The sequence below is a fragment of the Kribbella lupini genome, from assembly GCF_039529595.1.
GTDB lineage: Bacteria > Actinomycetota > Actinomycetes > Propionibacteriales > Kribbellaceae > Kribbella > Kribbella lupini.
The window spans coordinates 2,047,737-2,102,680 of sequence record NZ_BAAANC010000002.1; the positions used below are offsets into that span (position 1 = coordinate 2,047,737).

Sequence of the window (54,944 nt, forward strand, 5' to 3'; positions counted from 1 at the left end):
CGCCACCTGGGACCATGCTCCGGCCAGCCCGATCACCGTCAAGGACGTCGCCGTCGCCGGTCCCGAAGCCTCCGCCGAGCTGACCGTCGGTTTCTTCGGCTCCCGCTACGAACGCGCCACCCCCGCCGAGCGCGAGTACATGCGCGCGATGGCCGAGCTCGGCGTCGGCGTCGCCGACGGCTCGGTCCCCACCGCCGAGGTGGCCGGCACCCTCAAACGCAAACCCCAGTCGCTGTCCCCGGCCCGCGACGGCCTGATCAAGAAGGGCCTCGTCTTCTCCGCCGAACGCGGCACCGTCGCCTTCACCGTCCCCCACTTCGGCAAGTTCCTGCGCACCCGAACAGCTTGATGCGGCGTGGGCCTTTGCCGGGCCGGCGCTGCTCGTCGAACAGGGCCGGCCAGTTGGCGTCGTACTCGGTGATGGTGATGCGGTCGAGGCGCATCCCAACAGGTCTACCAGTCGATGCGGATCTGCTGGGATTTTGTGGTGCCGTTGACGGTGACGGACAGGTCGACCGTGCCGGGGCGGAGGGCGGTGAGGGTGCTGGTGGCTGGGTCGTAGCTGGCTACGGCCCAGAAGGGGGCCGTGCGGGCTGGGCCGAGGTGAAGGAAGGTCGAGCCGGTCCAGTCGGCGGTGACGGGGAAGGAGACTGGGACTCGGCGGGTTTCCTGGACGACTGTGGCTGTGGCCGGGGCGGACTGGCCTCGGCGGAGCGTGGCAGGGGCGGCCAGCTCCAGGGCGTCCACATGCGGGCGGAGCTCGACCTGGAACCACGAGCGCTCGGGAGCTGACCAGTGGCGTACGCCGGCGTCAGCGGCGCGGGCGTCGGGGTCGATGCCGACCAGGGCCCAGCCGGTGAAGCCGCCCGCGTCAGGAGCAGCGGCGGGGCTCTTGCCGGAGTTGCCGGTCAGCGGGAGCAGTACGCCGTCCGTACGGGTTGCCGCGAAGGTCCCGGCGTGGGCGGCCATGTACGCCGCGCCCTTGCCTGTCGACGCGCGGAAGTCGGCCAGCCAGCGAACCAGCAGTTCGGCCTCCTTGCGGTCTCCGAGCTGCGAGTTCGCGGTCGGCGACGGGTCGTCGATCGGGTGGTGCGCCATCACCACGACGTTGCGGATCGCCTCGTTCTTCGCGGCGTCGTCGAGCTGCTTGCGCAGGTCGAGGATCTGCGCGAACCCACCCGCCCGCAGCGACCCGAGCGACGAGTCGCGCAGGACGAACCGCGTGCCCTGGTGATCGAACGTGCTGGTCGGCGCGCCGAACACCTTGCTCCACTCCGACAGGTCGCCCGGACCGTAGCTCTCGTGGTTGCCTGGCACGTAGTGCACCGGCACCTTCCCGGCGACCTCCTCGTCGATGATCCGCTTGGCCAGCGCGATGTCGTTCGCGAAACCGCGGTCGACGAAGTCGCCGTTGATCACCAGGAACTCGGGGTTCTGCGCGAGCGCCTCGCGGATCGTCCGCCTGGCCTGCTTGACGAAATCAGACTCCGGGTCGTCCGCGGTGAACTGCGCGTCCGACAGTACGGCGAACTTCCAGCGCCTCCCGTCGAGCTTGCCGTCGGCAACAACCATCGGGTCGACGACCTTGGCCGGCGGCTGGACGGTGACCGGCGGAGCGCCGCGGACGGTCAGGTCGTCGACGACGATGCGCCCGGCGTACTGGCGGGTGGGCACGGTCTCGACGACGTAGATCCGCCAGAACTTCAGCGGCATCGTCAGGCCCGGTGGGATGTCGGCCTCGACGTACTTCCAGCCGGTCCAGTCGACCGTCGCCGCCAGGTTGAGGGTCTGCGCCGAACCACCGGCGCCGTCGTACGCGTTGGCACGCAGCCACGCGCCCTTGCCGTCGCCGTACACCCACGCGCCGAGCTTCTGCGGCTGGCCGGGCAGGATCTGCTGCGGCGTCATCGACAGGTACGCCGCGCGCGTGGCCGTGCTGCCGGTCAACGAGTAGTCGAGCGCGATCGCCTGACCGCCGTCGTGACCTTCAGCGGCCGAGCGGATTGCGGTCGCAGCACCGGCCGGTACGGCGTTCGCCTGCCAGCGGGTCAGGTCGTCGACCTCGTCGACCACCTCGCTGCTGAGCCCGGCGGTGACGCTGAGCTGGGTGCTGAGCGCGCCGACCTTCGCGGTGATCACGGTCGAGACCGCGTCCGCGCCGAGCGCGTTCACCTCGAAGCCATTGCCCTTGGCAACCACAGTGATGAGCGTCTTGTCGTACGTGAGCGTGACGTCGCGCGGTTCGACCCAGGTGGAGAAGCCGTCGGCGTCGTACCCGGTGACGCTGAAGAAACCCTTGGTGGTGGCGTTCGGCAACGACACCTGCTTGCTCGACGGCGCGAGCCGCGTGGGCTCGCCGAGCACGGTCATCGGGAAGCGGCCGTTCGCGTGGCCCTTGGCGGCGGTGATCACGACATCGCCGGCGCGTCGGCCGGTCACGACGCCCTCGTTGGTCACGCGCGCGTTGCTGCCGGCGGACCAGTACGGCGTACCGGGTGCGGGCGCGTAGGTCTCGTCGTGGCCGCGGGCGGTGAGAACTCGGCTCAGGCCGGTCAGGACCCTGGCGCTGCGCGTGAGGTCGGCGTCGGCCGGCTCGGCCGTCGTACCGGTGGCTTCGATCCGGAAGCCCTTGAGCCGGCCGGAACCCTTGACCGGGAGGAGGCCGAGGCCGTTCGGGGTCAGGCGTTCGGAGCCGTCGGAGGGCTTGTTGACGACCTCGGGCGTCGCCTCGCCGGGCGAGCGCTTCAGCATCGTCGACGAACCGCCGCCGTCGAGGTTCAGGACGTCGTCCGCGCCGAGGTCCAGCATCAGCCGGGCCAGTTCCTTCTCGGTCAGGCCGCGGGAGTCGACCATGCGGCCGTCGACGGTGAGCAGGATCATCCGGCGGCCGTCGGCGGAGAAGCCGATCGCCGTCCGCGGGTGCAGGGCGGTGTCGTCGACGTTGAGGATCTGGCCGTCGCGGGCGAGCTGGAGGTTGCCGCTGAGCGCGACCGCGGCGTCGGCGGCGTCGGCGCGGGGGCCGTACTTGACCTCGACCTTGTCGCCGGGCTCGAACGCCTGCAAGGCTGTCGCGCCGGTCTCGCGGCCGATGAGGGCCTGCTCGTTCGCTCCCAGCGGGGTGGTGGCGGGGGTCGTGTTCGACGAGACGACCACGCCGTCGCGGAGGATGACCTCGCGGACGGTCGGGAGGCCGTCGACCGTGCGGGTGCGGGCGGCCTCGCCCCACTGCGGGGTGTAGAGGCCGATGCCGTTCGCGTTGACGGTCGGGGAGTTGAGGTTGGTCAGGTCGACCTTGCTCGCGTCGTCGTCGGTCGCCGAGCCTTCGAGGAAGACCTGCGCGATCCGGCCGAGGCCGTTGCTGCCGATGACGGCGGTCTCGTTGTGGCCTGACGCCGGGCCGTTGACGAAGCGGCCGGCGCCGCCGTCGGCGTCCCGTTCGATGCCGACGCCGAGGGGAGCGCCGGTGTCGTTGATGTCGAAGAAGTCGCCGTTGACGCCGGCGATCGCCTGCTTGCGCTGCACCTGCTGGCTGAGGACCTCGCGGCCGGCGACGGTGCCCGGGTTGAGGTAGTCGACGGTGACGCCCTGGCGGTCGAGGTCGGCGACGAGGATGTCGCCGCGCAACCAGCCGCGCGCGTCCAGGCGGTCGAAGCTCGTGTAGTTGACGCCGGGTGCGACCGGGCTGTCGGTACGGCGGGTGACGAGGCCTTCCCCGGCCGGCGCGATCGCGACGTCGGGGATGTCGGAGGTGGCTGATGAACCTCGGTGAGCTTCAACCGGTTGGATCGGGTCGGCTGCTGCGGGCTGGACGGTGGTGAGGAACAGCCCGCCGGCGACGAGGCCGGCGGTCAGCGTACGGCGTACTGGTCTGGAGAAAGCGAGCGTGGACACGGAGCCTCCTGGCGGTGGACGGGCGTGGCCATCCGACGGGGCGTGTCCTGCTGCCGTGTGAGGCGCGGGGGTACGCCGATCGACCGAACGGTGACAAACTAACGTCTCCGTCGGTCGATCGGAAGGTTTTCTACTCGATCAGTCGGTGGCGACCGGGCGGCCGAAGGACTGCCAGGCGTGCATGCCGCCGTCGAGGTTGATCGCCTCGCGGCCCTCGGACATCAGGTACTGGGTGGCGACACTCGAACGGCCACCGACCGCGCACACGCAGATCACCTTCTGGCCGAGCGGCACCTCGCCGACGCGCTGCTGCAACTGACCGAGCGGGATGTGGGTCGCGCCCTCGATGTGACCGCTGTTCCACTCGTCCGGCTCCCGCACGTCGAGCACGAAGGCCTCGGCCAGCAAAGCGTCGTCCACGTCGGCGACGACGACGGCGGGAATCATCGGGTTCTGCGTCATACCCCGATCATTGCAGCCCGTCGGTGAACCATCACACCCGGAGCAGTGGAATGCGGCTGCTCAGCCGGTGGATCGCGCGTTGACACCCGTCGGTCCGGCGGCGGACAGTCGAGCAGAGAGCGTCCGTCCACGACTCCCGACCAGACAACGACGGGCCGGTACGACGACGGCGCGGCCGCGAGGTGCGCGGTCGCACGGCGACACGGCGACACGGCGGCATCGGCGGCATCGGCGGCACGACAGCATGGAGCGCGACACGGCAGTATCGGGCGACAACGGGAGGCGCGACTTGGCTTTGGTCGAGGGGATCCCCGGCGAGTTCGGCCCGCAGCCATGGGGTGAGGCGATCCTGCGGAACTGCGGAGTGCTGCTGCTCAAGATCACCCGCCGCCCGCCCGACCACGAGGTACGCCTGCCAGGTCTCGCGACCACCCCGCGGCACGTCGTCGAGGAGCAGACCGGCAAGGCCCTCACCTGGCGCCGCGACGGCGACGACCTCGTGGTGCGGCTGCCGAGCGGGCAGCTGCCGGCGCTGACCGTCGTCAAGGTCGCGCTGCAGGGCAAGCTCAGGATCGTCCCGCCGGACACGACCACGGCCAACGCCGACGGCGTCTGGGACCTCACTCCGGCGACGCTGTCGAGAGCGACCTTCCACCTGGTCGCCCGCCGTACGGCGGATGTGGGCGTCCGGCTGATCGGCCCGGCCGAGGCCGGGATGCGACTGATCGAGGGACTCGCGCCCGGCAGCGAGTTCCAGGTGCAGGTCGGAGGACGCGCGTACGGCGTACCGGTGGCCGAGGTGGTCGGCCAGGTCATCGGGCCCTTCCCGGTCCGGGCCGGACAGGTCGTGCGGCTGTCGGTGGCCGGGCTGGTGGTGACGCGCGCACTGGTCGCGCCGATCGGGACGGTGCTCGCTTCGGTGCACGCGAGGCACGGCGGGCTCGAAGTCCAGGTGACGAACTTCGGCCGTACGGCGGCTCGTGGATCGGTGCGGGTCCCGGTGCCGGCGGGTTGGCACGGCGCTGTGGACGAGTGGGAGTTCGAGGGTCTCGCGCCCGGCGCGACCATCGGCCGCAAGCTTCAGCTGCAACGCGAGGAAGGCGCCGCGCAGCTGACCGTCCAGCTGGACGCCGGACGCCGCTCGGCCTCGCTGCCCTGGTGACGACTACTTGAGCAGCTTGGACAGACGGCGGTCGGCCAGCGGCTTGCCGCCGGTCTGACAGGTCGCGCAGTACTGCAGGGAGGAGTCGGCGAAGCTGACCTCGCGGACGATGTCACCGCAGACCGGGCACTTCTCGCCCTTGCGGCCGTGCACGCGCATGCCGCTGCGCTTCTCGGACTTGAGGTCCTGCGCGGCCAGGCCCTTCGAGCGCTCGACCGCGTCGCGCAGCGTCTCCTGCATCGCGATGTAGAGCTCCTGCAGCTCGTCGTCGGTCAGGTTCGACGCCGGCTTGAACGGGCTCATCTTCGCCACGTGCAGGATCTCGTCGGAGTAGGCGTTGCCGATCCCGGCGATCACCGACTGGTTGCGCAGGACGCCCTTCAGCTGGACCCGGCCGGCCTCGTGCATGATCTCGGCGAAGCCCTCGGGCGAGAGCAGGAACGGGTCGGGACCGAGCTTGGCGATGCCCGGGACCTCGTTGATGTTCCGCACGACGTACACGGCGAGCTTCTTCTGCGTGCCGGCCTCGGTCAGGTCGAAGCCGGACTCGTCGTCCAGGATCAGCCGCAGGGCGATCGGGCCCTTGCCCGGCCGCACCAGCGCCGTCGATTGCTGCTCGCGCCAGCGCAGCCAGCCGGCCCGGGCCAGGTGGATCACCAGGTGCACGCCGGAAGCCTCGATGTCGAGGAACTTGCCGTGCCGGCTGACGTCGTCGATCAGCAGCCCGGTCAGGGCGGAGATCGGCGGGTCGTAGGTCTTCAGCGCGCTGATCGCGGTGATGTCGGCACGCACGATCGCCCGTCCGACGGCTCGCTCCCGCAGGAACCCCGCCAACGATTCGACTTCCGGCAACTCGGGCACCCCACCAGTGTGCCGTACCGCACCGACAGTTCCCAGACTCGCCAGTAGGGGTTTCAGGTGGTCGGCGGGCGGAAACCCGGGGGTCGCTCAGGCGGATTCCCTAGCCGGTTTCTTGGGGTGAACCGCTACCTTCGAGGCAAGACGAGAAGGAGGCCCCCGATGGGTTTCGTGAAGACACTGCTCAAGGGCGCTGTGGTCGCCAAGCTGGCCCAGGTCGCGCAGCGCGAGCTGAGCAAGCCGGAGAACCAGCGCAAGGCCAAGGAGATGTTCCAGAAGGTCCAGCAGCGCCGCAACGCGCACTGAGCCCTACCGACTCCGCCCGGCCCGGCGAGCAGGGACGACCCTCGCCGGGTCCGAGGCGTGCGCCGGTACGGCGTACCGGCTCACGTCAGAGCTTGACGGCCTGCAGCGTGTAGGTGCAGGGCAGGCGCTCGGGCCGGTCGGTCAGGCGCCACTCGTTGAAGTCGGGGTCCTTGGTCATCTTGCCGGGCAGCGGGACCCAGGGAGCGCTGTCGTGCTCCTCGAACGCCGTCAGCTGCAGGCCGTGCTCGATGAGCGCAGTGATGATCTCGCCGAGCCCGTGGTTCCACTCGTGCGTCACGGTGTGCTCGAACTGCACGTCGGTCTCGACGTACGTCCCGCCCTCGTCCCAGACCATCGGTTCCTGGGTCTCGAAGTACGGGTAGCCGACCTCGAGCTTGTCGGTCGCCTCGTCGAGCGCCCAGAGCATCGGGTGTCCCTCGCGGATGAACAGCCGTCCGCCCGGCTTCAGCAGTCCGCTCACCGTCGCCGCCCAGCGATCGATGCTCGGCAACCAGCCGATCGCGCCGATCCCGGTGAAGACCAGGTCGTACGACGCCGCACCCAGCACGTCGACCGCGTCGTACACATCGGCCTGGTGGAAGTCGACCTCCAGCCCGAGCTTGTCCGCGAACGACTGCGCCTGCTCCACCGCCGGACCGGAGAAGTCGAGCCCGCTCATCTGTGCGCCCAGCCGGGCCAATGACACCGTGTCGGTGCCGATGTGGCACTGCAGGTGGACGCCGCGCAAGCCGCTGACGTCACCCAGCCGCGGCAGGTCGAACCGCACCACGTCGGAGATGTACGACGGATCGCGCTCGAACTCCGCCAGCTTGTAGTCCGGCGACGCCGCATGAGCCGCGACCCGCTCGTCCCAGCTCTCGCGATTGACCACCCGGTAGTCGTCCATGCGAGTGAGGGTGACACACAAGCTGCCGTGCCCGCTCCACGTTTTCGACCCGGCTCCGGATGACCCCCCGGCGACGAAGTCGACGCCGAAAGCACAAGAAACCGCCCGAACCAGCAGGGCTGGGTCGGGCGGCGGTTGGACCGGACGGATCAGCTTCAGGCTGCGTGCCGGCCGTGGGGGGCGTGGAAGCGAGCGCGGCGGATGTGGACGACCGTGCTCGGGGTCGAGGCGGGCTTGTGGGTGAAGGGCTTGGCGCTGCCGCCGAGGGCGAGCAGGTCGAGCTTGGTCCTGGCGATGTCGCGGTCGCCGCTCGGGCCGGCCGGGAAGCCGGTGGAGTGGCGGCGGTTGCTGAGCTCGAGCGCGGCGACGATGGCCAGTGCGAGGACTGAGAGAACTACGATTCCGGTCATGGCAGTAATCATTCTACCGTCCACATCCCGCCACAATTGGCACTACTGACCACCTTCGGCAAATTTCTGCCATACTGGTCCGCATGTTGCGCAAGATCGCCGTGGTGCTGATGGAGGACGTCGCGGTCTTCGAGTTCGGCGTGCTCTCGGAGGTCTTCGGGATCGACCGGACCGACGACGGCGTGCCCGCGTTCGACTTCAAGGTCTGCTCGACCCGCCCGGGCGAGCCGCTGCGGACCAGCAGCCACTCGGCCGTCATCGCGCCGTACGGGCTGGACGAGCTTGAGGACGCCGACCTGGTCGCGCTGCCCGCGACCACCTGGCGGGAGGCGTACGACGAACGCATCCTGAGCGCCCTGCGCAAGGCCGAGGCCCGCGGCGCGATCCTGCTGACGGTCTGCTCGGGCGCGTTCGTGCTCGGCGCGGCCGGGCTGCTCGACGGCCGCAACTGCGCCACCCACTGGCGGTACGCCGACCTCTTCCGCGAGCGCTACCCGCGTGCCCGGCTCGACCCGGACGTCCTGTTCGTCGACGACGGCAACATCATCACCAGCGCCGGTACGGCGGCCGGCATCGACGCCTGCCTGCACCTGGTCCGCCGCGAGCTCGGCAGCGCGGTCGCGACCCGGATCGCCCGCCGGATGGTCGTCCCGCCGCAGCGCGACGGCGGCCAGCGCCAGTACGTCGAGGTTCCCGTGCCGGAGTCGTCGGGCGAGAGCCTGCAGCCGGTCCTGGACTGGATGGTCGCCAACCTGACCATCGAGCACACCGTGCCCGACCTGGCCCGCCGCGCACAGATGTCGGAGCGCACCTTCGCCCGCCGCTTCGTCGCCGAGACCGGGACGACCCCGCTCAAGTGGGTCACTACGCAGCGCGTCCTGCACGCCCGGACGCTGCTGGAGCAGACGACGCTGGGCATCGAGCAGATCGCCGCCGAGGCCGGCTTCGGCACCGCGGCGCTGCTGCGCCACCACTTCCGCCGCGTCGTCGGCGTCCCGCCGCAGAACTACCGCCGGACCTTCCAGACCGCCTGACGGCACGGCCGCGTGACCCTTCGCACACAAGGTGGGATCGGCCGATCGCGTCTGCCTAGGATCACCAACGCGTGACAGGGGGAGTCGGTCGAGATGTCTGTGAGTCGTGAATTTTGCCACCGCCCTCTCCCCAGGTGGGTGCTCCGCGCCGCCTGAGCTGGGACGTAGTCCGCGTCGTTGCCGTCTTCGCAGTGGTCGTGAACCACGCCGCCTTCGAAGGGCCGGTGCTGCACCCCGAGCTGGGTGAACCGCTCGGCCGGCACCCGTTCCAGGTCGGCGCGAGTGTGCTGCTGGTGATCAGCGCGTACTTCGTCTGCGTGACGATCCGCAAAGGCCCGACGCTGCCGTGGTTGTGGAAGCGGGTCTGCCGGATCCTGCCGCCCTACCTGGCCGCCGTGCTCGCGACGTACAGCCTGCTGGTGCTCTTCGGCCCGGACAACTGGATCCTTCCGACCCCACGGGACCTGTGGGGCAACCTGACACTGATCGCGTCGCTGGATCCGACCGTCAAGCTGATCGACGGCTCGTACTGGACGCTGCCGCTGCAGCTGATGGCGTTCGTCGCCGCCGCTCTGCTCTGGCCGCGCGGGATGGGGTCGCCGTCGCGGATCACCGTGCTGTTGTGGGTGATGACGGTCGCGCCGGTGATCCTGCAGTGGCACGACCGGATCCTGCGCAGCCCGCTGGTGGTGCAGCAGGTCTGGAACGGTTTCGGCTTCCACCGGTTGCAGCTGTTCGCGATCGGGATCGCGCTGTGGCTGTGGTCGCAGCGCCGGATCAGCACCGTGCACCTCAGTGCGCTGCTCGTCGCCGCGGTGTACGCGCAGTACGCGCACACCGCGGACCTGCCGTCGTCACTCGGTATCGGCGCGCTGCTGGTCCTGGTCGCGTTCGCCGCGCGCGGTCCGGACTGGACGGTCTTCGCTCCGGTCCGGCGACCGGTCCAGTTCCTGGCCAAGGTGTCGTTCGGGATCTACCTGCTCAACCAGGAGCTCGGCTACCTGATCGCCTACCACCTGATGGCGCTCGGTCTCGGCCGACCGGTCCAGGTCGCCGGAGCGATCGCCGGCGTCGTCATCCTCGCCTGGCTGCTCACCAAGTACGTCGAGGAGCCAGCCTTCCGCGTACTGAAGGGGGCTCGCCTGGGACGAGCCCCCTTCGGTGTCAGACCGAGCGCTGGTACGTACGGAAAGCCCGGGTAGACCAGTAGGCGACGACCAGCGTGAACGCCAGCAGGTACAGGCCGTGGCGGCCGGCCGACGCCCAGTCCGGGTCGGCGGACAAGGCCTCGCGGGCGGCGACGGTGGCCCAGTCGACCGGGTTGAAGCGGGCGGCGACCTCGACCCAGTGCGGGGCGAGTTTCGGGTCGATCATGATCGACGACATGAACGTCAGCGGCAGCGAGACGAACTGGGAGATGCCGATCAGCGCCTCCTGCTGACGGGTGAGCAGCGCGACCGCGTTCGACAGCGACCCGAACGCCGTGCCGATCAGCACCGACGCCGCGACCGTGACGAGGAACCCGACCACGCCGCCGTCGTACCGGGCGCCGGCGGCCAGGCCGATGCCGAAGACGAGCAGCGCCTGGATCGCCGTACTGGTGGCGTTGCTGATCAGCTGCCCGGCCATCAGCGCGCCGCGGCGCACCGGCGACGCGAGCATCCGGTCCATCACGCCGCGCTCCATGTCGGTGATGAACGTGGTGCCGTTCCAGCCGCTCGACATCAGCGCGGTCATCATCACGATGCCCGGGGTGAGGAACGCGATGTACGACGTGGTGCCGAAGCCCGGCAGCTCGACGATGCCTTTGAACAGCTGCCCGAACAGCAGCAGCCAGATCGCCGGCTGGACCAGCGTGAACGCGATCAGCGCGGGCGAGCGGAACTGCGCCCGCAGCCACCGCGACGTGATCAACCCGGTGTGGGCGAGAACTGGGGTGCTCATCACGCCACCTGCTCTTCCGCTGCCTGGAACGACCGGCCGGTGTAGCTCAGGTACACGTCGTCCAGCGACGGCCGCGACACCGTCACCGCGCCGACCGGAATCGCCTTCTCCTCAAGGGCTCCCAGCACGGCCGGTACGGCGGTCGCGCCGCGGTCCACCCGCGCCCGCAACATGTTGCCCTCAACAACGATCTCGCCGATGCCCGGCAGACCGGCCAGCAAGGTCCGGACCGAGCCGTCGACATCCGCGTCGACCAGCTCCACCTGCACGGTGTCGCCGCGCAGTTCCGCCTTCAGGCCCTCGGGGGTGCCCTCGGCAACGATCTTGCCGTGATCGACGATCGCCAACTGGTCCGCGAGCCGGTCGGCCTCTTCCAGGTAGTGCGTCGTGAGCAGCACGGTGAGCCCTTCGTCGCCGGCGAGCAGGCGCACCTCGGCCCACAGGTCGGCCCGGGCCTCCGGATCGAGGCCGGTGGTCGGCTCGTCCAGGAACAGCACCTTCGGGCGGTGCACGAGCCCGAGCGCGACGTCGAGCCGACGCTGCTGGCCGCCGGAGTACGTCTTGACCTGCCGAAGGGCCTGCTCGGTCAGGCTGAACCGCTCGAGCAGATCCCGGGCGCGTGACGTCGCCGTGGACCGGGACAGCCCGTGGATGCGGCCGCTGAGCACGAGATTCTCCAGACCGGTGGCCATCGGGTCGGAGCTCGCCTTCTGCGGGACGTAGCCGATCACGTGCCGGACCTCGTCCTGCTCGCGGTTGACGTCGTACCCGGCGACGAGCGCCGTGCCGGAGTCCGCGCGGGACAACGTGGTGAGGATCTTGACGGTGGTGGACTTGCCGGCGCCGTTCGGTCCGAGCAGACCGAGCACGACGCCTTCCGGCACCGAGAACGTGAGTCCGTCGAGGGCCCGGACCCCCGGGCCGCGGCGGGCTCCGGGATAGGTCTTGACCAGGTCGACGGCCGTCAGGGCATGACTGACCATGGTGACTCCTTTGATGGGGTGAAGGAGCCGGGCCGTCTATCCTGATGCTGCGCCTTGGGTCATCAGGTCCTTCGGGACCGGCTCGAGGAACTGACGGCCCTCGACCCAGGTGTTGCCGCACCTCGGGCCGGGGGCCGTTTCTCACTGTGCGTCCGGTGGGACCTCCCGCAACCAGGGGAAGTCGACACCGAAGTACTTGACCGGGTCCTTGAGCAGGTCGCCCGGCTGGACGCCGAGCTCGGCGACCAGGTCGTGGGTACGGCGCCAGAACTCGGTGCCCTCCAGGTCGTCGGTCCGGATCCGCTCGGCGAGCCGGCGCGCGAACGCGATCTCGGTCCGCAGCAGCTCGACCCGGAACTCCGACTCGATCCAGAAGATCTCCGGGAGCCCTTTCGAGCGCATCACGTCGTGCATGCGCTCCAGCCCCGCGGCTTCCTCCTCCAGTACGGCGGCCCGCTGCTCGAGCAGGTCCGCGACCCGGTCCGGCGCGAACGCCGGCAGGTAGGCGAGCCCCGCCTCGAGCTGCCGGAAGTCCTTCTCCGGCGTCCCGAGCAACTCCTCGAGCCAGCCGTCGAACTCCGCCCGGCCGGCGTCGGTGATCGCGTAGATCGTCCGCTCCGGACGGTTGCCCTCACGGACGGTCTCGACGGCCTCGACGAAACCGGCCTTCTCCAGCGCGGTGACGACCGAGTAGAGCGAGCCGTAGTTGAGCTTGATGCTCCCGTCCTTGCCGCGGGCCTTGAGCATCGTCGAGATCTCGTACGGGTGCATCGGCCGCTCGCCGAGACTGCCGAGCACGGCGAACGCCAACGGGTTGCTCACCTTGCGCCGGACCATCACCCCTCCTCGATCTCGATTACTTGAGATCGAGTATTCGCTGACGGGTACCCGATGTCAAGTAATCGAGCCGCGGCCGACGGCCGGTTGCCTTAGGTTGGTGTCGAATCCGTGCTCAGCCGTTCGTCAGACCGGGTAACGACGACAGGAAGGGTTCGCTGATGAGTGCCATCGTGACCGAGATCGAGGTCGACGCCCCGCAGGCCGAGGTCTTCGAGTACGTGATCGACCCGACGCACTTCCCGCAGTGGCAGGCCGGCGTGACCGGCGGCGGGCTGGACCACGACGGTCCGCCGACGGTCGGATCCGTGTGTCGCACCACGCGGCAGATCGGCGGCCGTGAGCGGTCGGTGACGTCGACGATCGTCAAGTACGCGCCACCGAACGCGTGGGCGGTGCGCGGCGACGACGGGCCGATCCGGGCGTTGATCGACGTCGCGGTCGAGCCTGTCGCCGGCACCAGCCGGAGCCGGGTCAGGATCGCAGTCGACTTCACCGGTCACGGGATCGGCAAGCTGCTCGTACCGCTGGTCGTCAGACCCCAGGCCCGCAAGGAGATGCCGGCCAACCTGGCCAGGCTGAAGGAGCGGCTCGAAAGCCGGAACTGAGGCTCAGGCCTTGAGCTCGGCGGCGTACCAGGGCTTGATGATCTCGTCGATGATCGCGAGGCGCTCGTCGAAGGGGATGAAGGCGGACTTCATCGCGTTGATCGCGAACCAGCGGAAGTCGGCCAGGCCGTAGTCGAAGGCCTCGGCGAGCAGGGCCAGCTCGCGGCTCATCGACGTACCGCTCATCAGGCGGTTGTCGGTGTTGACCGTGACGCGGAAGCGGAGCTTGGTGAGCAGACCGATCGGGTGGTCGGCGAGGGAGGTGGCCGCGCCGGTCTGCAGGTTGCTGCTCGGGCACATCTCCAGCGGGATCCTGCGGTCCCGGACGTACGCCGCCAGCCGGCCGAGCTCGACGCTGCCGTCGGCGTTCTCGGTGACGTCGTCGATGATCCGTACGCCGTGACCGAGACGGTCGGCGCCGCACCACTGGATCGCCTGCCAGATCGACGGCAGGCCGAAGGCCTCGCCGGCGTGGATGGTGAAGTGCGCGTTCTCGCGCTGCAGGTACTCGAACGCGTCCAGGTGCCGGGTGGGCGGGTAGCCGGCCTCGGCGCCCGCGATGTCGAAACCGACGACGCCGGCGTCGCGGTAGGCGACCGACAGCTCGGCGATCTCCATCGAGCGGGCCTGGTGCCGCATCGCGGTCAGCAGCTGACGGGCCACGATCGGGCGCTCGGCGTTCGCCATGCCGTGCTCGAAGCCTTCGCGGACCGCGTCGACGACCTGCTCCAGGCTGAGCCCGGCGGTCAGGTGCTGCTCGGGCGCGTACCGGATCTCGGCGTACACGACCCCGTCCGCGGCCAGGTCCTGCACGCACTCGCTGGCGACCCGGGTGATCGCGGCGGCGTTCTGCATCACCGCGACGGTGTGGTCGAAGGTCTCCAGGTACCGCTCGAGCGACCCGGAGTCGGCCGACTCGACGAACCACTGGCCGAGCTCAGCGGGATCCGTCCGCGGCAGCCGGTGCCCGATCTCCTGAGCCAGCTCGACGATCGTCGCGGGCCGCAGACCGCCGTCCAGGTGATCGTGCAGCAGCACCTTCGGCGCCGCGGTCAACTGCTCGGGAGTGATCATCAGCCCATCTTGGCATCCCGCGTGATCTTGAAGACCGGTACGCCGGGCGCGACCTGCAGCAGCGTTTCCAGCGAGGAGTTCTTGTCCACGTCGCCCTCGAAGAACGCGCCGACCTCCCAGGCCCACTTCTTCAGGTACAGCCGGAGCACCTCGGGCTTGTCGGCGTCCGCCAGCTCGACGGCGCGGAACACCTCGGTCTTGCGGCCGAGCCGGAGGTGGGCCTCGCCGGAGGCGCGCAGGTTCTTCACCCACTGCACGTGACCGCGCGGGGCGACCAGGTACGGCTGGCCGTCGAGCGTCATCAGGTTGACCGGCGTACTGCGCCACTCGCCGGACTTGCGGCCCTTGACCGAGAGGACCCGGCTGCCCATCAGGCTGATCCCGGCCTTGGTCAGCGCGGCGACGGCCTTGTTGAAGACCAGCATGCTGCTCTGGCCGGAGGTGATGACGCGGTTCTTGTCGTACGTCTGCTTCATGGCGGATGGGCCTTTCGTTTTCGAGAGCGGTGCTCTCTGTTGTGACCAGTGAACACGGGGCGGGTGATCCTTGTCAAGAGCACCGCTCTCGCTTTAGTGCACTGATCGTGGCAGACTGCGGGGCATGAACGCCGGACGAACCGCACGGGACCGAGCCCGGGCCGAGCTGACCCAGGAGATCAAGGACACCGCGCGCCGCCAGCTCGCCACCGACGGCGCCGAGCGGCTCTCGCTGCGCGCGGTCTCGCGCGAGCTGGGCATGGTGTCGTCCGCGCTGTACCGGTACTTCCCGAGCCGGGACGACCTGCTGACCGCGCTGATCATCGACGCGTACGACGCGCTGGGCGCGGCGGTGGAGAAGGCGGCGGCGGGGGTGCTGGGCGCCGCGAAGGAGGAGCCGGCCGCCGGCCCGCTGGACTCCGCGAAGGAGCAGTCGGCGGCCGCGCCGCGGGAGGCCTGGCTCGCGGCCTGCCGGGCGGTGCGGGCGTGGGCGCGGAAGCATCCGCACGAGTACGCGCTGATCTACGGCTCGCCCGTGCCCGGGTACAGCGCGCCGCAGAGCACGGTCCAGCCCGCGTCGCGGGTGGCGGTCTGCCTGCTCGGAGTTCTCCAGCGCGCGGCAGAGGCCGGCGTACTGGCGGTGCCTGAAGACGCGGCCGAGCCCTCAGAAACGCTGGTGGGCCAGCTGCAGCCGCTCGAGGAGATCGCGCCCGGCGTACCGCGGGCCGTGCTGCTGCGGACCGGGATGATCTGGGCCCAGTTGTTCGGGCTGGTGAGCTTCGAGCTGTTCGGGCAGTTCGTCGGGACCTTCGATCCCGCGGACGAGCTGTTCGAGGCGGCGATCGCTTCGCACGCCGACTTCCTCGGCCTAGGCGAACGCGTCGGGCAGCGGTAGTTCGAGGGCTCGCTGGACCCGGCGGACGTACTCGTCGCGCGGGATCTCGACCGCGCCGAGCGTGGCCAGGTGGTCGGTGACCCACTGGATGTCGAGCACGCGTTCGGCGGCGTACTTGTCGTCGAGCAGCTCGACGAGCCCCGCGACCGCGGCCTTCGAGCCGTCGGTCTTGTGGTGGAACATCGACTCCCCGGCGAACAGCCCGCCGATCGCCACGCCGTACAGGCCGCCGGCCAACTCGTCGCCGTCCCAGGCCTCGACCGAGTGCACCCAGCCCATCCGGTGCAGCCGCGTGTACGACGCGATGATGTCCGCGTCGATCCACGACCCCGGGCGTCTCGGGTCGGCGCAGGCGCGGATCACCTCGTCGAAGGCGGTGTTGACCCGGATCTCGAACCGCTGCCGCGCCCGCCGGAGCGACCGCGAAGGGCTGAACCCGGCGACCTCGATCACGCCACGCTCGAGCGGCGACCACCACAGCAGCGGCCCGTGGCTGTCCGGCATCGGGAACAGCCCACGCCGGTACGCCGCGAGCACGGTCCCCGGCTCGAGATCCGCTCCCGCCGCGACCACGTCCCCACTCCCGGCCACCGCGACCGGCGGGAACTCCCAGACGGAGGCAGGCGGTTCAACAGGCACGCCACCATCCTCGCGCACGCCTCCTGAGCCTGTACGCCGGGCAGGTGATCAGAGAGCGACCCGGAGACCTGGAGTCGCCAGGACGACCGGGCAGCCCGCGACCTGCGACGCCTCGTCGAGCAGGCGCAGATGATCCTGCCAGGAGCGCAGATGGGTCAGGATCAGCAACCTCGCCTCGGACTTGGCCGCCAACCGGCCCGCGTCACCGGCGGTCAGGTGCCCGCGCATCGGTCCGTCCGCGTCGAAGCCCGACGCCTCCGCCAGCAGCACGCCACACCCCTCGGCCAGCTCCTCGATCGCGGCGCACGGCTCGGTGTCGGCCGTGTAGCAGAGCACGTCGTCGATCCGGCTGGCCCAGCACTCGCCGTGCTCGACCCGCGCGAGCCGGACCCGGATCGGGCCCAGCTCGAGCTCACCTGCCGCGGCGTACGTGCTGGTGAAGTCGTCGGGATTGCTGGTCAGGACGTCGTTCATGTCCGACGGCCCGTAGATCGGCAGCGGCCCGCAGTCGGATCCCTCGCGGATCGCCTTGGAGCGGTAGTACGACAGTTGCGTGACGTCCGCCCAGTGGTCGGAGTGCGCGTGGGACAGGATCACCGCGCCGATGTCCTCGGCAGCGGCGTACCGCAGCAGCGGTCCGGCCGCGCCGGCGCCGAGATCGAGGAGCAGGCGGTAGCCGTCCTTCTCCACCAGGTAGCTGGACGCGGCCGAGTCCGGTCCTGGATCAGAGCCTGCGCAGCCGACGACAGTCATCCTCATGGCGGTATCCAACCCGCCGGGCGGGTCGTCGCGCGTCCTCGAGCAGCTGGGTGGCCAGGGCGCGGTCCGGGTTGTTCCGGAGTGGCGTGTGCGGAGTGGGCACGTAGTCTTGAAGGTGCGCCGCCCGCGGAGGCCGGGTGGGTGCGTTGTACCCAAGCCTCGAGGAGAACCGTGGCCGGAGTAGCAAGGTTCGTCGCCAGCAGTCTCGCGCCCGCTGCCCAGCGATTCGCGCCGCAGGCCGCCGCCGGAATCCTCCGGCAGGTCCTGGAGATCGCGATCGACGGGTACCAGCGGTTCCCCGGCGCGGAGAAGATCGCCGACACCAAGCTGGCCCGCTCCGGCGACGACGTCGCGGCCGCGATCGAGGCGGTGATCGACCAGCACATCCGGCTCGCCGGCGTGCAGGGGTTCGTCACGAGCATCGGCGGTCTGGTGACGCTTCCGGTCGCCCTGCCGGCCAACCTGACCGGCCTGGCGATCGTGCAGGCGCGGATGGTCGCCGCGATCGCGCACCTGCGCGGGTACGACCTCGGCGACCCGCGGGTGCGGACCGCGGTGATCATGTGCCTGCTCGGTGAGGACGGGGTGACGGACCGGCTGAAGAAGTCGAGCCTGCCGACGTCACCGCTCGGGATCGCGACAGCGCCGGTGTTCGATCCGGAGCTCGATCGCCTGGTCGCGGGTGAGGTGGTCGCCGAACTGGTCGCACGGATCGGCGGCAAGCGGATGGCGATCACGGTGACGCGGCGCGTCCCGCTGCTCGGCGGCGTGGTCGGTGGCGGGGTCGACGGGTGGTCGACGTACCGGATCGGTCAGTACGCCGACCAGAGCCTGGTCCGCCGGATCCGGCGCCCGATCGAGCCGTAGCCACGCCGTACGCCGGGCAACCGATCCTCTTCTTCTCGGCCGCAGCCCCCACCACCGTCCCCGGTCGCAGCGAAGCCAACTCGCAGGGCCGGTCAGCGCGGCCGCCCTCGAAACTGCGGTGAAACTGTCGGCGGTCGGTGCGACGATCTGCTGGTGAGCAACCGCCGGGCCGAGCTCGGGGAGTTCCTGAAGGCGCGGCGCGCCCAGGTCGCCCCCGGTGCCGTCGGGCTGCCTGCGGGCGGGCGTCGCCGTACGCCCGGCCTGCGTCGCGAGGAGCTCGCCCAGCTGGCCGGCGTCGGCGTCACTTGGTACACGTGGCTCGAGCAGGGCCGACCGATCAACGTGAGCGGCCAGGTCCTCGACGCCGTCGCGACGACGCTCCGCCTGAGCGACGTCGAACGCGAACACCTGTACCGACTGGCGGAAGCGACCCCGGCCCGCCCGCCGCGCGCCGGCGTCTGCGCGAACGAGCTGGTGATGGCCGAGATCGTCACCGCGCTCGACCCGCTGCCCGCGGTGATCACCAACCGGCGCTTCGACATCCTGCAGACCAACGACGCGTTCGCCGACCTGTTCCACGACTGGCACACGCTGCCGTGCGTCCACAAGAACCTCCTCTGGTGCATCGTCACCGAGCCGCTCGCGCGTCAGCAGCTGCTGAACTACGACACCGAGGTCCCGTACCTGGTGGGCCGCCTGCGTTCGGCGTACGGCGAACATCTGGGCGACCGGGTGTGGGAAACCGACATCGACCGCCTGCGGGCGGTGAGCCCCGAGTTCGACGAGCTGTGGGCACGGCACGAGGTCGCCGAGTGCGCGCCCCGGCCGCGGCACGTGGTGCACCCTGTTGCAGGCGAGCTGCGCTTCACGGTCACGGAGCTGGCGGTGCCTGCGCATCCGGATCTGGTGATGTTCGTGGAGACGCCGTCGGACGAGCTCACCCGCACAAGGCTGCCCTTGACCCGCCTGGAGCCTGCCGCCCGGTGAGGGCGGCACCCTACCCACGAGAGGCGCTCGCCCCCCTCCGCCTGAGAGCCAGCCGCCCGGGGAAGGGTGCGGCCGGGGTTGCGGTTGCGGCCTGAGGTGTGGAATCGGGTTGGGGTGTCGGCAGGAGTAGGTGCCGGAAGCTGGTGTTCGCGCCGGCGATTGGAAGTCGGACGTGCGAGTGTGCTGGGGCTTGCCGAGTACGGGCAGGTGAAAGCGCCGGCCACCGACGTGCTGATGGCCGGCGCTGAGCGCTGGGCCGCGCAGGCTGGTTGGAGTCTCGGCGAGGTGTGAGTGGAGTTCCGGCGAGGCGGGTGGGTCAGCCGGCGAGGGCTTGGACTACTCGGCTGGCGGCTGGTTTGCCCAGTTGCTGGGACATCCAGACGCTGGTGGCGACGAGCTTTTCGAGGTCGACGCCGGTTTCGATGCCGAGGCCGTCGAGTTGCCAGACGAGGTCTTCGGTGGCGAGGTTGCCGGTGGCGGATTCGGCGTACGGACACCCGCCGAGTCCGCCCGCCGAGCTGTCGACGACGGTGACGCCTTCGCGCAGTGCGGTGAGGGTGTTGGCGAGCGCTTGGCCGTACGTGTCGTGGAAGTGGACGGCGAGCTGGTCGACGCCGACGCCGGCCTGCTGGAGTCCGCCGATCAGGTCGATCACCTGGCCGGGGGTGGCGACGCCGATGGTGTCGCCGAGGGAGAGTTCGTGGCAGCCGAGGTCGGCGAGACGCTTGGTGACCGCGACGACCTGGTCGACCGGTACGTCGCCCTCCCACGGGTCGCCGTAACACATCGACACGTACCCGCGGACCGCCAGACCGGCCGCGAGCGCGCGCTCGACCGTCGGCGTGAACATCGCGAACTGGTCGTCGAGCGTCGAGTTCAGGTTCTTCTGCGCGAACGTCTCGGTGGCGCTGGCGAAGATCGCGATCTCCTGGACGCCGGCCTCGAGCGCGCGGTCGAGGCCGCGTTCGTTCGGGACCAGAACAGGCGCCCGTACGGCGTCCGGCAGCTCGATCAGCTTCAGCAGCTCGGCCGCGTCCGCGAGCTGTGGAACCCACTTGGGATGCACGAAGCTCGTCGTCTCGATCGTCGTCAGCCCCGCGTCGGCGAGCCGTCGTACGAACTCGGCCTTCACGGCGACGTCGACGATCGCGTCCTCGTTCTGCAGCCCGTCGCGCGGGCCGACCTCGTAGATCGTCACCCGCTCCGGCAGCCCCTCCACCGTCGCCCGCTGCGGCTTCCGCACCCTGACCTCCGTCCCGAGACCGCCGTACGGCGAACCTCTGCGCGACACGTCCCTGGACTCGTCGTCCGATCGATCGTGCCTGTGCCGTTGGACCCGCCGGTGGGCCGGTCCTTGATCCGAGCCGTGGAGGGTTCTCCCCCAGAATGGCTCGTGATGACAACTCTGGCCGACATTCTGCGCGGGATCGAGAACGGGGTGTTTCCGGCCCCCGACCTCACCACGTCCGTCGTACCGGCGCCGTCGTCCCGCGACACCTGCGTGATCGGCCTGACCGGGCACCTGGTCGTCGCCGCGGACGTCCCGCCGGAGTGGATCGCCGAGCACCTCGACCTGACCGACCTCGCCGCACCGCTCAACCCGCCGTTCCTGCACGCCCTCGAACAGTTCACCGGCCGCGAGGTCAACGGCATCGACGCGATGCTGCTCGCGCCGGCGCTCGCCGACGCGGCCGAGTGCGCCGAGCTGGTCGCCGGGCTGACACCGTTCACGGACGAGTCCCACCCGAGGATCCGTCGGGCCCGGCGCTATCGCGACGAGGTACAGGCGTACACGACCTCCACCGGCGGCCTCGTCCTCACCGGCCGCGGTCTCGCCGGGCGGCAGGAAGTCGCCCTGGAGGTCCCCGAAACCTCCCGAGGCCAAGGCATCGGCCGCCACCTGGCCCGAGCCGCCCGCGCTCTCGTCCCGGCGGGCACCCACATCTGGGCCCAGGTGACCCCAGGCAACGCCGCCTCCCTCCGCATGTTCCTCGCCGCCGGCTACGTCCCGGTCGGCTCGGAGGCCCTGCTCGTGCGGTGAGGGCGTACGACGCCGGGCGGAACCTCGTCGATCCGGCGCCAGCCGCGCGTTGTCGTGGACGGCAATCGGCTTGGACCGGGTTGCTGGTACACGACCGGCGCACCGAGCTCCTCAGCCGGGTCAGACCGACGGTGGAGGGCGGTGGTACGTCGGGGTGGTGCCGCTGTAGAGGTCGCCGCGGTAGATGTTGTGGATGATCTCGGATTCGTAGCCGGCCAGTTCGGGCATGCCGAGGGTGCGGGCGATCTCCAGTTCGGCTGCGGCGTCGTACGGGACTCGGACGAACTGGATGGAGAACGGGGCCGGGTCTGGGGTGTCGGGGATGCCTTCGAGGATGACGTAGACGGGGGTGGTGTCGCCGAGGCTGTTGCCGACGCTGCCGGTGTTGAAGAGGGTGCGGTCGAGGTCGACCTCGTAGAACGCGTCGTGGGTGTCGCCGTAGCCGACGACGGTGGGGAGCGGGCCGTCGCCGGTCGCCTCGGTGTTCTCGAACATGCCGAGGAACTCCTTCTCGTCGTGGTCGAACCTGACGCGGTGGTGGACGGTGCCGGCGGAGGCGTGGAACAGGCGGATCTGGCGACCGCTGAGGACGAAGTCGTGGCAGAACGGGAGGGCGCGTAGCCAGGTCCACTGGTCTTCGCGGAGCTCGTTCTTCCACCAGCGCATGGCTTCGTTGTCGTAGGTGCGGTCGGGGTCGGGGAGGAAGTCGTCCCAGTTGCCGAGGATGTTGACCTCGCAGACCTGCTGGCAGAGGTCGACGACGGCCTGGCCGCGCGGTCCTTTGCCGACGTAGTCGCCGAGGTTGAAGATCCGCTGGATGCCGCGCGACCTGATGTCGGCGAGGACGGCCTCCAGGGCGGTGAGGTTGCCGTGGACGTCCGAGATCAGGGCGATGCGTTCCAGAGGCATAAGGCCATCATCTGTGGTGCTTGGGGTCGTGGAGCGAGTGGGTGGCGGGGTGGTCTGCGGGGTGCGGGTGGGCATGGAGCTGGGGGTCAGGGGTTGCTGCCGGTGGGGCCGGCGGGGGTGGGCTCGGGGCTGGAGGGTTTGGTGGGTTGCGGGCGGCGGGAGGTGCTCCAGCCTCGGCCCCCGCCGCCCGTGCCGGAGGTGGGGGTACCGCCGCCTGCTTCGCCGGCGGAGTGGGCGGCTGCGCCGGCGAGGGCACCGCCGGCCTTCTTCGAACCGCTCATTGCCGCGCCACCGGCCGCGAGGCCGACGCCGATGGCGCCGGAGGCCGCGCCCTTCAACGCGCCACCGCCGCCACCGCCGCCTCCGCCGCCACCACCACCGCCGCCTCCTCCGCCACCACCACCGCCTCCACCCACACCGCTGCGGCCGCCGCCGGTGGAGCGGGCGCCCAGGGCGCCTCGGCCGGCGTTGATGGCGCCGGTGGCCAGGCCGCCGGGGTCGGCGAGAGTGGAACCGCTGCCGGCTGCTCCGCCGGCTACGGCCGCGGTGACCGGTACGACGAGGCGAAGCAGCGCGGGCAACGCGAAGACGGCGAGGAGCATCATCATCAGGCCGCCCATGGCGTTGACGAGGGTGTTGCCGTCGGGTTGCCGGATCCCGGTCTGCGTCATCTTGAACGCCGCGGCGTAGACCAAGGCGGCGGCGGGTTTGTAGGCGACGAAGGCGAGCACCCAGCCGCAGTACTTGCGGAACCAGGCCTTGCCGACCTCGGTGTTCGTCGCGGCGGCCGCCAAGGGGAAGGTCCCGGCGAGCAGGACGAGCATGGCCGAGCGGATCAGCAGCAGGATCACCTGGACGACGGACGCCATGAAGACCGCGACCGCGAAGAACATCGTGGCGACGAGTGGGAGGTCGGCCGTTGCCCTGGACAGGCTGATGCCTTGGAACAACGCCTTGCCGAGCGCCTGGTCCGAGGCCGCGTCGAGCTTCGCCTCCTTGATCACGGCCAGCGCGATCCCGTCGGAGATCTCGACCAGGACCTGGATGAACGCCGTACCGGCGCCGGCGACCACGACGAGGGTCAGCGTGGCCTTGAGCAGTTCGCGGAGTGGTTCGGCGCGCTGCTCCCAGGCGGTGCGCATCCCGGCGACGACGACGGCGATCACGAAGACCGTGATCGACAGGGCCATCGTGTGGCTGTGCAGGAGGGCGACCGGGTCGCTGGCGGTCCAGGTGTTGCCGTGCTGGGTGGCGATCGGGTCGGGCTGGACGTCGTCGTTCGTGATCCAGAACGTCGACACCGCGGTCAGGCCGGACTCGGCCAGCTCACCGAGCTTGGTGGCGAGGAGGTCGAACTGGTTGGTCACCATCGAGGCGAAGCCCTCCTTGATGCCGCACGGCACATCCACTGGGCTGCACATCAGAGTCCCTTCCAGGTGACGAAGTCGTCGAGGTCGCGGTGCTGAGAGAACGGGGCGCCGAACTGGTCGCCCGGTTTGGGCGGGACGACTCGCCAGTCGTCGTCGTGCCAGACGAGAGTGAGGTTGGCGCTCATGTACTGCTCCTCGACGGGGAGGGCCAGTACGACGGTGACGCGGTCCTTGGTGGCGTCGAGGATGCGGAAGCCGGCCAGTTGGGCTGCCGCGCCGTTCTCTGACGGGTCTTCGGTTTTGAGCTTGGTGAGGAGGGCGGTGGTGTCGGGGCCGGGGAGCATGAGCTTCTTGGTGGTGGGGATGGCTTGGTGCTGGTCGCCGAGGGCGGCGATCGCGTTGTAGGCGGCGTAGACGGCTCCCGTTGGGGAGTGGGCGAAGCATCTTCTGAAGCCGTCGTTGTCTGTTGTCGTGGGGCCGTAGGTGGTTGAGCGGGGGACCACTACTCGGCGGCTGACTTCCCAGGTCTCTACTGGTGGGGCTTTGGTGGGGATGGTTTGGTCGTCTTCGGGGAGATCGCAGGTTTTGGCTGAGGTTTGCGGCGATGCGGCCGGGGAGGTCGCGGGGGTTGAGGCCGCGGCGGCCGGAGAAACAGTTGGAGGCGAGGTGCCTGGATCCGTGGTGCTCGTGGTGGGTGGCGAGTTCTCGCCGCCGGTGCCGGCGGTCGTCGTACCGGGGGCTCCGGCCGAGGTGTTGCCTGCGTCAGCCGGGCCGGTGAACAGCAGGAGGGTGCCGCAGATGAGGACTGCGCCGATGACTATGGCGGCGGCTACGAAGCCTCGGGTGTAGGGCGTCGGGTCTTCCTGGTCGGTCATCTGGGCCCCCGGTCGGTGTGGCTTTGCTGGTGGATCTAGGCTGGCAAAGATCGGGGAACCGCCGCGGAAGTTATCCACAGGCGGGGCAAGCTAAGGCGTGAAGTGGTCCGGGTCACGCTCGGAAATCCTTCGATCGTGTCTCGACCTGTAGCCGAAAGGTCACCCCGTGTAGCGAAGTGACCTAGTCAGCTAATAGAGTCCGCGCATGACCATCGCGCCTACGCTTAGCTCGCCCCTAGCGCTCGCCGATGCAGAACCCACTCCCGTCGCCGAACCCTGGGAAAGCGACGTGATCACCGCGTACGGCCTGCTGCGTGAAGCAGCAGCCGAACTCGATCATCTGATGCGCCATTCCCTGAAGCGCAGTGGTCTGCAAATGGCAATGTTCGAACTGTTGCTGCGGCTTGCCCGTAGCCACGGGGAGAAGCAGCGTCTCACCTCACTCGCCCGGGAGTTGACCGTCACCACCGGCGGCATCACCCGGCTGGTCGACCGCGCCGAGAACCTCGGTCTGGTACGTCGGGAGCCCTGTCCCGACGATGCCCGCGGTTCGTTCGCGGTTCTCACGGAGGAAGGAAAGCGACGGCTGCGCGAAGCGCTGCCCGACCACCTCCTGGAGATCGACAGCCTGTGGATGTCCCAGCTGGCCGACGAGCGCGAGCTCGTCCTCGGCCGGCTCCGGCGGGTGCGGGACAACGCCCGTCGCTGGCCCAACGGCCGACCCGGCCTTCCGCCGGTCAGCCCCAACCGCATCTGACCCGCATTACCCGCTCCTAACGGATGTGGCGCCCGGCTGGTGCCGGGCGCCACCGAGCGGGACAGTTGAGCTGTGAACCACCCTCAGGTCCCCACCGGCACACCCCCCGCCACGTCCGACCGCTCTGGCGGTCCACACCCGGGTGACCGCGGTTCACGCGAGCTCGAACCGCACGGCCGCCGCGGTCTCCACGTCCGCGCGGCACTCGGCGGCGTACTCGCCGCTCTCGCAGGCCTTGCCGCCGGCAGCGTTGCCGCTGCCCTGCTCGGCACCCGCCAGACTCCCGTGGTCGCGATCGGCTCGGCCTTCATCGACCGCGTGCCGCCGTGGCTCAAGGACCTGGCCATCTCCCTGTTCGGCACGCACGACAAGACCGCGCTCCGGGCCGGCATCCTGATCGTGCTGCTCGCCCTGGCCGCCCTCGGCGGCATTCTCGCCGTACGCCGGTACGCCGCGGGCGCCGCCGTCGTCATCGTCCTGGCCGGCATCGCCGTCATCGCGGCAGCGACCCGGCCCGACTCCGGCCAGACCGGTTTCGTGCCGTCAATGGTCGCCGGAATCACCGCGCTCCTGCTGCTGAGACTCTTCTCCAACCGCCTGACCGAACTCCACAACGACGACGGCGTCAGCCGCCGCGGGTTCCTCCAGCTGGCCGGCGGCGTCGCCCTCGGCACGGTGGCGATAGGTGCCTTGGGCAAGGTTGCCGGTGGCCACCGGGCCGCCGTCGCCGAGGCCCGCGACGGGCTCGACATCCCGAAGCCGCCGAGCCTCGACCCGCCGGCCGGCGTACAGGCTCCTGGGGCGGTCGCGTGGGCGACTCCGAACGACGAGTTCTACCGGATCGACACCGCGCTGTCCGTCCCGCTGATCACGCCCGCCGACTGGCGGCTCAAGATCCACGGCATGGTCGACCGCGAGATCGAGCTGAGCTTCGCCGACCTGCTGAAGCGCCCGGTCGTGCACAAGTGGGTGACGCTGACCTGCGTGAGCAACGAGGTCGGCGGCGACCTGATCGGCAACGCGCTCTGGTCCGGCGTACTGCTGAAGGACCTGCTCGCCGAGGCCGGGCCGTCGAAGGACGCCGACGCGATCCTGTCGACGTCGAAGGACGGCTTCACCGCCGGTACGCCGCTCAGCACGCTGACCGACAACCGGGAGTCGATGCTCGCGTTCGCGATTAACGGGGAGCCGCTGCCGCTGGAGCACGGGTTCCCGGTACGGATCGTCGTACCGGGTCTGTACGGGTACGTGTCCGCGACCAAGTGGCTGACCGACATCGAGGTGAGCCGGTTCGACCAGTTCGAGGCGTACTGGACGCCGCGCGGCTGGGACGAGCTCGGCCCGATCAAGCTGTCGTCGCGGATCGACGTCCCGCGGTCGAAGGCGTCGGTGGGTCAGGTCACCGTCGCCGGGGTCGCCTGGGACCAGCACGTCGGCGTCTCGAAGGTCGAGGTCCGCGTGGACGGTGGCGCGTGGCAGGAGGCGACGCTGGCTGCCGACCCCTCGACCGACACGTGGCGGCAGTGGCACTGGACCTGGAACGCCCCGCGCGGCAACCACGTCCTGCAGGTCCGCGCGTTCGATGCCAAGGGCAACCCTCAGGTCGAGAGCCAGGCGCCACCCGCGCCGAACGGCTCGACCGGCCTGCACAGCGTGGACATCAAGGTCGGCTGACCGCGTCCAGCACCATCGGCAGGAAGGTGTGCTCGAGCGAGCCGGCCGGTACGGCATCCGGCTCGAGCAGGCTTTGGGCGCGGGCGCCTTCGTGCACCGCGACGACCAGACGCACGAACTGATCGGCGGGCACGCTCAGCTGTAACTCGCTGGTCCGGACGATCTCCTCGACCAGCTCGGTCAGCCGTTGACGGAAGACCGTGCGCTGCCGGATCAGCGCGTCGGCGGCGTCGGGACTGCGCAGCGCGTGCAGAGTGAACTCCGTGGAGATCAGGTGCCACTGCCGCTGATCGGGCGCGGCGTCGTCCAGCAGACCCAGTACGGCGTCGAGCAGCGTGCCGGGCTGGGTGGCCAGCTCCGGCAGCAGGGCGGTGATCTGCTCCAGCAGGCGGTCCGTCGTCGCCTCGAACAACGCCAGGACCAGCTCGTCCTTGGAGCCGAAGTTCGAGTAGAACGCGCCGCGCGTGAAGCCGGCCCGGTCGCAGATGTCCTCCACCGAGGCGCCGTGGAACCCGCGCTCGGCGAACACCTCCAGCGCGCCTTCGAGCAGGCGGGCCCGGGTGGCGGAGCGACGGCGCTTCGGGGTTTCCATGGTCAGTAGGATACAGTTCTGTATTGGATACACAACCGTATTGAAACGGGGTACGACGGATGCAGCTCAGGGCCTACGCGATCAGCGTGCGCGGTCCGCACGCGCCACTGCTGGACGCGACGTCGGTCGACGTCAGTGACCACGAGCTGGTGCTGCTGACCGGCTACCCCGGTCCCGGCCACGTCGCGGCGTCGCTCGCGCTGTCCGGGCGGCTCGTGCCCGACGGCGGTGAGGTGAAGCTCGACGGCAAGAGCGATCTCGCCGTACTGCGGCGGCGGGTCGCGGTGGTCGACGCGCCGGGCATCACCGAGCCGGACGACGCTCTGCCGGTGAAGGCCGTGGTCGGCGAGGAGCTGGCGATCGCGGGACGGAAGGCCGGTGGCAAGGCCGTGCAGACCTGGCTTGAGTCCCACGACGCGGCCGAGCATGCGGACAAGCGGTTCGAGCACCTGCCGGTCGACGTACGGACCCGGCTGCTGGCGGAGCTGACGGTCGCGCGACCGGACGTCACCGTGGTGATCCTGACGATGCCGGACCGGTTCGGCGGCGATCCGCACCGCTGGTACGGCGTGGGCCAGGAGCTGGCGTCGCGTGGCTACGCGGTGCTGGTGACGTGTGCGGACGCGTCGGCGCGGCTGCTCGGCGTACCGGCTGCGCAGATGGGTGCGGTGAACCAGCCGGACCCGGTGAAGGTCGAGCCCCTGAAGGTAGCGCCCGACGAAGACGAGACGACCGAGGAAGACGAGGACCAGGCATGACCGCCGTCCGGATGGCCCTGAGCGAACTGCGGCGACTGACCGCGGGGCGGTTGCCGAAGCTCGCGGTGGTCGCGCTGCTGTGCGTCCCGATGCTGTACGGCGGGCTGTACCTGTACGCGAACCACGACCCGTACGGCCGGCTCGACAAGGTCCCGACCGCGGTCGTCGTCGAGGACGCCGGTACGACGCTGTCGACCGGTGAGAAGCTCGCGGTCGGGCCGCAGGTCGCCGACGAACTGGTGAACTCGAAGAGCTTCGACTGGCACCGCGTCGACCGCGCCGAGGCGAACCAGGGCGTGTCGGACGGCCGGTACGAGTTCGCGCTGGTGCTGCCGAAGACGTTCTCGGCGGATCTCGCGTCGAGCGCGGAGTTCACGCCGCGGCAGGCGATGCTCGAGCTGACCACCAACGACGCGAACAACTACCTCGCGCACACGATCGCGAACCAGGTCGTCGCCCAGGTGACCAAGACCGTCGCGGCGCAGGTGAGCGAGACCGCGGCGAGCAAGTTGCTGGCCGGATTCAGCACCATCCACGGGCAGATCAGCCAGGCCGCGACCGGCGCCGGGCAGCTGCAGAGCGGGCTGACATCGGCGAACACCGGCGTGGTCAAGCTGCAGAGCGGCGCGACCCAGCTCAACAACGCGCAGAAGCAGCTGTCGGCCGGAGCGACGAAGCTGTCGACGGGGCTGACCTCGGCAGGCAAGGGCGCCGGTGAGCTGGCCACCGGCGCGGGACAGTTGAGCACCGGACTCGGCACGCTGAAGACGAAGACGGCCGGGCTCCCGGCCCAGACCAGGCAGCTGGCGACCGGCGCCGATCAAGTTGCTGATGGCAACGAGAAGATCGCGGACGTCGGCCGGCAGGTGGCGACGGCGTCGAGCACGCTGCTGAAGGACCTGACCACGATCGACGCCGGGTTGGCGCAACGGCTGAAGCAGCAGGGATTCACGCAGGCGCAGATCAACCAGGTGCTGGCCGAGACCGCCAAGCTGCGGACGCCGGTCGTCACCGCGAACACCAAGATCCAGTCGACCTCCAAGCAGCTCAACCAGTTGGCGACCGGCGCGCGGAAGGTGTCCAACGGTGCCGCCGCGCTGAGTTCGGCGACGCCGGCCCTCACCTCGGGCATCAGCAGTGCTGCCGCGGGCGCCTCGAAGCTCAACACCGGGGCCACGCAGTTGAAGACGGGGATCGGCCAGTTGCAGACCGGCGCTTCCCAGCTCGCGACCGGCGAGCAGCAGGCCGTCACCGGGCAGGGCCAACTGCTGACCGGTGTGAACACTCTCGCGACCGGAGTCGGCAAGCTGAAGACCGGCGCGACTCAGCTCAACACCGCGCTCACCAACGGCGCGAAGCAGATTCCGGACCCGTCGCCCGAGGCCCGCAAGGCCGTCGCCGAAACGCTCGGTGCTCCGGTGGGCCTGAAGAACACCTCACAGGCGACGGCCGACAGCTACGGCGCCGGCCTCGCGCCGTTCTTCCTCAGCCTGTCCTGCTGGATCGGCGCGTACGTGCTGTTCCTGCTCGTCCGCCCGCTGTCGCCACGCGGCCTGGCCGCGCTGCAGTCGCCGTTCCGGGTCGCGCTCGGCGGCTGGCTGCCGCCCGCGATCTTCGGCGCGATCCAGGCCGCGCTGGTCTTCACCGTCGTGATCATCGGCCTGGGCATCGACGCCACGCACCCCTGGCTGACCGTCGGCTTCCTGATGCTGACCTCGATCACGTTCGTCGCGATCCTGCACGCCCTGTCGGCCTGGTTCGGTGCCATCGGCAAGTTCCTCGGCCTGGTCCTGATGGTGATCCAACTGGTCAGCGCCGGCGGCACGTTCCCGTGGCAGACGATCCCGGCGCCCCTGTACTTCTTCCACCACGTGCTGCCGATGAGCTACGCCATCGACGGCGTCCGGCACCTGATGTACGGCGGCCCAGGGCTGTCGCTCGGCAAGGACCTGCTCGTCCTGGCCGCGTGGCTGGTCGCCGCCCTGTTCGCCTCCACCCTCGCCGCCCGCAAGCAACGCGTCTGGGTCGCGAAGAAGCTCCAGCCGGAAATCGCCCTCTGACGAGCCCGTCCGGGGAGTTGCCTCCCAGCTCGCCCCGATCGCCAGCCCCTTGGAGACCGGTCGGGTCCGTCCTAGCCTGAGGCATGGGCGGACGGGTCATCACCTCGAAGGCAGCCAACTTCCTCGTCGAGGACGCGGCCCTCCGCGACCGCGCCGTCGGGCCCGTGTTCGAACTGCTCGACATCTCGTTGAAGCCGGTCGAACTGGTGCTCGCCGGCTTCCGCCGCCAGTACGGCGGCCTGTGGGTCGGCGGACGGGTAGAGCTGTCGGAGACCGCGGTCTCGCTCACCCCGAATGTCCTCAACCGCGCGTTCCACCAGCAGCTGAGCTCCATCGAGGTCCCGCTGGACCTCCTCAGGTCGGTCGAGGTGCTGCCCGGGTTCGTCACCAAGATCATCGCCCTGGGCACCCCCACCCACGTCGTCAAACTCCGCTGCTACGGCGCCCCCACCCTCGCCGACCAGATCTGCGCCCAGCGCGCGTGACTTATCGGCCGGTCTGATTAGTCGGCGAGGGCTTGATGGAGTCGGGCGAGGTTGGTCTCGAGGGCATTGATGGCGTTGAGGGTTAGGTGCGGGACGGTCAGCGGTGGGTATTCGGTGCGCATGCGTTCGACGTGGGACCAGGGGACCTTGTGCCAGCCGGGGTTGTTGCGGGTGCGGGTGGTGAGGCGGCGGCGGTGTTCTGGGTTGTCGGGGCAGATGCACTCGACGATGAGTGTGGGCGTCGTACTGGGTGGCCAGGGACTGCCAGCGGGTGGCGATTTCGTCGTGGATCAGGTGGAGCACTTCTCCGTCCTACCTCGGCGGGCAATCGACAGGCGGAGTGCCAGGTTGTGGGGGTGCGGATGCCTATGGCCGAAAGCCTGGCGGTTCAGTCCTGGGAGACGAGCCAGCCGATGCGTAGTTCCTCCGCGCCGGGACGGAAGGTTCTTTCAAGTTCAGCGCGTTCGGGGTCGTCTTCGGGGAGGTACTCGGCGAGCACGGCCTGCGCGGCGATCGTCTGCGGCCGGGCGCCGAGCGCGGCGCGCAGGTGGAGCGAGCGGCGCAGCATCGCGATCCGCTCGGCGGGCTCCTGGAGATGCGCGAGGTGCCGGATGATGTACGACTCGAACAGGCCGTCGCCGATCCTCGTCGCGATCTCGAGCGCGACCTCGTACCGCGGGATCGCGCCGGCCGCGTCGTCGTCAATGTTGTCCAGCAGGACGGCCCAGTGGTACTCGGCCCAGCCGCGCTGCAGCTCGTCGCCTGTCTCGACGGCCGCGCGGTAGTTGGCTTCGGCGACAGCACGGTCGTCGGGGCGCGGAGCGCGCTGGAACAGCAGCCGGCTGTACGCCAGCCGCGCGGTCAGCAAGTGCGCTGTCGACGACGTGGGATCGAGCGCCGCGACCGCCTTCTCGGCCTCTTCGTGCCCCTCGATCCGGAAGAACCAGCCGTCGACAGCGATCTCCGCGCGCAACTCGGGATCGCCGTCCGGGCCCAGCACGTCCAGCGCGGCGCCCCACTCCCCGAGCACGAACAGCCGACGGGCCAGGTAGGTGTTGTCAGTTAGCATGACGCCTACCGTAAAGAGCGTCATGTAGGGGGTCAAGTGCAATACGGTCACTACATCGGGAACGTGACCCGGCTGGCCGTCGAGCTGGCCAACACCGGCACGCTCGACCCGTACGACGAACTGGTGGCCACCTTCTTCGCCGAGCACGAGATCACTCCGCCGACCGACGGCCGGTACGGCGACCTGCCAGACGTCGTCCGGACGGCCCTCGCGCAAACGGTCGACGGCGCCGCGCCGGACGCCGTACAGCGACTGCTGCGTGATTACCCGCCGGACATGCACCTGTCCGACCACGACGGCGCGTGGCACGTCCACTTCAGCCGCAACGGCACCCCGGCCAAGCGCTGGGCCGGCCAACTGATCGCCGCCGAACTCGCCCTGGTCGCGGCCGGCGATCCGGCGGTGACGCTGGGTCGATGCGCCGCGGCCGGCTGCGAGAACTACTTCGTCGACCAGTCCCGCAACCGCACCCGCCGCTTCTGCTCCAACGCCTGCGCCAGCCGGACGACCGTCGCGGCCTACCGGGCCCGCAAGAGCTCCTAGTTTCGCCAGCCGGTGAGGAGGTCGGTGGCTGCGGTGAGGAGGGTGGTGGTGGCTTGCTGGTCGAAGAAGGTGATGAGGGCTTCGTAGGTTTGGTGGTGGGCGGCGTCGGGGTCGACGACGTAGCCGAAGTAGCCGTCGGTGTAGCCGATGACTCTTGTGATGGGGTGGGGGCTGGTGGCCTGCAGGTAGATGCCGTGGAGGGCGAAGAGTTCTACCGGGAGGTGGAGCCAGGCGACCGGGCCCAAGGTCACGTGACTCAGGGGGAGGTCGTAGGTGGCGGGGAGGGTGGTGGTGGACATCAGGGCCTGCCCACGGGCTCCCTCTTGGCGGGTTTGGGCCATGCGTTGGGTTGGGGAGTCGCCGGTGACGGCCGGCTCGAGGGTGGGGGACTCGGTCGGGAGGTCGCGGACGGGGAGGCGGGCGGTTGTACGGCGGATGGTGGGGGCCGTCGACGGGAGGTCGAGGCCTGGCGACTTCAGGGACTCGGCGACTTCCTCGGCCAGGATCTTGCCGAGGCGGGTGACTTCTTCCGGGCCTCGGGACTGGCGGGTGAAGCGGGGGCTGACGTCGCCGGCGGCGCCCTGGAGGTAGCCGACGATCGTCGGGGCCAGGGCCGCGCGGGTGGCGCCGGGCCAGTCGGCGGACCACTGGAGGTTCTCGGGGCCGTGGGCGGTCGGGTGGCAGGCGAAGTCGAGGAGGATCGCGGCGAGGGTGCCGTCGAGGTCGTGCAGGGCGAGGATGCCGGCGGTGTTGTCGTGCGGGCCGTTGCGGCGGTGGCGGTTGGTGCCGACGCCGATCACCTCGGTCGAGCGCCAGGACGCGCGGACCGGACGGCGTACGAGGGAGGCGTTGGCCACGGCGGTGACGAGCTGGTCGACCAGCGCGGGTTCGCGCTCGGCGGGGATGACCGGGTGGATCTCGCCGGTCCAGCCGGAGGGGCCCGAGTGGGTGTGGGAGGCGCAGACCAGCACGTTCTCGGCCGGGATGCCGGCAGCCGAGGCGGCGGCTGCGGAGAGCTCGGCGGTGAGGTCCGTACCGGCGGCGATGGCGTCGAGGCTGAGCCAGAGGACGCCGGGTGCCGATTCGGTGGAGAGCCAGATGATCGTGGCCTGCAGCGGATCCGCCGTACCGGTGGCGAGGTCGGAGCGGGCCGCGTAGCCGTCCATGCGGTGCCCGGGTGGCGGGGTGACGTCGAGCGACGTGGCAGCCAGCAGCAAGTCCGACATCGTGGTGCTCCCTCTCCGGTGTGGGTCATGCATACGCCGGGAGCGGCCGGGGTGGAAGGGGATCGCCGGAACTTTGTTTAGACCACTTTCATCGCCGCGGCGAACCAGGCGGTCGTCTCCATCGGGTTGGTGATCGCGGTACCGACCACCACCGCGTGGGCGCCGGCCTGGCGGGCGGCGCGGATGTCGTCGGCGGTGCGGAAGCGGCCCTCGGCGATGACCGGGCAGTCGAGGGTAGTGGCGAGGGACCGGACAAGGTCGATGTCAGGCGCGGTTGCGGGAATGGAATTGGTATAGCCGGAGAGGGTGGTCGCGACGAGATCGGCGCCGGCTTCGCGGGCGGCCAGGCCGGCTTCGTGGGTGTCGACGTCGGCCAGGACCGGCAGGCCGAGTTCGGTGTGGATGCGGGCGATCTGGTCGATGAGGCTGGTGCCGTCGGGGCGCGGGCGTTGGGTGGCGTCCAGGGCGATGAGGTCGGCGCCTGCTTCGGCGACTCCGGCCGCCGCCGCGAAGGTCGGGGTGATGAAGACGCCGGACGGGTCGCCGAGTTTGTGCAGACCGATGATCGGGAGGCCGGTGACGGCGCGGATCGCGGCGATGTCGGCGGGGCTGTTGGCACGGATCGCCGCGGCGCCGCCGGCTTCGGCGGCGCGGGCCATCAGGGCCATGGCTTCCGGTGAGAAGAAGGGGTTGCCAGGGGCCGCTTGGCAGGAGACGACGAGCGAGTTGGTGGGAATCATCGGTGGATCACCACCAGATCGGCGTACGGCGTGAGGTCGCCCGTGGCCAGGCGTTCGGCGCCGTCCAGCGAGGTGCCGGCGGGCGGGGTGAGTCGGGCGCGCGGCGAGAGGGCCGCGCGCAGCGGGTCCAGGAGTTGGTCGCCGGCGCCGTCGAAGAGGCCGCCGACGAGGGCGACCGGTACGTCGTCCGCTCCGAGCAGCGCGGCGTGGATGGTGTCGGCGATGTCGCGGGCGGCCTGGTCGACGATCGCCTGCGCGACGGCATCGTTCGGGGCGTGGCGGAAGACCTCGGGGGCGAATGCGGCCACGTCCGCCACGAGCGTCGGTGAGGGATAGAGGCTGACCGGATCGAGCTCGGTCCCGTCGAGCGTGGTCGCGGGACCGCGGCCGTCGCGGGCCCGCTGGACGGCGGCCAGGCCGGCGCGACCGATGGCGAAGGCGCTGCCGGCGTCGCCGAAGAGGTACCCGTGGCCGTCGACCTTGCGCCACGTGCCGTCGCGGTCGACGCCGAGGCACACCAACCCGGTGCCTGCGGCAACTACTACGCCGTACCCGTCGGGCAGGGCGCCGGCGTGGGCGGTGACCATGTCCTGCGTGAGCCGCACCTCGCGGGCGGGCAGCGACCGGGCGATGTGCCCGGCGAGCCGCGCGGCGACGGCCGGGTCGGGCGGGAAACCGGTCAGCCCGAGGCAGACCGTGTCGACCGGCTCGGACAGGCGCGCGCCGAACGCGGCCGCGCCGAGCGTGTCGATGGGCAACGTGAGGTCCGTACGCCCCGGGTCGACGGGCTCGGTGGGACGACCTGTCAGAGCGGGGTGGCTCGGGTCGAGCGGCTCGGCGAGACGACCGCCGGGCGCGGGGCGGATCCTGCCGACTCGTTCCGCGACGCCGGCGTCGCGGGCGGCGGTGCGGATCGCTTCGACCGTGGCGGCGAAGCTGTCGGGGCCGTGGCGGTAACCGGGGCCTTGGCCGGTTCTGCCGTCGGGGAGGACGCGGAGGCGAAGGGCGGACTGGCCGCCGTCAATTGCGAGGTTGATCATTGCGGGACCACTCTGGCCGTTCGGCCGCCGCAGGTAAAGGAGTCCGGGTGGACCAGTCCTACCGCGAGGTCGTGTAGAGCAGTTCGCGGGTGGTGTGCAGGCGGCTCAGGACCGTGGTGAGGTCGGCGCCGTACACCGTCACGGACTCGTCGCACCAACTGTCGACGATCGGCTCGTTGCCGGTGACGTGGGCGGTGAGCTCGGTCAGGTCGAGCTCGTAGAACTGGGCCGCGTTGCCGGTCATGTCGACGACCGTGCGGAGCAGGTCGGCGGCCTGCCGCTCCCACTGATCGTTGTCAGCGGCAACTTCATCGGGCCGGATCAGCAGCACGTCGACGTCGCTGTCCAGGTCGCCGTCGCCGCGGGCGGCAGCGCCGTACAGGCTGGCGTGCACCGGGGGAAGGGTCCAGGTGGCCAGTTCGGCGCGCAGGCTGGTGACGAACGTGGTCCGCAGTCCGGAGAGCAGTTCGACGGCCTGGGCGGCGAGGTGCTTGCGGTTGAGCGTGTAGAGCAGCGAGTTGCCCGCCTCGGCGACGTGGACCAGCCCGGTCGAGGTCAGTCGCTGCAGCACCAGCCGTACGCCGGCCACGCTGCCGACTCCGGCGAGACCGTGCACCTGCCGCCCGGACAGTCCCCGATCGGCGCCCGCGAGCACCTGCAGCACAGCGCCGTCCAGTGACGGTACGACGGTTCCGATCGGCCTGCCGAAGTCCATAGTTCTGTGACTGTAGTGACTATTGTGATCAATCGCCTACTTTCCGTGACGACTCAAAGACCTCTCGCACGCACGGTCGGCGTCATCCGCAGCTCGGCGGTGAAGGCGTACCGGTCGCCGCGGTAGACCGCCGAGGTGTACTCGAAGACGCGCTCGCGGCGGTCCAAGCTGATCCCGTACGACGCCAGGCACGGCTGCGTCGTGGAGATGTCGAGCCAGCCGGCGGTCTTCGCATCGGGCAGCACCGGCTCGAGCCTCGACGTACCGCTGACCAGCTCGATCCCGTACCGCGCGGCGAGCACCTCGTACAGGGAGCCGTCCAGGTCCTCGGCCTCCAGACCGGGCACGTAGCTGCCGGGGACGGTGGTGTGCTCGACCACCATCGGCAGGTCGTCGGCGAGCCGGAGGCGGGTGAAGGTCAGCACCGGATCGCCGACCGGGATGCGCAGCCGGCGAGCGGAGGTCCGCGAGGCCTTCTCGCGGCGGAAGTCCAGCGTCCGGCTGCCCGGCGTCATCCCGCGGCGGCGGATGTCCTCGGAGAAGCCGGTCATGCCGAGCCACTTCGCGACCTTCGGGCGGGTCGTGTAGGTACCGCTGCCGTGCCGGCGGACGAGCAGTTCCTCGATCACCAGCTCGTCGACCGCGCGGCGCAGCGTCATCCGGGCGACGTTCCAGCGCACGGCCAACTCGCGCTCGGCCGGCAACGCGGCGCCCTGCGGCAGGGTGTCGATCAGCGAGAGCAGCAGCGCCCGGATCTCGGCGGCCTTCCCGGGCAGCGAACTCGGCATTGGTCCTGGCTACCAGCCGTGCGGCTTGTTCGGTAGCCATTCCACCAGGTTGCAAAGGACTGGCAGGCCCCGAAACTCCCCTAGGCCTCGAAGAGCCGCCAGTGCCCCTCGGAGATCACCTCGACCGTCCCGTCGACGACCTTCAGCGCTGTTTGGTTGTCGGTCGCGTAGGACCGGATCGGCAGCTCGGCGGCCCACTGCTCGGCGTGGGCCATCGTGTTCTCGTCCATCCCCGGGTAGTCCAGGTGCGGGAACATCGCGAAGTCGACGAGCCCCAGCGTGGTGTCGTCGCTGCCACCGGGCGGAGTCCAGCCGACGAAGCTCGCGCCGATCCGCGGCGTCATCACCATGCTGCCGGCGCTCAGTCCCACGTAGACCGCATCCAGCGACGGGAGCAGCTCAGCCAGTCCGGACTGCTGCATCCAGTAGTGCAGGTAGAGGGGATCACCGCCTCCCACGAGCAGGACGTCGGCCTCCCGGACCTTCGGCACCCACAGCTCCCGGTCGAGGCTTGGCAGCGCAGTGAGCTCCAGCACGCCGACGGACTTCCAGCCCAGCTCGGTCATCGGCGCCCTGGGCTCTTGCCCGCTGATCGTGCGGTAGGCCATCTCGGCACCGATGGGCTTGGCGTAGATCGCGGTCGGCACGTAGAGGGCACTGGACTCGGCGATCGGCTTGCCCAGCAGATCCACCAGCGCGTCGGTGATGCTCCGGTTGATGATGCCCGAGTCCGTGAGCAGAAGTTTCATGGCGGCCCGTCCCAGGTCGGTCGTCGTCGGCCCGGCGAGCCTAGCTCTCGGCACGGACAGCCGGAGCAAAACAAGCACCCTTGATTCTTTTTGCCCAGGATGGGACGCTCGGCCGATGGACCTGGACGAGGTACTGGCCGATCTGTGGGCTGAGAACGCCGAGCTGGACATGGTGGTGGCCGGGCTGGCCGCGGATGCCTGGGCGACTCCGACACCGGCGGAGGGCTGGTCGATCGCGCACCAGATCGCGCACCTGGCCTGGACCGACGAGGCCGCGCTGAGCGCGATGACCGATCGGGACGAGTTCCAGGCGACGCTGCAGCGAGCGGCCGCCGATCCGGCGGGGTACGTCGACAAGGGTGCGGCCGAGGGCGCCGCGCTGCCGACGGATCAACTGCTGCCGTACTGGCGGGAGACGCGCGCCGAGCTGGCCGAGGCGCTGACGCAGGTGCCGGCGGGCGAGAAGATCGCCTGGTTCGGGCCGCCGATGAGTGCGACCTCGATGGCGACCGCGCGGCTGATGGAGACGTGGGCGCACGGGCAGGACATCCACGACGGGCTCGGCGTGAGCCGGCAGCCGTCGAGCCGGTTGCGGCACGTCGCGCACCTCGCCGTACGGACGCGCGACTTCTCGTACCTGCTGCACGACCGGAAGCCGCCGACGCAGCCGTTCCACGTGGAACTCATCGCGCCCGACGGCACGACCTGGACGTACGGCGACCCGACCGCGGACCAGCGGGTAACCGGGCCGGCGCTCGACTTCTGCCTGCTCGCGACCCAGCGCCGGCACCGCGACGACCTCGCGGTCGAGGCGGTCGGCGCGGATGCCGAGGAGTGGCTCGGGATCATCCAGGCCTTCGCCGGGCTGCCCGGCAAGGGCCGCGTCGCGGGACAGCTCGGCTGAAGGGGTGGCGATGACCGCGCCGGTTCGGATCGGCAACGCGTCGGGGTTCTACGGCGACCGGTTCAGCGCGTTCCACGAGATGGTGACCGGTGGGCCGCTCGACTACGTCACCGGTGACTACCTCGCCGAGCTGACGATGCTGATCCTCGGGCGGGACCGGTTGAAGGATCCTTCGCTCGGCTACGCGCGGACGTTCCTCAAGCAGCTCGAGACCGGGCTCGGGGAGGCGCTCGATCGCGGGGTGAAAGTGGTCAGCAACGCGGGTGGGTTGAATCCCGCGGGACTGGCGGAGGCGATCGATGGACTTGCCGACAAGTTGGGGCTCCAGGCGAAGGTAGCGTTCGTCGAGGGTGACGACCTGCTGCCGCGGGCTGATGAGCTGGGCTTCGGTACGCCGCTGACGGCCAACGCCTACCTGGGGGCCTGGGGAATCGCCGAGGCGCTGCGCGAGGGCGCGGACGTCGTGGTCACCGGACGGGTGACGGATGCGTCGGTGATCGTCGGGCCGGCGGCAGCGCACCACGGCTGGCGCCCCGACCAGTACGACGAACTGGCCGGCGCCGTCGTCGCCGGGCACGTGATCGAGTGCGGCTGCCAGGCGACCGGCGGGAACTACGCGTTCTTCCACGAGCTGCGCAACCTCGACCGGCCCGGGTTCCCGATCGCGGAGATCCACGCCGACGGGTCGAGCGTGATCACCAAGCACGACGGCACCGGCGGCGCGGTCACGATCGACACGGTCAAGGCCCAACTGCTGTACGAGATCACCGGTGCCCGGTACGCCGGGCCGGACGTGACCACGCGGCTCGACACGATCGAGCTGAGCGACGACGGGCCCGACCGGATCCGGATCAGCGGGGTACGCGGCGAGCCGCCGCCGCCGACGTACAAGGTGTCGCTGAACAGCCTCGGCGGGTTCCGCAACGAGGTCGACTTCGTGCTGACCGGGCTCGAGCTGGAGGCGAAGTCCGAGCTGGTCCAGCGGCAACTCGAGCGCGGTCTGACCCGGAAGCCGGCCGAGCTGAAGTGGTCGCTGACCTGGACCGAGCAGCCGAACGCTTCGAGCGAGGAGCTGGCGAGCGTGCTGCTCAAGTGCGTGGTCAAGGATCCCGATCCGAAGGTCGTCGGCCGCGCCTTCTCCAGTGCGGCGGTCGAGCTGGCGCTGGCGAGCTACCCGGGCTTCCACGTGACCCGGCCGCCGGAGGACGGTTCACCGTACGGCGTGTTCACGGCGGGGTTCGTCGACGTCGGCGAGGTCGAGCACGTGGTGGTGCTGCCGGACGGGTCGCGGCGGGTGATCGCACCGGCTGTTCAGACGCAAGTGCTGGAGCCCGCGGCGGACGCGGAGTTGCCGATGCCTCTGCCGCAGCTCGTCGCAGCAGGACGTCCGGCACGGCAGCTGACGCGGGAGGTGCCGCTCGGGCGAGTGGTCGGCGCGCGAAGCGGCGACAAGGGCGGCGACGCGAACGTCGGGGTGTGGGTGCGGAACGAGACAGCGTGGCGCTGGCTCGCGCACACGCTGACGATCGGGCTGTTCAAGGAGTTGCTGCCCGAGACCGAGGACCTGCGCGTGACGCGGTACGTGCTGCCGAACCTGTGGGCGTTGAACTTCGTCGTCGAAGGGTTGCTCGGCGAGGGCGTGGCGTCGCAGGCGCGGTTCGATCCGCAGGCGAAGGCGGTCGGCGAGTGGCTGCGGTCGCGGTACGTCGACGTACCGGAGGTGTTGCTGTGAACGACTTCCGGAAGTCCGTACGACGGTTCATGGCGGCGGAAGTGCTGCCCGACCTGGACTCCTGGGAGCGGGCCGGCGAGCTGCCGCGCGAGCTGCACAAGAAGGCCGGGGAGCTGGGACTGCTCGGGGTCGCGTTTCCGGAGGCGGTCGGTGGCGGCGGCGGGTCGCTGGCGGACGCGATCGCGGTCGTCGAGGAGATGCACTCCAGCGGCGGGTCCGGCGGGCTGGTCGCGTCGCTGCTGACCTGCGGGATCGCGCTTCCCCATATCGTTGCTGCAGGCAATCAAGCGCACATCGACCGGTGGGTGCGGCCGACGCTGGCGGGTGAGCTGATCGGATCGCTCGCGATCACCGAGCCGGACGGCGGGTCCGACGTCGCCTCGCTGCGGACGACGGCGCGGCGCGACGGGGACCACTACGTCGTGAACGGCGCGAAGACCTACATCACCAGCGGTTCCCGCGCGGATTTCGTCACGACCGCGGTACGGACGGGCGGTCCCGGTGCCCACGGGATCTCGCTGCTGGTGATCGAGCGTGGGCACTTCGAGGTCTCCCGCAAGCTGGAGAAGATGGGCTGGCTGTGCTCGGACACGGCCGAGCTGTCGTTCACCGACGTCCGGGTTCCGGTCGAGAACCTGGTCGGCGAGGAGGGCACGGGCTTCGTCCAGCTGGCGCAGAACTTCGTCGCGGAACGGCTGACGCTCGCCGTCCAGGCGTACGCCGGAGCGCAGCGCGCGCTCGACCTGACCGTCGAGTGGTGCCGGGCGCGCAGGACCTTCGACCGGCCGCTGATCTCACGGCAGACCGTGCAGTTCACGTTGACCGAGATGGCGCGGCGGATCGACGTCGCTCGGGTCTACGTCCATCACGTGGCTGAGCGGGCGTCGCGCGGTGAGGACGTGATCGCCGAGGTCTGCTTCGCCAAGAACACCGCCGTCGAGGCCGGGCAGTGGGTCTGCGACCAGGCGCTGCAGCTGCACGGCGGACTCGGCTACATGCGCGAGTCCGAGGTCGAGCGGCAGTACCGCGACCAGAAGATCCTCGCCATCGGCGGGGGCACCACGGAGATCCTGACCGGCCTGGCCTCGAAACGACTGGGGTACACCGCATGAGCAACCGCGAAGCGATGCTGGAGAAGCTCGCAGCGCTCGACGAGGAACACCAGAAGGCGCTGGCGGGTGGCGGCGAGAAGTACGTCGCCCGCCACCACCAGCGCGGCAAGCTGCTCGCCCGGGAGCGGATCGAGCTGCTGATCGATCCCGACTCGGCGTTCCTCGAGTTGTCGCCGCTGGCCGGCTGGGGATCCGACTTCACCGTCGGCGCGAGCCTGGTGACCGGGATCGGCGTGGTCGAGGGCGTCGAGTGCGTGATCACCGCGAACGACCCGACGGTCAAGGGCGGCGCGAGCAACCCGTGGACTGTGAAGAAGGCGTTGCGGGCGGACGAGATCGCGCGGGCGAACCGGTTGCCGGTGATCAGCCTGGTCGAGTCCGGCGGCGCGGACCTGCCGACGCAGAAGGAGATCTTCATCCCGGGCGGCGCGATGTTCCGGAACCTGACCCGGCTGTCGGCCGAGGGGATCCCGACGATCGCGCTGGTGTTCGGCAACTCGACCGCGGGCGGCGCGTACATCCCGGGGATGAGCGACTACGTGGTGATGGTCGACGGCGGCGCCAAGGTGTTCCTGGCCGGGCCGCCGCTGGTGAAGATGGCGACCGGCGAGGACGCCGACGACGAGTCGCTCGGCGGGGCAGCGATGCACGCGCGCGTCTCCGGGCTGGCGGACTACTTCGCGGTGGACGAGCCCGACGCGATCCGGCTCGGGCGGCAGATCGTGTCGCGGCTGAACTGGAAGAAGCTCGGGCCCGCGCCGGCGTCGTCGTACGAGGAACCCTGGTACGACGCCGACGAGCTGCTCGGGATCGTGCCCGGTGACCTGAAGATCCCGTTCGATCCGCGCGAGGTGATCGCGCGGGTGGTGGACGGGTCGGTGTTCGACGAGTTCAAGCCGCTGTACGGGTCGTCGCTGGCGACCGGGTGGGCGTCGGTGCACGGGTATCAGGTCGGGATCCTGGCGAACGCGCGCGGGGTGCTGTTCTCGGAGGAGTCGCAGAAGGCGGCGCAGTTCATCCAGCTCGCCAACAAGTCGTCCACCCCGCTGGTCTTCCTGCACAACACGACCGGGTACATGGTCGGGCAGGAGTACGAGCAGGGCGGGATCATCAAGCACGGCGCGCAGATGATCAACGCGGTCTCCAACTCGAAGGTGCCGCACATCTCGGTGCTGATGGGGGCGTCGTACGGCGCCGGGCACTACGGGATGTGCGGGCGGGCCTTCGACCCGCGGTTCCTGTTCGCCTGGCCGTCGGCGAAGTCGGCGGTGATGGGACCGCAGCAGTTGGCCGGCGTCCTGTCGATCGTCGCTCGCGCGGCGGCGTCCGCGAAGGGGCAGCCGTACGACGAGGACGGCGACGCGGCGATGCGCGCGTACGTCGAGGGGCAGATCGAGGCGGAGTCGCTGCCGATGTTCCTGTCCGGGCGGCTGTACGACGACGGCGTGATCGATCCGCGGGACACGCGGACCGTGCTCGGGCTGTGCCTGTCCGCGATCCACTCGGCGCCGGTGGAGGGCACGTCCTCCTTCGGCGTGTTCAGGATGTGATGACGATGATCAGCTCGGTACTTGTCGCGAATCGTGGGGAGATCGCCCGGCGGGTGTTCCGGACCGCGCGCTCGCTGGGACTGGGGACCGTGGCGGTGCACTCGACCGCGGACGCTTCGGCGCCGTACGTCGGGGAGGCGGACGCGGCGGTTCATCTGCCGGGGCATGCGGCCTCGGACACGTACCTGCGGGTGGACTTGGTGATCGCGGCCGCGCGGGCCGCGGGCGCGGACGCGGTGCATCCGGGGTACGGGTTCCTGTCGGAGAACGCCGCGTTCGCCGAGGCGGTTCTCGAGGCCGGGCTGACGTGGATCGGGCCGCCGGTCGCGGCGATCGCCGCGATGGGGTCGAAGATCGAGGCCAAGAAGCTGATGGACGCGGCGGGGGTGCCGGTCCTGCGGCAGCTCGCGGCTGGTGATGTCACCGATGCGGACCTGCCCGTTCTGGTGAAAGCCTCGGCAGGTGGCGGCGGGCGGGGTATGCGGGTAGTCGAGTCCCTGGCGGAGCTGCGCGCGGAGATCGCGTCCGCGGAGGCCGAGGCGTTGTCGGCGTTCGGGGACGGGACGGTGTTCTGCGAGCCGTACCTGGCGAGCGGGCGGCACATCGAGGTCCAGGTACTGGCGGATTCCTTCGGGACCGTGTGGGCGGTTGGGGAGCGGGAGTGCTCGATCCAGCGGCGGCATCAGAAGGTGGTGGAGGAGTCGCCTTCGCCTTTGGTGGAGCGGGTTCCGGGGATGCGGGACGCGTTGTTCGAGGCGGCGCGGAAGGCTGCTGAGGCGATCGGGTACGTGGGGGCTGGGACGGTCGAGTTCCTGGCGGACGAGAGCGGGAAGTTCTACTTCCTGGAGATGAACACGCGGCTGCAGGTCGAGCATCCGGTGACGGAGTCCGTGACCGGGCTGGATCTGGTGGCCTTGCAGTTGTCGATCGCCGCTGGTGAGGCGTTGCCCGCTGAGCCGCCGGAGCCGGTGGGGCATGCGATCGAGGTGCGGCTGTACGCGGAGGATCCGGCGCAGGACTGGCAACCCCAGACCGGAAAGCTTCACAGATTTGCCCTTGCTGGGAGTGAGTTCACCGCCGGTGGGTTGCGGAGTGGTGCTCCTTGGGTGCGGGTGGATTCGGGTGTGGTCGACGGGTCGGAGGTTTCGCCGTACTACGACTCGATGCTGGCCAAGGTGATCGTCTGGGCGCCCACGCGGGAGGTGGCGGCGCGGCGGTTGGCGGTCGAGTTGGAGCGGGCGGAGATCCACGGAGTGGTGACCAACCGGGAGCTGCTGGTGTGGGTGCTGCGGCATCCCGCGTTCGTTGCCGGGGACACCGATACCGGGTTCTTCGACCGGTACGGCGTGGGAGCGGAGAAGCAGGAGGTCGAGCTGTCCGCGTTGGCGGCTGCACTGGCGGACGCGGCGCGCAATCGCGCGAGCGCCAAGGTGCAGGGCCGACTGCCGAGCGGGTGGCGGAACCTGCCGTCGCAGGCGCAGCGGAAGTCGTACGCCGTGGGCGGCTCGACGTACGAGGTGTCGTACCGGCTGACGCGCGACGGGCTCGTCACCGACGGAGACGTGACGCTGGTCGAAGCGTCGGCGGACTTGGTGGTGCTGGAGGTGGGCGGCGTCCGGCGGCGGTTCCCGGTGGCGGCGTACCCGGGGCTGGTGTGCGTCGGGTCGGTGCAGCTGGTGCCGGTGGAGCGGTTCGCGGATCCGGCGGACCAACTGGCGGCTGGGTCGCTGGTGGCGCCGATGCCGGGATCGGTGATCCGCGTCGCGGTGGAAGTGGGCGACGAGGTGAAGCAAGGGCAGGCGCTGCTCTGGCTGGAGGCGATGAAGATGGAGCACACCATCTCCGCCCCGGCCGACGGCGTCGTGGTCGAGCTGAACGTCGCCAAGGGTGAGCAGGTCGAGGTCGGGGCCGTTCTGGCCGTCGTACGAGGTGGGGAGGACGCATGAGTTTCGTCGAGACCGAGGAACGCCGGGCGTTGCGGGCGGCGGTGAGCGAGCTCGGGCACAAGTACGGCTACGCCTGGTTCACCGAGAAGGCGCGGAGCGGCGGTCAGACCACCGAGCTGTGGCAGGAGGCCGGCAAGCTCGGCTACCTCGGCGTGAACCTGCCCGAGGAGTACGGCGGAGGCGGCGGCGGGATGGCCGACCTGTCGATCGTGCTGGAGGAGCTCGGCGCGGCCGGGTGCCCGCTGCTGATGATGGTCGTCTCCCCCGCGATCTGCGGCACGGTGATCAGCCGGTTCGGCACCGACGGGCAGAAGCAGCGCTGGCTGCCCGGGCTCGCGGACGGCTCGGTGACGATGGCGTTCGCGATCACCGAGCCGGACGCCGGGTCGAACTCGCACAACATCACGACCACCGCCCGGCGTACGGACGACGGCTGGTCGCTGTCGGGCCGGAAGGTCTACATCTCCGGCCTCGACGTCGCCCAGGCCGTCCTGGTCGTCGGGCGGACCGAGGACGCGAAGACCGGCCGGCTCAAGCCCGCGCTGTTCATCGTTCCCGTCGACGCGCCCGGCGTCGAGTTCCGGCAGATCGAGATGGACCTGATCAGCCCGGACAAGCAGTTCTCGTTGTTCCTGGACGACGTGACGCTGCCCGCGGAGGCGCTGGTCGGCTCGGAGGACGCGGCGTTGCTGCAGCTGTTCGCCGGGCTCAACCCCGAGCGGATCATGGCCTCGGCGTTCGCGATCGGCATCGGCCGGCACGCGCTCGGCAAGGCCGTTGCCTACGTCAAGGACCGGCAGGTCTGGAAGACGCCGATCGGCGCCCACCAGGGGATCTCGCACCCGCTGGCCCAGGTCAAGATCGAGCTGGAGCTGGCCCGGCTGATGATGCAGAAGGCGGCCGCCCTGTACGACGCGGGCGAGGACCTGGCCGCCGGCGAGGCCGCGAACATGGCCAAGTACGCCGCCGGCGAAGCTTGCGTCCGCTCGACCGACCAGGCGGTCCAGTCGCTCGGCGGCAACGGCATGACGGTCGAGTACGGCGTCGCGTCGCTGGTCGCCGCGGCCCGCGCGACCAGGATCGCGCCGGTCAGCCGGGAGATGATCCTGAACTTCGTCGCGCAGCATTCGCTGGGTCTACCCAAGTCGTACTGAGTCCGCCACAGTCGTGCTTCACAGCTTCGGAAAGGACCGCCAGCCATGGTGATCTACAGCGAGTTCCCGCCGGTGGAAGTGCTCGACGTCCCGATCCACGAGGCGGTGCTCGGCCGCGCCCAGGAGTACGGCGACCGGCCGGCCCTGGTGGACGGGGTCAGCGGCCAGGAGATCAGCTACGCGCAGCTGGACGCGATGAGTCGCCGGGTCGCGGCCGGCTTCGCCGAGCTCGGCATCGTCAAGGGTGACGTGATCGCGCTGCACAGCCCGAACACGATCCTCTACCCGGTCGCGTTCTACGGCGCGACCCGGGCCGGGGCGACCGTGACGACGGTCAACGCGCTCTACAACGCCGCCGAGCTGCACAAGCAGCTGGTGGACTCGAAGGCGAAGTTGCTGGTGACGATCTCGCTGTTCCTGCCGCTGGCGACCGCCGCGACCGAGGGCACGGATGTGCGGGAGATCCTCGTCTGCGACCAGGCCGAGGGGTACCGGTCGGTGATGGAGCTGGTCGCCTCGACCGGACCGGAGCCTGTCGTTGCGATCGACCCCGCCGAGGACGTCGCCGTGCTGCCGTACTCCAGTGGTACGACGGGCGCCGCGAAGGGCGTGATGCTGACCCACCGCAACATCGCGACCAACATTGCCCAGGCCCAGGCGACGTTCACGATGGGCGAGGACGAGCGGATCATCGCGATCCTGCCGTTCTTCCACATCTACGGGCTGAGCGTGCTGATGAACCTGCCGCTGCGGGCCGGCGCGACCGTCGTGGTGCTGCCGAAGTTCGACCTGGACCAGTTCCTCACCACGCTGGACCAGCAGCGGATCACCCGCGCGTTCGTCGCGCCGCCGATCGTGCTCGCGCTGGCCAAGCACCCGGCGGTCGACGGGGTCGACCTGTCCGCGCTGCGGTACGTGACCTCGGCGGCGGCGCCGCTCGACGCCGAGCTGGCCGAGGCGTGCGCGAAGCGGCTCGGGCTGCACGCCGTACTGCAGGCGTACGGGATGACCGAGCTGTCGCCCGGGACGCACGCCGTACCGCAGGACGCTGTCGATCCGCCGGCCGGTGCCGTGGGCAAGCTGTTCCCGTCCACCGAGATGCGGCTGGTCGGTGCCGATGGCAACGATGTGGGCGCCGAGGAGACCGGTGAGATCTGGATCCGCGGACCGCAGGTGATGAAGGGGTACCTGGGACGCCAGGCCGAGACCGACGCGACGATCGACCCGGACGGCTGGTTGCACACCGGCGACATCGGGCGGGTGGACGAGCGCGGCTACCTGTACGTCGTCGACCGGGTCAAGGAGCTGATCAAGTACCACGGGTACCAGGTGCCGCCGGCCGAGCTGGAGGCGATCCTGCTGACCGACGACCGGATCGCGGACGCGGCGGTGATCGGCGTACAGGCCGACGGCAACGAGGTGCCGAAGGCGTTCGTCGTCCCGATGCCGGGCAGCGGGCTGACCGAGCAGGACGTGATCGACTACGTCGCCGAGCGGGTGGCGCCGTACAAGAAGGTGCGGCAGGTGGAGTTCATCGAGGCGGTGCCGAAGGCCGCGTCGGGCAAGATCCTGCGGCGCGAGCTGAGGGCACGGGAGGCCACGGGTGGCTGAGCCGCTGCGCGCTCCGCAGCAGGATCGCAGCCGGGCGACCCGGCAGAAGCTCCTGGAAGCTTCGGTCGAGTCGCTGGCCCAGGTCGGCTACGCCGCGACGACGGTCGCCGTCGTCGCGGCGCGCGCCGGGGTGTCGCGCGGCGCGGCACAGCACCACTTCCCGACGCGAGCGGACCTCTTCGAAGCCGCCGTCGAGTACATGACCGAGGTCCGGCTCGCGGAGATCCGCTCCCAGGCCGCGGCCTTGCCGGTCGGCGCCGGCCGCACCGAGGCGATCGTGTCGATGCTCGCCGACGTCTACACCGGCCCGCTCTTCCGGGCGGCGCTGCACCTGTGGGTCGCGGCGTCAACAGAGGAGCCGCTACGCCGGCAAATCGTCCGCCTGGAGGCCCACGTCGGCCGACAGGCCCACCGGGCCCTGCTGGAGGTGCTCGACGTGAGCGAGAAGACCCCCGGCGTACGGGAGACGGTGCAGGGCGTCCTGGACATGGCCCGGGGGCTGGGCTTGGCCGACCTGCTCACCGACGACGGCCGCCGGCGGCGCGGAATCGTGCGGCAGTGGTCGAAGATCCTGGACCAGGCGCTAGCGAACTGAGGGTCTCCGCGGGATCAGTGCCGCCAGACGGTGCCCTGTCGGTCCCGCCCGATCCACTGCTCCAGAGCAACGACGACGTCCGGAGCACCGAGCTCGCGCTCCAGCAACCAGCAGGCCAGGTCGACGCCGGCGAACCAGCCGCTGCCACAGGTGACCAGGTCCCCGTCGTCGACCACCCGCGCGTCGATCACCTCGGCCCATTCGGCCAGCCGCCCGAAGTCAGCCCTGTGAGTGGTGGCCGGCCGCCCACTGATCAAGCCGGCCGCGCCCAGCAGCAGCGCGCCGGAGTCGATCCCGGCCAGGATGAGCTGTTCACCACCAGCCGCCTTCGCCTCGGCCAACTGCCGTGGGACGACCCCGCGCTCGATTTCCTCCAGGACCCAGCCACCGGACACCGCCAGCACCCGCGCCGTCCCGGGCGACCACGGCACCAGGTCGCTGAACGTCGAGCCGTAGCAACCCGTCACCTGGCTCGCGCCGTCCGCCGTCACGAGGTACGGCTCCACCGCCAGCCCCCGGCGCTGGGCGTTGGCGAAGACCGCGAACGTCGTCAGCGCGTCGACCTCGGCGACTCCTTCGAACATCAGTACGTCAATCCGCATCCGCTCATCGTCGTCCGGAGGATCGGGGCAATCCCAGTGGCGGGAAAGCCATCCTTCGCTAGATTCGAGCCATGCACCTCGTGGCGGTTCTCGCACTCGACGGCGTGATCGGGCTCGAGCTCACCGGCGCCTGCCAGATCTTCGCTGCCGCGACCGGCCGGACCGACGGTGAACGCCTGTACGAGGTCCGCGTGTGCGGCGACCGCGGTGGGACGAGCGTGCGGGCGTACGACCGGCCGGTGTTCCGCGCCGAGGCGCCGTACGACCTGACAGCCGCGCTGACCGCCGAGACCGTCATCGTTCCCGCGTCCGTCGAGCCGTCGCAGGACGTGGTCGAACTGGTTCGCGAGGCGCATCGGCGCGGCGCACGGATCGCTTCGATCTGTACCGGCGCCTTCGTGCTTGCGGCCGCCGGCGTGCTGGACGGGCGCCGGGCCACGACCCACTGGGACCACACGGCGAAGCTGGCCCGGCGGTATCCCGCGGTGGAGGTCGTCACCGACGCGCTCTACATCGACGAGGGAGAGGTGCTGACGTCGGCCGGTGTGACTGCAGGGCTCGATCTGTGTCTGCACCTGGTCCGTCGCGACCACGGCCTGGCGGTCGCGGGGGCGGTCGCGCGGCGCCTGGTGATGGCGCCGCATCGCGACGGCGGTCAGGCGCAGTACGTTCCGGCACCTGTTGTTACAGGCAACGATTCGCTGGCACCGCTGCAGGACTGGATGACCGCCCATCTGGCCGAACCGCTGACGCTGGCGGCCGTGGCCGCCCAGGCGTCGATGAGCACCCGGACGCTGAGCCGAAGATTCCGTGCGCAGACCGGCACCACGCCGTTGCAGTGGCTGATCAACCAGCGTCTCCACCGTGCCCGCGAACTCCTGGAGACCACGGATCTGGGCATCGACCAGATCGCCGCGGCTACCGGCTTCGGCAGCGCGGTGGTCCTGCGCCAGCACTTCACCCGCGTGCTCAGCACCACACCCACTCGCTATCGCCGAACGTTCGCGCCGCCCGCCAGGGGAGACATCCGGCCGCGCGGAGGAGGATCTGGTGAGGTCTAGCCGAGGTTGCCGATCCAGTCGCCGGGCAGCGGGTCGGGCTGGAAGGCCACGAAGACGAGGTCGTCTGCTTCGGGGTGGAGCGGGTCGAACAGGACTAGGGCCGTGTCGGCGGTCGGGATGGCCGAACGGTTCTCCGCGCGGCGGGTGACCCAGCGGTCCGTGCCCTGCAGGTCGGTGAACTTCACGACGACGTCGGCGCCCACGACGGAACGCTGGCCCTGGTCGTTCTGCGAGGTGCGGATGGAGAGGTCGGTGATGGCGCCGGTGACCTTGCGGCCTTCGGTCAGGAGTCGGTTCCGGTCGGCGATCTGCCGGCGCAGGCGCCGGTTGTGCTTGATCGCGTAGACGGTGACGAGGGCAGCGATCACGAGCAGGAGCGCCGGGAGCCAGACGTCAGCGCGGTACATGACCCAGCCGAAGGCGCTCCAGCTCTCGTCCTCGTGGAAGACCGGATCGACCTTCGTGCCGACCTGGAGCGGGGTGGTCCAGGTCGTGGTGTCGGCAAGGACTCCCGCTGCGACGGCCAGCACCACCACCGGCGTCTGCCGGATCGGCTGCTTCTCGCCGCCTGTGTAGGCAGCGATCAGGTGCCTGGTCACGCCGCCGGTCAGCATCAGCCCGAAGACGCCTACGACCAACAGCACCGGCAGAGTGGCCAGCCCGAGGAAGCCGCTGTCCACTGCTGGATCGTTGTCGGCGAAGCTGCTGTCGATCACCCCGCTGCGGAGCAGGTCGACCATGGTGCCGATCGCCAGGCCGCAACAGAAAGCAGCGCCCAGCTGAGCGATTCCGGCCACGATCGCCCCGGCGAGAAACTTCGGCTGACCTTGCCGGCTGAGGCGCTGGGCACGCCGGGCCGCGACCGGATCCACGGTGCTCAAACTGTTCCCCCCAGGTCCGAGATCGAGGCAACAGAGTAGCCGTCAGGGAGCCGACCCAGGTCGGTTGTCGGATTCTGGGGGATGCGTTCGTGGAGAAGGCAACCGAACAAGTCCGCGACAGGAGAACCACGATGAACGACCAGGCCAGGCCATCCACCAGACCGTTTCGCTTCGGGGTTGTTACGCCGGTCGATTCCGACCTGCGGACGTGGCGGGACCGTGTGCGCCGCATCGCCGACAGCGGCTACTCGACGTTGCTGATGCCCGATGTCCCTACCTGGCAGCCGGCTCTCGGCCCCACGCTGGCGACCGCGGCCGCGATCACCGACCTGCGGATCGGTTCGTGGGTCTATGCCGCCGCGCTGCGCGAACCATGGAGCACGGCCTGGGAGGCCCACTCACTGTCAGTACTCACCGAAGGCCGCTTCGAGATGGGCATCGGCGCCGGCCGGCCCGGGATCGAAGTGGAACTGGGGCTGCCCGCCGTCTCCGCCGCCGAGCGTCGCGCCAGGATGCGCGAGACCGTCGCCGCCCTGCGGCGGTTCGACGGCCCTGACCTGCACACGCCGGTGGTGATGGCGGTCAGCGGAGCGAAGTCGCAGGCGCTGGCGCTGGAAGTCGCTGACGCGGTCACGTTCGTCCTCTCGGCGGAAGAAGGCCGGGCCGAAACCGCCAAGCGGGCCGGCGACTTCTCCGGCGGCCGAGACATCGAACTCGTCCAGCACATCTCCGCCGTCGGTGACGGTGTCGCGCCGTACATGGCCGCGCCCGACCTCGACACCGCGGCGCTTCGGGCCGCCGACTCGCTGCTCATCCTCCCTGCTGATCCTTCGGCGGCCGCCGAAGAAATCCAGCGCCGGCGTGAGGAGATCGGCTTCTCGACCTTCGTCATCGGGGCCAACTTCGCCGACACACTCGCGCCGGTCGTGGCCGACCTGGCCGGACGGTAGGCGCCGGCGATCACTTGCTAGCGGGTTGAGCGTTGTTTGCGGCTTGCGATGCGCTGGTCGACCTTGGCGGCGAGGAGGTCTGGTTCGCATTCGGCCAGGTGGTCGCGGACCAGGAGGTGGATGAAGGCGTACTCGCCGCGGCCGGTGCGGGTGAGGACGTAGCGGTCGGCGGCGTACTGGAGGAAGGCTCGGCGGCGCCAGGGGAGGTAGCCGGTCCAGCGGAGGAGGAGGCCGTGCATCAGGCGGGAGATGGGGCCGGCGAAGAGGGCGGGGCGGCGGCGCCAGGCTTTGGCGGCTACTACGCCGGTGACGATTCCCAGGATTGCTTCCAGTTGGGTCCAGGCTGGGTTGGCTCCTAGGGCCAGGGCGACTGTTACCGCTGCGGCCAGGCCGGCTACTACCCAGAGGTCCATCAGGTCGCGGGCGTCGTCGTACTGGCGGACCAGGTGGTCCATGGGGAGGGCCTTGACCACACGGATGCCTTGGGCAACGATCAGGCCGGCTGCGGCGGAGGCCAGGAAGGCGTCGGGGTGGTCCAGCTGGGTGAGGACCAGGGTGGTGCCGACGGTGACGACGGCGAGCCTGGCCAGGAGGAGGGCTCGGCGGCGGGGGCCGTTGGAGACGATCAGCTCGAAGCCGTACGACGCGGTGACGGCTCCTGCTAGGAGGAGCAGGGCCAGCCATCTGGGGAGGGCGGCGAAGACCGCGGCGCCTGCTAGCGCTGAGGCGAAGCCGGCTACGGCACCGGTGGCTGTCATGGCTGCGGCGACCAGGGCGCTGGGCTGGCCTGGGCTCTTGCGGAGCGGCTGCCACGGGCGGGGGCGGATGTGGACGAGCAGCAGGCTGGTTGCTCCGACGGCTACGCCTGCCAGTACGCCGTACAGGGCGGTGATGGCTAGTGCCGCTCCGCCGACCAGGCCGGCGAACAGGGCTGGCAGGCAGACGCGGTGGACCAGGTAGCCGATGGAGGGGAGCGACAGGCCGTACCAGCCGTTGGGGGTGAGCCAGCGCGGTACGGCGGTGCGGTCGCCGGCTCGGGTGCGGGTCCACCAGGCCAGGCACCACAGCGAGCGGAGGGCTGTGCGGGAGTCGTACTGGCGGCTGGCCGGGCGGTGGCGGGAGAGCACCTCGGAAAGGAAGGTGTCGAACAGGTCGCGCCGGTGGTCGGCGACCGCGCCCGCGGCCACCTCCTCGGCGTCGCGGCCCTGGTAGGCGAGGGCCATCACGTTGAGCATCAGCGGTGAGGTGATCAGGTCCCAGAGGTCGTCGTCCTGCTCCATCGCGGCCCGGGCGCCGGCCAGCTCGGCGCCGACGGAGGTGAAGTAGTCGAGGACCTGACGGCGGGTCAGCGGGCGGATGCGCACCGCGCCGTACAGCTTGAGGGGCTGCGGGAGGCGGGCGTAGTCGGCGATGCGGCAGGTGACCGCGAGCTGGCCGACCAGGTAACGCTGCTGGAGCTCCTCGAGGGCAGGAGCGAGCTTGACTCGGTGCTGGAGGGCTATCTCGTCCACACCGTCCAGCAGGAGTGCCAGCTTGCCTCGGCGCAGCCAGACCCGGCCTACGGCGGCGGGAATCTGGTAGCGGCTGTGGAGGTCGCGGAGCAGCCAGCGGACGAAGCCGGCCAGCAGCGGGCTGTCGCCAGGGTCGTCGTCCTCGCGCCTGGTGGTGATCGGACCGGTCCAGCCGGAGAGGTCGACCAGGACAGGGATCGGCTGATCGGGGTCGTTGCGTGCGTTGGCGGCCAGGGTGCGGGCGAGATCGAGCAGGAGGGTCGTCTTGCCGGCGCCGGGAGCGCCAAGGATGAGCATCGAGTCCTGCAGGTCGTCGAACGCCTTCGCGATGTCGGCGTTCTCGCGGATCTCCGGCTCGGTGCCGTGCAGCGGCTGGACCAGGAGGTCGTACGGGCGGACGACGGCATCCGGGCTCTCGTCGAGGTCGAGTGCGAGCCGGGTGTACTGCGCCAGCGAGCCGGCGACGCGCTCGGACAGGTAGCGGTCGACGCGGGCCAGGGCGTTCGGGCGGTTCCGGGGCTGGTCTGCCGAGCGGATCGAGAGGGTACCGGTGCGGCGGCTGCGGAGCTCCCAAACGCCGGTGACGATCGCGATCAGCCAGAGCACGCCGATCGCGGGCCAGGTCCAGTCGACGTACGGCGCGAGGAAGGCGGGGGCGGTGCCGCCGGTGCCCACGTTGATGGCGATCGGGAGGAGGACCAGGGTGAGGGAGAGGGTGAGCACGACGAGGACGACCCTCAGCACGCCGCGCATCCTCACCCACGGAGAGTATCCACAGGTTGGTCCCCCGTGCGCGGCCCGGCGGTGCGTTCCACGACGTGGTTCCCGGATCGTGGAATGGTTGTGTATTCAGCTAGGTTGCGGTTTGTCATGACTACTGAGCAGACCGACCGGGCGGCCGTCGGACTACGGTCCGAACGCGGTCCCATCCTGTTGTCGGTGATGCTCAGCGTCGGCCTGGTCGCCATCGACGCGACGATCCTCGCGACCGCCGTACCGGCCGTGGTCGAGGACCTCGGGGGCTTCACGCAGTTCCCCTGGCTGTTCTCCATCTACCTGTTGGCCCAGGCGATCTCGGTGCCGATCTACGGCAAGCTGGCCGACCTGCGCGGGCGCAAGCCGATCATGCTGCTCGGCGTCGGGCTGTTCGTGCTCGGCTCGATCCTGTGCGGGGTCGCCTGGAGCATGCCCGCGCTGATCGCGTTCCGGCTGGTCCAGGGTCTGGGCGCGGGAGCGATCCAGCCGATCGGGATGACGATCATCGGCGACATCTACTCGGTCGCCGAGCGGGCCCGCGTGCAGGGCTACATCGCGAGCGTCTGGGGCATCTCGTCGTTCGTCGGCCCGGCGCTCGGCGGCGTGTTCGCGGACTACATCTCGTGGCGCTGGATCTTCTTCGTGAACATCCCGCTCGGCCTGGCCGCCGCGTGGGTGCTGGTCCGGCGCTTCCAGGAGAACGTCGAACGAGGGTCCGCCAAGCCGCAGATCGACTACTGGGGGACGATCCTGCTCGCCGTCGGTGGGTCGCTGCTGCTGCTCGGGCTGCTCGAGGGCGGCGTGATGTGGGCGTGGGACTCGGTCCCGAGCATCGTGATCCTGGCGGTGTCGGTGGTGCTGCTCTTCGCGTTCGTCCTGGTCGAGCGGAAGGCGCCCGAGCCGGTGCTGCCGCTCTGGGTGCTCGGGCACCGGGTGCTGAACTCGGCGAACTCGTCGGCGCTGCTGATCGGTGTCCTGATGGTCGGGCTGTCGACGTACGTGCCGCTGTACGCGCAGGGCGTGCTGGGGACCAGTGCGCTGGTCGCCGGGTTCGCGCTGGCGGCAATGACGCTCGGGTGGCCGATCGCG

54 protein-coding genes (2 of these 54 cut by a window edge) are annotated in these 54,944 nt (G+C 70.2%); 27 read left to right on the top strand and 27 right to left on the bottom strand.

Annotation, left to right across the window (positions count from 1 at the left end):
• Positions 1 to 349, top strand: partial view of an ATP-binding protein gene (locus tag ABD235_RS23075; RefSeq protein ID WP_344177375.1) — the 3' end only. Its footprint begins 845 nt before the window's first position; only the last 349 of its 1,194 coding nucleotides appear in the window; its start codon lies beyond the left edge, outside the window; the stop codon is at positions 347 to 349.
• A 104-nt stretch (positions 350 to 453) separates the two neighbouring features.
• Here ABD235_RS23075 and ABD235_RS23080 read toward each other — a convergent pair whose 3' ends face one another.
• Complete coding sequence (locus ABD235_RS23080) at positions 454 to 3,891, bottom strand: phosphodiester glycosidase family protein (protein WP_344177377.1); 3,438 nt, start codon at positions 3,889 to 3,891, stop codon at positions 454 to 456.
• 138 nt (positions 3,892 to 4,029) lie between these two features.
• The gene (locus ABD235_RS23085) at positions 4,030 to 4,353 is read right to left on the bottom strand and encodes a rhodanese-like domain-containing protein (protein WP_344177379.1); all 324 of its coding nucleotides are present in this window, start codon (positions 4,351 to 4,353) and stop codon (positions 4,030 to 4,032) included.
• Between the two features lie 289 nt (positions 4,354 to 4,642).
• Here ABD235_RS23085 and ABD235_RS23090 point away from each other — a divergent pair, with 289 nt between their 5' ends.
• Positions 4,643 to 5,515 (top strand): NEW3 domain-containing protein, encoded by an 873-nt coding sequence (locus ABD235_RS23090; RefSeq protein ID WP_344177381.1) that lies wholly within the window; start codon positions 4,643 to 4,645, stop codon positions 5,513 to 5,515.
• 3 nt (positions 5,516 to 5,518) lie between these two features.
• Here ABD235_RS23090 and ABD235_RS23095 read toward each other — a convergent pair whose 3' ends face one another.
• Positions 5,519 to 6,376: an Fpg/Nei family DNA glycosylase gene (locus ABD235_RS23095; protein ID WP_344177382.1), complete on the bottom strand. Its 858-nt coding sequence runs from the start codon at positions 6,374 to 6,376 to the stop codon at positions 5,519 to 5,521.
• Between the two features lie 159 nt (positions 6,377 to 6,535).
• On the opposite strand from ABD235_RS23095, the gene ABD235_RS23100 reads away from it, so the two are divergent.
• Entirely contained in the window at positions 6,536 to 6,679 is a 144-nt protein-coding gene (locus ABD235_RS23100) for a hypothetical protein (RefSeq protein WP_344177384.1), read from the top strand.
• Between the two features lie 85 nt (positions 6,680 to 6,764).
• Here the strand turns inward: ABD235_RS23100 and ABD235_RS23105 are convergent, their stop codons facing one another.
• Positions 6,765 to 7,586, bottom strand: a complete 822-nt coding sequence (locus ABD235_RS23105) for a class I SAM-dependent methyltransferase (RefSeq protein ID WP_344177387.1) — start codon at positions 7,584 to 7,586, stop codon at positions 6,765 to 6,767.
• 155 nt (positions 7,587 to 7,741) lie between these two features.
• Positions 7,742 to 7,996, bottom strand: a complete 255-nt coding sequence (locus ABD235_RS23110) for a hypothetical protein (protein ID WP_344177389.1) — start codon at positions 7,994 to 7,996, stop codon at positions 7,742 to 7,744.
• 83 nt (positions 7,997 to 8,079) lie between these two features.
• Here ABD235_RS23110 and ABD235_RS23115 point away from each other — a divergent pair, with 83 nt between their 5' ends.
• Both ABD235_RS23115 and ABD235_RS23120 read left to right on the top strand, forming a co-directional pair.
• The gene (locus ABD235_RS23115) at positions 8,080 to 9,030 is read left to right on the top strand and encodes a helix-turn-helix domain-containing protein (RefSeq protein ID WP_344177391.1); all 951 of its coding nucleotides are present in this window, start codon (positions 8,080 to 8,082) and stop codon (positions 9,028 to 9,030) included.
• Between the two features lie 134 nt (positions 9,031 to 9,164).
• Entirely contained in the window at positions 9,165 to 10,232 is a 1,068-nt protein-coding gene (locus ABD235_RS23120) for an acyltransferase family protein (protein ID WP_344177393.1), read from the top strand.
• Here ABD235_RS23120 and ABD235_RS23125 read toward each other — a convergent pair.
• The 3 genes from ABD235_RS23125 to ABD235_RS23135 all read right to left on the bottom strand — a co-directional run bounded on the left by ABD235_RS23125 (position 10,195) and on the right by ABD235_RS23135 (position 12,794).
• The gene (locus ABD235_RS23125; protein ID WP_344177395.1) at positions 10,195 to 10,974 is read right to left on the bottom strand and encodes an ABC transporter permease; all 780 of its coding nucleotides are present in this window, start codon (positions 10,972 to 10,974) and stop codon (positions 10,195 to 10,197) included. The genes ABD235_RS23120 and ABD235_RS23125 overlap by 38 nt on opposite strands.
• A complete protein-coding gene (locus ABD235_RS23130) occupies positions 10,974 to 11,957 on the bottom strand; it encodes an ATP-binding cassette domain-containing protein (protein WP_344177398.1) in 984 nt (327 codons plus the stop codon). Before ABD235_RS23130 ends, ABD235_RS23125 begins: the two co-directional genes overlap by 1 nt.
• Before the next feature lie 141 nt (positions 11,958 to 12,098).
• Positions 12,099 to 12,794: a PadR family transcriptional regulator gene (locus tag ABD235_RS23135; RefSeq protein ID WP_344177401.1), complete on the bottom strand. Its 696-nt coding sequence runs from the start codon at positions 12,792 to 12,794 to the stop codon at positions 12,099 to 12,101.
• Between the two features lie 161 nt (positions 12,795 to 12,955).
• Between ABD235_RS23135 and ABD235_RS23140 the strand changes: the two genes are divergently transcribed.
• Positions 12,956 to 13,402 carry an SRPBCC family protein gene (locus tag ABD235_RS23140; RefSeq protein WP_344177403.1) on the top strand — a complete coding sequence of 149 codons (447 nt, stop codon included), beginning with the start codon at positions 12,956 to 12,958 and terminating at the stop codon, positions 13,400 to 13,402.
• Positions 13,403 to 13,405: 3 nt separating this feature from the next.
• On the opposite strand, the gene ABD235_RS23145 is transcribed toward ABD235_RS23140, so the two are convergent.
• Entirely contained in the window at positions 13,406 to 14,476 is a 1,071-nt protein-coding gene (locus tag ABD235_RS23145; RefSeq protein ID WP_344177406.1) for an adenosine deaminase, read from the bottom strand.
• On the bottom strand, positions 14,476 to 14,952 hold the full coding sequence (locus tag ABD235_RS23150; RefSeq protein ID WP_344177408.1) for a nitroreductase family deazaflavin-dependent oxidoreductase: 477 nt from the start codon (positions 14,950 to 14,952) through the stop codon (positions 14,476 to 14,478). The genes ABD235_RS23145 and ABD235_RS23150 overlap by 1 nt, the downstream gene beginning before the upstream one ends.
• Before the next feature lie 124 nt (positions 14,953 to 15,076).
• Here ABD235_RS23150 and ABD235_RS23155 point away from each other — a divergent pair, with 124 nt between their 5' ends.
• Entirely contained in the window at positions 15,077 to 15,847 is a 771-nt protein-coding gene (locus ABD235_RS23155; RefSeq protein ID WP_344177410.1) for a TetR/AcrR family transcriptional regulator, read from the top strand.
• Here the strand turns inward: ABD235_RS23155 and aat are convergent.
• Together aat and ABD235_RS23165 are read right to left on the bottom strand one after the other, a co-directional pair.
• Positions 15,821 to 16,486 (bottom strand): leucyl/phenylalanyl-tRNA--protein transferase, encoded by a 666-nt coding sequence (gene aat / locus ABD235_RS23160; protein WP_344177412.1) that lies wholly within the window; start codon positions 16,484 to 16,486, stop codon positions 15,821 to 15,823. The genes ABD235_RS23155 and aat overlap by 27 nt on opposite strands.
• Positions 16,487 to 16,534: 48 nt before the next feature.
• On the bottom strand, positions 16,535 to 17,245 hold the full coding sequence (locus ABD235_RS23165) for an MBL fold metallo-hydrolase (protein WP_344177414.1): 711 nt from the start codon (positions 17,243 to 17,245) through the stop codon (positions 16,535 to 16,537).
• A gap of 171 nt (positions 17,246 to 17,416) precedes the next feature.
• On the opposite strand from ABD235_RS23165, the gene ABD235_RS23170 reads away from it, so the two are divergent.
• Both ABD235_RS23170 and ABD235_RS23175 read left to right on the top strand, forming a co-directional pair.
• Entirely contained in the window at positions 17,417 to 18,112 is a 696-nt protein-coding gene (locus ABD235_RS23170) for an EcsC family protein (protein ID WP_344177416.1), read from the top strand.
• A gap of 153 nt (positions 18,113 to 18,265) precedes the next feature.
• Positions 18,266 to 19,099, top strand: a complete 834-nt coding sequence (locus tag ABD235_RS23175; RefSeq protein WP_344177419.1) for a helix-turn-helix transcriptional regulator — start codon at positions 18,266 to 18,268, stop codon at positions 19,097 to 19,099.
• Between the two features lie 316 nt (positions 19,100 to 19,415).
• Here ABD235_RS23175 and ABD235_RS23180 read toward each other — a convergent pair whose 3' ends face one another.
• On the bottom strand, positions 19,416 to 20,342 hold the full coding sequence (locus ABD235_RS23180; protein WP_344177421.1) for a hydroxymethylglutaryl-CoA lyase: 927 nt from the start codon (positions 20,340 to 20,342) through the stop codon (positions 19,416 to 19,418).
• 153 nt (positions 20,343 to 20,495) lie between these two features.
• Here ABD235_RS23180 and ABD235_RS23185 point away from each other — a divergent pair, with 153 nt between their 5' ends.
• Complete coding sequence (locus ABD235_RS23185) at positions 20,496 to 21,140, top strand: GNAT family N-acetyltransferase (protein WP_344177423.1); 645 nt, start codon at positions 20,496 to 20,498, stop codon at positions 21,138 to 21,140.
• 120 nt (positions 21,141 to 21,260) lie between these two features.
• Here the strand turns inward: ABD235_RS23185 and ABD235_RS23190 are convergent, their stop codons facing one another.
• From ABD235_RS23190 to ABD235_RS23200, 3 genes are all read right to left on the bottom strand, one after another.
• Entirely contained in the window at positions 21,261 to 22,049 is a 789-nt protein-coding gene (locus tag ABD235_RS23190; RefSeq protein WP_344177425.1) for a metallophosphoesterase family protein, read from the bottom strand.
• A gap of 86 nt (positions 22,050 to 22,135) precedes the next feature.
• The gene (locus ABD235_RS23195; RefSeq protein ID WP_344177426.1) at positions 22,136 to 23,470 is read right to left on the bottom strand and encodes a TrbL/VirB6 family protein; all 1,335 of its coding nucleotides are present in this window, start codon (positions 23,468 to 23,470) and stop codon (positions 22,136 to 22,138) included.
• Entirely contained in the window at positions 23,470 to 24,294 is an 825-nt protein-coding gene (locus ABD235_RS23200) for a DUF8175 domain-containg protein (RefSeq protein ID WP_344177428.1), read from the bottom strand. The genes ABD235_RS23195 and ABD235_RS23200 overlap by 1 nt, the downstream gene beginning before the upstream one ends.
• Positions 24,295 to 24,499: 205 nt before the next feature.
• Here ABD235_RS23200 and ABD235_RS23205 point away from each other — a divergent pair, with 205 nt between their 5' ends.
• Entirely contained in the window at positions 24,500 to 25,051 is a 552-nt protein-coding gene (locus tag ABD235_RS23205; RefSeq protein ID WP_344177430.1) for a MarR family winged helix-turn-helix transcriptional regulator, read from the top strand.
• A gap of 72 nt (positions 25,052 to 25,123) precedes the next feature.
• Positions 25,124 to 26,725, top strand: coding sequence for a molybdopterin-dependent oxidoreductase (locus ABD235_RS23210; RefSeq protein WP_344177432.1), 1,602 nt, complete (start codon positions 25,124 to 25,126; stop codon positions 26,723 to 26,725).
• Here ABD235_RS23210 and ABD235_RS23215 read toward each other — a convergent pair.
• Positions 26,712 to 27,317: a TetR/AcrR family transcriptional regulator gene (locus tag ABD235_RS23215; RefSeq protein ID WP_344177435.1), complete on the bottom strand. Its 606-nt coding sequence runs from the start codon at positions 27,315 to 27,317 to the stop codon at positions 26,712 to 26,714. The two genes, ABD235_RS23210 and ABD235_RS23215, sit on opposite strands and share 14 nt — an antisense overlap.
• A gap of 59 nt (positions 27,318 to 27,376) precedes the next feature.
• Here ABD235_RS23215 and ABD235_RS23220 point away from each other — a divergent pair, with 59 nt between their 5' ends.
• From ABD235_RS23220 to ABD235_RS23230, 3 genes are all read left to right on the top strand, one after another.
• Entirely contained in the window at positions 27,377 to 28,075 is a 699-nt protein-coding gene (locus tag ABD235_RS23220; RefSeq protein ID WP_344177438.1) for an ATP-binding cassette domain-containing protein, read from the top strand.
• The gene (locus ABD235_RS23225; RefSeq protein WP_344177440.1) at positions 28,072 to 30,135 is read left to right on the top strand and encodes a YhgE/Pip family protein; all 2,064 of its coding nucleotides are present in this window, start codon (positions 28,072 to 28,074) and stop codon (positions 30,133 to 30,135) included. Before ABD235_RS23220 ends, ABD235_RS23225 begins: the two co-directional genes overlap by 4 nt.
• 83 nt (positions 30,136 to 30,218) lie before the next feature.
• Positions 30,219 to 30,620, top strand: a complete 402-nt coding sequence (locus tag ABD235_RS23230) for a hypothetical protein (protein ID WP_344177442.1) — start codon at positions 30,219 to 30,221, stop codon at positions 30,618 to 30,620.
• A 388-nt stretch (positions 30,621 to 31,008) separates the two neighbouring features.
• Here ABD235_RS23230 and ABD235_RS23235 read toward each other — a convergent pair whose 3' ends face one another.
• The gene (locus tag ABD235_RS23235) at positions 31,009 to 31,689 is read right to left on the bottom strand and encodes a hypothetical protein (RefSeq protein ID WP_344177444.1); all 681 of its coding nucleotides are present in this window, start codon (positions 31,687 to 31,689) and stop codon (positions 31,009 to 31,011) included.
• Between the two features lie 36 nt (positions 31,690 to 31,725).
• Here ABD235_RS23235 and ABD235_RS23240 point away from each other — a divergent pair, with 36 nt between their 5' ends.
• Complete coding sequence (locus tag ABD235_RS23240; protein WP_344177446.1) at positions 31,726 to 32,232, top strand: CGNR zinc finger domain-containing protein; 507 nt, start codon at positions 31,726 to 31,728, stop codon at positions 32,230 to 32,232.
• Here ABD235_RS23240 and ABD235_RS23245 read toward each other — a convergent pair.
• The 6 genes from ABD235_RS23245 to ABD235_RS23270 all read right to left on the bottom strand — a co-directional run bounded on the left by ABD235_RS23245 (position 32,229) and on the right by ABD235_RS23270 (position 37,490).
• Positions 32,229 to 33,458: a hypothetical protein gene (locus ABD235_RS23245; protein WP_344177449.1), complete on the bottom strand. Its 1,230-nt coding sequence runs from the start codon at positions 33,456 to 33,458 to the stop codon at positions 32,229 to 32,231. The genes ABD235_RS23240 and ABD235_RS23245 overlap by 4 nt on opposite strands.
• A 77-nt stretch (positions 33,459 to 33,535) precedes the next feature.
• Entirely contained in the window at positions 33,536 to 34,198 is a 663-nt protein-coding gene (locus ABD235_RS23250; protein ID WP_344177451.1) for an N-acetylmannosamine-6-phosphate 2-epimerase, read from the bottom strand.
• Positions 34,195 to 35,238: an N-acetylglucosamine kinase gene (locus tag ABD235_RS23255; protein WP_344177453.1), complete on the bottom strand. Its 1,044-nt coding sequence runs from the start codon at positions 35,236 to 35,238 to the stop codon at positions 34,195 to 34,197. The genes ABD235_RS23250 and ABD235_RS23255 overlap by 4 nt, the downstream gene beginning before the upstream one ends.
• A gap of 58 nt (positions 35,239 to 35,296) precedes the next feature.
• Positions 35,297 to 35,953: a nucleotidyltransferase domain-containing protein gene (locus ABD235_RS23260; RefSeq protein ID WP_344177455.1), complete on the bottom strand. Its 657-nt coding sequence runs from the start codon at positions 35,951 to 35,953 to the stop codon at positions 35,297 to 35,299.
• A gap of 53 nt (positions 35,954 to 36,006) precedes the next feature.
• The gene (locus ABD235_RS23265) at positions 36,007 to 36,741 is read right to left on the bottom strand and encodes a GntR family transcriptional regulator (RefSeq protein ID WP_344177457.1); all 735 of its coding nucleotides are present in this window, start codon (positions 36,739 to 36,741) and stop codon (positions 36,007 to 36,009) included.
• A gap of 80 nt (positions 36,742 to 36,821) precedes the next feature.
• A complete protein-coding gene (locus ABD235_RS23270; protein WP_344177459.1) occupies positions 36,822 to 37,490 on the bottom strand; it encodes a Type 1 glutamine amidotransferase-like domain-containing protein in 669 nt (222 codons plus the stop codon).
• Between the two features lie 115 nt (positions 37,491 to 37,605).
• Here ABD235_RS23270 and ABD235_RS23275 point away from each other — a divergent pair, with 115 nt between their 5' ends.
• From ABD235_RS23275 to ABD235_RS23310, 8 genes are read left to right on the top strand one after another with little or no spacing between them, the layout of a single operon-like run.
• Positions 37,606 to 38,394, top strand: coding sequence for a TIGR03084 family metal-binding protein (locus tag ABD235_RS23275; RefSeq protein WP_344177461.1), 789 nt, complete (start codon positions 37,606 to 37,608; stop codon positions 38,392 to 38,394).
• 10 nt (positions 38,395 to 38,404) lie between these two features.
• Complete coding sequence (locus tag ABD235_RS23280) at positions 38,405 to 40,126, top strand: acyclic terpene utilization AtuA family protein (RefSeq protein WP_344177463.1); 1,722 nt, start codon at positions 38,405 to 38,407, stop codon at positions 40,124 to 40,126.
• Entirely contained in the window at positions 40,123 to 41,238 is a 1,116-nt protein-coding gene (locus ABD235_RS23285; protein ID WP_344177464.1) for an acyl-CoA dehydrogenase family protein, read from the top strand. Before ABD235_RS23280 ends, ABD235_RS23285 begins: the two co-directional genes overlap by 4 nt.
• Positions 41,235 to 42,788, top strand: coding sequence for an acyl-CoA carboxylase subunit beta (locus ABD235_RS23290; RefSeq protein ID WP_344177465.1), 1,554 nt, complete (start codon positions 41,235 to 41,237; stop codon positions 42,786 to 42,788). The genes ABD235_RS23285 and ABD235_RS23290 overlap by 4 nt, the downstream gene beginning before the upstream one ends.
• A complete protein-coding gene (locus ABD235_RS23295; protein ID WP_425553161.1) occupies positions 42,788 to 44,734 on the top strand; it encodes an ATP-binding protein in 1,947 nt (648 codons plus the stop codon). The genes ABD235_RS23290 and ABD235_RS23295 overlap by 1 nt, the downstream gene beginning before the upstream one ends.
• Positions 44,731 to 45,888 carry an acyl-CoA dehydrogenase family protein gene (locus ABD235_RS23300; protein WP_344177467.1) on the top strand — a complete coding sequence of 386 codons (1,158 nt, stop codon included), beginning with the start codon at positions 44,731 to 44,733 and terminating at the stop codon, positions 45,886 to 45,888. Before ABD235_RS23295 ends, ABD235_RS23300 begins: the two co-directional genes overlap by 4 nt.
• Positions 45,889 to 45,933: 45 nt before the next feature.
• Positions 45,934 to 47,499: a 4-coumarate--CoA ligase family protein gene (locus ABD235_RS23305; RefSeq protein ID WP_344177469.1), complete on the top strand. Its 1,566-nt coding sequence runs from the start codon at positions 45,934 to 45,936 to the stop codon at positions 47,497 to 47,499.
• Positions 47,492 to 48,094 (top strand): TetR family transcriptional regulator, encoded by a 603-nt coding sequence (locus tag ABD235_RS23310; protein WP_344177471.1) that lies wholly within the window; start codon positions 47,492 to 47,494, stop codon positions 48,092 to 48,094. Before ABD235_RS23305 ends, ABD235_RS23310 begins: the two co-directional genes overlap by 8 nt.
• 14 nt (positions 48,095 to 48,108) lie before the next feature.
• On the opposite strand, the gene ABD235_RS23315 is transcribed toward ABD235_RS23310, so the two are convergent.
• On the bottom strand, positions 48,109 to 48,696 hold the full coding sequence (locus ABD235_RS23315; protein WP_344177473.1) for a DJ-1/PfpI family protein: 588 nt from the start codon (positions 48,694 to 48,696) through the stop codon (positions 48,109 to 48,111).
• A 71-nt stretch (positions 48,697 to 48,767) separates the two neighbouring features.
• On the opposite strand from ABD235_RS23315, the gene ABD235_RS23320 reads away from it, so the two are divergent.
• A complete protein-coding gene (locus tag ABD235_RS23320; RefSeq protein ID WP_344177475.1) occupies positions 48,768 to 49,757 on the top strand; it encodes a GlxA family transcriptional regulator in 990 nt (329 codons plus the stop codon).
• On the opposite strand, the gene ABD235_RS23325 is transcribed toward ABD235_RS23320, so the two are convergent.
• Positions 49,754 to 50,629 carry a hypothetical protein gene (locus tag ABD235_RS23325; RefSeq protein ID WP_344177477.1) on the bottom strand — a complete coding sequence of 292 codons (876 nt, stop codon included), beginning with the start codon at positions 50,627 to 50,629 and terminating at the stop codon, positions 49,754 to 49,756. The two genes, ABD235_RS23320 and ABD235_RS23325, sit on opposite strands and share 4 nt — an antisense overlap.
• Before the next feature lie 140 nt (positions 50,630 to 50,769).
• Between ABD235_RS23325 and ABD235_RS23330 the strand changes: the two genes are divergently transcribed.
• Complete coding sequence (locus tag ABD235_RS23330) at positions 50,770 to 51,588, top strand: LLM class flavin-dependent oxidoreductase (protein WP_344177479.1); 819 nt, start codon at positions 50,770 to 50,772, stop codon at positions 51,586 to 51,588.
• Between the two features lie 17 nt (positions 51,589 to 51,605).
• Here ABD235_RS23330 and ABD235_RS23335 read toward each other — a convergent pair whose 3' ends face one another.
• Positions 51,606 to 53,852, bottom strand: coding sequence for an NACHT domain-containing protein (locus ABD235_RS23335; protein ID WP_344178720.1), 2,247 nt, complete (start codon positions 53,850 to 53,852; stop codon positions 51,606 to 51,608).
• Positions 53,853 to 53,969: 117 nt separating this feature from the next.
• Here ABD235_RS23335 and ABD235_RS23340 point away from each other — a divergent pair, with 117 nt between their 5' ends.
• Positions 53,970 to 54,944: the 5' portion of an MDR family MFS transporter gene (locus ABD235_RS23340; RefSeq protein ID WP_344177481.1), read on the top strand. It continues 477 nt past the right edge of the window; 975 of the gene's 1,452 nt are visible here — the first part of the coding sequence; the start codon lies at positions 53,970 to 53,972; its stop codon lies beyond the right edge, outside the window.

Excerpts from the sequence above, each read along its gene's own strand:
- ABD235_RS23085 (WP_344177379.1), bottom strand. The coding sequence starts at position 4,353 with ATGACGCAGAACCCGATGATTCCCGCCGTCGTCGTCGCCGACGTGGAC.
- ABD235_RS23100 (WP_344177384.1), top strand. The coding sequence starts at position 6,536 with ATGGGTTTCGTGAAGACACTGCTCAAGGGCGCTGTGGTCGCCAAGCTG.
- ABD235_RS23105 (WP_344177387.1), bottom strand. The coding sequence starts at position 7,586 with ATGGACGACTACCGGGTGGTCAATCGCGAGAGCTGGGACGAGCGGGTC.
- ABD235_RS23110 (WP_344177389.1), bottom strand. The coding sequence starts at position 7,996 with ATGACCGGAATCGTAGTTCTCTCAGTCCTCGCACTGGCCATCGTCGCC.
- ABD235_RS23115 (WP_344177391.1), top strand. The coding sequence starts at position 8,080 with ATGTTGCGCAAGATCGCCGTGGTGCTGATGGAGGACGTCGCGGTCTTC.
- ABD235_RS23125 (WP_344177395.1), bottom strand. The coding sequence starts at position 10,974 with ATGAGCACCCCAGTTCTCGCCCACACCGGGTTGATCACGTCGCGGTGG.
- ABD235_RS23130 (WP_344177398.1), bottom strand. The coding sequence starts at position 11,957 with ATGGTCAGTCATGCCCTGACGGCCGTCGACCTGGTCAAGACCTATCCC.
- ABD235_RS23135 (WP_344177401.1), bottom strand. The coding sequence starts at position 12,794 with ATGGTCCGGCGCAAGGTGAGCAACCCGTTGGCGTTCGCCGTGCTCGGC.
- ABD235_RS23140 (WP_344177403.1), top strand. The coding sequence starts at position 12,956 with ATGAGTGCCATCGTGACCGAGATCGAGGTCGACGCCCCGCAGGCCGAG.
- ABD235_RS23145 (WP_344177406.1), bottom strand. The coding sequence starts at position 14,476 with ATGATCACTCCCGAGCAGTTGACCGCGGCGCCGAAGGTGCTGCTGCAC.
- ABD235_RS23150 (WP_344177408.1), bottom strand. The coding sequence starts at position 14,952 with ATGAAGCAGACGTACGACAAGAACCGCGTCATCACCTCCGGCCAGAGC.
- ABD235_RS23155 (WP_344177410.1), top strand. The coding sequence starts at position 15,077 with ATGAACGCCGGACGAACCGCACGGGACCGAGCCCGGGCCGAGCTGACC.
- ABD235_RS23165 (WP_344177414.1), bottom strand. The coding sequence starts at position 17,245 with ATGAGGATGACTGTCGTCGGCTGCGCAGGCTCTGATCCAGGACCGGAC.
- ABD235_RS23185 (WP_344177423.1), top strand. The coding sequence starts at position 20,496 with ATGACAACTCTGGCCGACATTCTGCGCGGGATCGAGAACGGGGTGTTT.
- ABD235_RS23190 (WP_344177425.1), bottom strand. The coding sequence starts at position 22,049 with ATGCCTCTGGAACGCATCGCCCTGATCTCGGACGTCCACGGCAACCTC.
- ABD235_RS23195 (WP_344177426.1), bottom strand. The coding sequence starts at position 23,470 with ATGTGCAGCCCAGTGGATGTGCCGTGCGGCATCAAGGAGGGCTTCGCC.
- ABD235_RS23200 (WP_344177428.1), bottom strand. The coding sequence starts at position 24,294 with ATGACCGACCAGGAAGACCCGACGCCCTACACCCGAGGCTTCGTAGCC.
- ABD235_RS23205 (WP_344177430.1), top strand. The coding sequence starts at position 24,500 with ATGACCATCGCGCCTACGCTTAGCTCGCCCCTAGCGCTCGCCGATGCA.
- ABD235_RS23215 (WP_344177435.1), bottom strand. The coding sequence starts at position 27,317 with ATGGAAACCCCGAAGCGCCGTCGCTCCGCCACCCGGGCCCGCCTGCTC.
- ABD235_RS23220 (WP_344177438.1), top strand. The coding sequence starts at position 27,377 with ATGCAGCTCAGGGCCTACGCGATCAGCGTGCGCGGTCCGCACGCGCCA.
- ABD235_RS23225 (WP_344177440.1), top strand. The coding sequence starts at position 28,072 with ATGACCGCCGTCCGGATGGCCCTGAGCGAACTGCGGCGACTGACCGCG.
- ABD235_RS23230 (WP_344177442.1), top strand. The coding sequence starts at position 30,219 with ATGGGCGGACGGGTCATCACCTCGAAGGCAGCCAACTTCCTCGTCGAG.
- ABD235_RS23235 (WP_344177444.1), bottom strand. The coding sequence starts at position 31,689 with ATGCTAACTGACAACACCTACCTGGCCCGTCGGCTGTTCGTGCTCGGG.
- ABD235_RS23245 (WP_344177449.1), bottom strand. The coding sequence starts at position 33,458 with ATGTCGGACTTGCTGCTGGCTGCCACGTCGCTCGACGTCACCCCGCCA.
- ABD235_RS23250 (WP_344177451.1), bottom strand. The coding sequence starts at position 34,198 with ATGATTCCCACCAACTCGCTCGTCGTCTCCTGCCAAGCGGCCCCTGGC.
- ABD235_RS23255 (WP_344177453.1), bottom strand. The coding sequence starts at position 35,238 with ATGATCAACCTCGCAATTGACGGCGGCCAGTCCGCCCTTCGCCTCCGC.
- ABD235_RS23260 (WP_344177455.1), bottom strand. The coding sequence starts at position 35,953 with ATGGACTTCGGCAGGCCGATCGGAACCGTCGTACCGTCACTGGACGGC.
- ABD235_RS23265 (WP_344177457.1), bottom strand. The coding sequence starts at position 36,741 with ATGCCGAGTTCGCTGCCCGGGAAGGCCGCCGAGATCCGGGCGCTGCTG.
- ABD235_RS23270 (WP_344177459.1), bottom strand. The coding sequence starts at position 37,490 with ATGAAACTTCTGCTCACGGACTCGGGCATCATCAACCGGAGCATCACC.
- ABD235_RS23275 (WP_344177461.1), top strand. The coding sequence starts at position 37,606 with ATGGACCTGGACGAGGTACTGGCCGATCTGTGGGCTGAGAACGCCGAG.
- ABD235_RS23280 (WP_344177463.1), top strand. The coding sequence starts at position 38,405 with ATGACCGCGCCGGTTCGGATCGGCAACGCGTCGGGGTTCTACGGCGAC.
- ABD235_RS23290 (WP_344177465.1), top strand. The coding sequence starts at position 41,235 with ATGAGCAACCGCGAAGCGATGCTGGAGAAGCTCGCAGCGCTCGACGAG.
- ABD235_RS23295 (WP_425553161.1), top strand. The coding sequence starts at position 42,788 with ATGACGATGATCAGCTCGGTACTTGTCGCGAATCGTGGGGAGATCGCC.
- ABD235_RS23300 (WP_344177467.1), top strand. The coding sequence starts at position 44,731 with ATGAGTTTCGTCGAGACCGAGGAACGCCGGGCGTTGCGGGCGGCGGTG.
- ABD235_RS23305 (WP_344177469.1), top strand. The coding sequence starts at position 45,934 with ATGGTGATCTACAGCGAGTTCCCGCCGGTGGAAGTGCTCGACGTCCCG.
- ABD235_RS23315 (WP_344177473.1), bottom strand. The coding sequence starts at position 48,696 with ATGCGGATTGACGTACTGATGTTCGAAGGAGTCGCCGAGGTCGACGCG.
- ABD235_RS23320 (WP_344177475.1), top strand. The coding sequence starts at position 48,768 with ATGCACCTCGTGGCGGTTCTCGCACTCGACGGCGTGATCGGGCTCGAG.
- ABD235_RS23330 (WP_344177479.1), top strand. The coding sequence starts at position 50,770 with ATGAACGACCAGGCCAGGCCATCCACCAGACCGTTTCGCTTCGGGGTT.
- ABD235_RS23335 (WP_344178720.1), bottom strand. The coding sequence starts at position 53,852 with ATGCGCGGCGTGCTGAGGGTCGTCCTCGTCGTGCTCACCCTCTCCCTC.